At 46.6% G+C, this 56,037-nt stretch carries 57 protein-coding genes and 1 pseudogene (2 of these 58 cut by a window edge); 24 read left to right on the top strand and 34 right to left on the bottom strand.

Going from position 1 to position 56,037, the window contains the following annotated elements; genetic code table 11:
- The 5 genes from RIG68_RS18390 to RIG68_RS18370 form a co-directional block, all read left to right on the top strand.
- Positions 1-1,654, top strand: the 3' portion of a protein-coding gene (locus RIG68_RS18390; protein WP_350125518.1) for a S9 family peptidase. It extends 593 nt beyond the left edge of the window; 1,654 of the gene's 2,247 nt are visible here — the last part of the coding sequence; the start codon falls outside the window, past its left edge; its stop codon occupies positions 1,652-1,654.
- Positions 1,655-1,716: 62 nt separating this feature from the next.
- Positions 1,717-3,114 carry a 23S rRNA (uracil(1939)-C(5))-methyltransferase RlmD gene (gene rlmD / locus RIG68_RS18385; RefSeq protein WP_350125515.1) on the top strand — a complete coding sequence of 466 codons (1,398 nt, stop codon included), beginning with the start codon at positions 1,717-1,719 and terminating at the stop codon, positions 3,112-3,114.
- Between the two features lie 42 nt (positions 3,115-3,156).
- The gene (locus RIG68_RS18380; protein WP_350125512.1) at positions 3,157-3,456 is read left to right on the top strand and encodes a type II toxin-antitoxin system HigB family toxin; all 300 of its coding nucleotides are present in this window, start codon (positions 3,157-3,159) and stop codon (positions 3,454-3,456) included.
- Between the two features lies 1 nt (position 3,457).
- Entirely contained in the window at positions 3,458-3,808 is a 351-nt protein-coding gene (locus RIG68_RS18375) for a helix-turn-helix domain-containing protein (protein ID WP_350125509.1), read from the top strand.
- A gap of 2 nt (positions 3,809-3,810) precedes the next feature.
- On the top strand, positions 3,811-4,173 hold the full coding sequence (locus tag RIG68_RS18370; RefSeq protein WP_151997276.1) for a hypothetical protein: 363 nt from the start codon (positions 3,811-3,813) through the stop codon (positions 4,171-4,173).
- Here RIG68_RS18370 and RIG68_RS18365 read toward each other — a convergent pair.
- Genes RIG68_RS18365 through RIG68_RS18355 form a run of 3 tightly spaced genes read right to left on the bottom strand, consistent with a single transcriptional unit; the run spans position 4,170 to position 5,975 of the window.
- A complete protein-coding gene (locus RIG68_RS18365; RefSeq protein WP_350125507.1) occupies positions 4,170-4,916 on the bottom strand; it encodes a M14 family metallopeptidase in 747 nt (248 codons plus the stop codon). The genes RIG68_RS18370 and RIG68_RS18365 overlap by 4 nt on opposite strands.
- 15 nt (positions 4,917-4,931) lie before the next feature.
- On the bottom strand, positions 4,932-5,447 hold the full coding sequence (locus tag RIG68_RS18360; RefSeq protein ID WP_350125504.1) for a hypothetical protein: 516 nt from the start codon (positions 5,445-5,447) through the stop codon (positions 4,932-4,934).
- Positions 5,448-5,507: 60 nt separating this feature from the next.
- On the bottom strand, positions 5,508-5,975 hold the full coding sequence (locus RIG68_RS18355; protein WP_350119846.1) for a hypothetical protein: 468 nt from the start codon (positions 5,973-5,975) through the stop codon (positions 5,508-5,510).
- Positions 5,976-6,163: 188 nt separating this feature from the next.
- On the opposite strand from RIG68_RS18355, the gene RIG68_RS18350 reads away from it, so the two are divergent.
- Both RIG68_RS18350 and RIG68_RS18345 read left to right on the top strand, forming a co-directional pair.
- A complete protein-coding gene (locus tag RIG68_RS18350; protein ID WP_350074436.1) occupies positions 6,164-6,541 on the top strand; it encodes a BlaI/MecI/CopY family transcriptional regulator in 378 nt (125 codons plus the stop codon).
- On the top strand, positions 6,534-7,844 hold the full coding sequence (locus RIG68_RS18345) for a TonB family protein (protein WP_350125500.1): 1,311 nt from the start codon (positions 6,534-6,536) through the stop codon (positions 7,842-7,844). Before RIG68_RS18350 ends, RIG68_RS18345 begins: the two co-directional genes overlap by 8 nt.
- Before the next feature lie 121 nt (positions 7,845-7,965).
- Here the strand turns inward: RIG68_RS18345 and RIG68_RS18340 are convergent, their stop codons facing one another.
- A complete protein-coding gene (locus RIG68_RS18340; RefSeq protein WP_350125497.1) occupies positions 7,966-9,177 on the bottom strand; it encodes a dioxygenase family protein in 1,212 nt (403 codons plus the stop codon).
- A gap of 78 nt (positions 9,178-9,255) precedes the next feature.
- Positions 9,256-10,068 carry a LytR/AlgR family response regulator transcription factor gene (locus RIG68_RS18335; protein WP_350125494.1) on the bottom strand — a complete coding sequence of 271 codons (813 nt, stop codon included), beginning with the start codon at positions 10,066-10,068 and terminating at the stop codon, positions 9,256-9,258.
- 180 nt (positions 10,069-10,248) lie between these two features.
- On the opposite strand from RIG68_RS18335, the gene RIG68_RS18330 reads away from it, so the two are divergent.
- The gene (locus RIG68_RS18330; RefSeq protein WP_350125491.1) at positions 10,249-13,128 is read left to right on the top strand and encodes a PVC-type heme-binding CxxCH protein; all 2,880 of its coding nucleotides are present in this window, start codon (positions 10,249-10,251) and stop codon (positions 13,126-13,128) included.
- A gap of 44 nt (positions 13,129-13,172) precedes the next feature.
- Here RIG68_RS18330 and RIG68_RS18325 read toward each other — a convergent pair.
- Positions 13,173-13,517 (bottom strand): annotated as a pseudogene (locus RIG68_RS18325) (HepT-like ribonuclease domain-containing protein).
- Positions 13,517-13,831, bottom strand: coding sequence for a nucleotidyltransferase family protein (locus RIG68_RS18320; RefSeq protein ID WP_201568525.1), 315 nt, complete (start codon positions 13,829-13,831; stop codon positions 13,517-13,519). Before RIG68_RS18320 ends, RIG68_RS18325 begins: the two are co-directional and overlap by 1 nt.
- A gap of 204 nt (positions 13,832-14,035) precedes the next feature.
- Here RIG68_RS18320 and RIG68_RS18315 point away from each other — a divergent pair, with 204 nt between their 5' ends.
- Positions 14,036-14,992, top strand: a complete 957-nt coding sequence (locus RIG68_RS18315; RefSeq protein WP_350125488.1) for a 3-keto-disaccharide hydrolase — start codon at positions 14,036-14,038, stop codon at positions 14,990-14,992.
- A gap of 252 nt (positions 14,993-15,244) precedes the next feature.
- Here the strand turns inward: RIG68_RS18315 and RIG68_RS18310 are convergent, their stop codons facing one another.
- The 3 genes from RIG68_RS18310 to mce are packed head-to-tail and all read right to left on the bottom strand — an operon-like array spanning position 15,245 to position 17,272.
- Positions 15,245-15,796 carry a Uma2 family endonuclease gene (locus RIG68_RS18310; RefSeq protein WP_350125794.1) on the bottom strand — a complete coding sequence of 184 codons (552 nt, stop codon included), beginning with the start codon at positions 15,794-15,796 and terminating at the stop codon, positions 15,245-15,247.
- A gap of 37 nt (positions 15,797-15,833) precedes the next feature.
- Positions 15,834-16,868, bottom strand: a complete 1,035-nt coding sequence (thiL, locus tag RIG68_RS18305; protein ID WP_350125486.1) for a thiamine-phosphate kinase — start codon at positions 16,866-16,868, stop codon at positions 15,834-15,836.
- 2 nt (positions 16,869-16,870) lie between these two features.
- Entirely contained in the window at positions 16,871-17,272 is a 402-nt protein-coding gene (gene mce, locus RIG68_RS18300; RefSeq protein ID WP_350125483.1) for a methylmalonyl-CoA epimerase, read from the bottom strand.
- Positions 17,273-17,427: 155 nt separating this feature from the next.
- On the opposite strand from mce, the gene RIG68_RS18295 reads away from it, so the two are divergent.
- Positions 17,428-17,838: a hypothetical protein gene (locus RIG68_RS18295; RefSeq protein ID WP_151997263.1), complete on the top strand. Its 411-nt coding sequence runs from the start codon at positions 17,428-17,430 to the stop codon at positions 17,836-17,838.
- Positions 17,839-17,842: 4 nt separating this feature from the next.
- On the top strand, positions 17,843-18,172 hold the full coding sequence (locus RIG68_RS18290; RefSeq protein ID WP_151997262.1) for a HesB/IscA family protein: 330 nt from the start codon (positions 17,843-17,845) through the stop codon (positions 18,170-18,172).
- 51 nt (positions 18,173-18,223) lie between these two features.
- Here RIG68_RS18290 and RIG68_RS18285 read toward each other — a convergent pair whose 3' ends face one another.
- A complete protein-coding gene (locus tag RIG68_RS18285) occupies positions 18,224-19,219 on the bottom strand; it encodes a helix-turn-helix domain-containing protein (RefSeq protein WP_350125480.1) in 996 nt (331 codons plus the stop codon).
- A gap of 546 nt (positions 19,220-19,765) precedes the next feature.
- Between RIG68_RS18285 and RIG68_RS18280 the strand changes: the two genes are divergently transcribed.
- The 3 genes from RIG68_RS18280 (at position 19,766) to RIG68_RS18270 (ending at position 26,217) form a co-directional block, all read left to right on the top strand.
- Positions 19,766-22,180: a TonB-dependent receptor gene (locus tag RIG68_RS18280; RefSeq protein WP_350125477.1), complete on the top strand. Its 2,415-nt coding sequence runs from the start codon at positions 19,766-19,768 to the stop codon at positions 22,178-22,180.
- A gap of 153 nt (positions 22,181-22,333) precedes the next feature.
- Positions 22,334-23,059 carry a hypothetical protein gene (locus RIG68_RS18275; RefSeq protein WP_350074456.1) on the top strand — a complete coding sequence of 242 codons (726 nt, stop codon included), beginning with the start codon at positions 22,334-22,336 and terminating at the stop codon, positions 23,057-23,059.
- A gap of 62 nt (positions 23,060-23,121) precedes the next feature.
- Complete coding sequence (locus RIG68_RS18270; protein ID WP_350125474.1) at positions 23,122-26,217, top strand: WD40/YVTN/BNR-like repeat-containing protein; 3,096 nt, start codon at positions 23,122-23,124, stop codon at positions 26,215-26,217.
- A gap of 66 nt (positions 26,218-26,283) precedes the next feature.
- Here the strand turns inward: RIG68_RS18270 and RIG68_RS18265 are convergent, their stop codons facing one another.
- The 6 genes from RIG68_RS18265 to RIG68_RS18240 form a co-directional block, all read right to left on the bottom strand.
- Entirely contained in the window at positions 26,284-27,330 is a 1,047-nt protein-coding gene (locus tag RIG68_RS18265; RefSeq protein WP_350074460.1) for an MBL fold metallo-hydrolase, read from the bottom strand.
- Between the two features lie 70 nt (positions 27,331-27,400).
- The gene (locus RIG68_RS18260; protein WP_151997256.1) at positions 27,401-28,261 is read right to left on the bottom strand and encodes an HAD-IIA family hydrolase; all 861 of its coding nucleotides are present in this window, start codon (positions 28,259-28,261) and stop codon (positions 27,401-27,403) included.
- A gap of 3 nt (positions 28,262-28,264) precedes the next feature.
- The gene (locus RIG68_RS18255) at positions 28,265-29,311 is read right to left on the bottom strand and encodes an aminoglycoside phosphotransferase/kinase family protein (RefSeq protein ID WP_350125471.1); all 1,047 of its coding nucleotides are present in this window, start codon (positions 29,309-29,311) and stop codon (positions 28,265-28,267) included.
- A 112-nt stretch (positions 29,312-29,423) separates the two neighbouring features.
- Entirely contained in the window at positions 29,424-29,792 is a 369-nt protein-coding gene (gene crcB, locus RIG68_RS18250; protein WP_350074462.1) for a fluoride efflux transporter CrcB, read from the bottom strand.
- Complete coding sequence (locus RIG68_RS18245; RefSeq protein ID WP_151997253.1) at positions 29,789-30,229, bottom strand: hypothetical protein; 441 nt, start codon at positions 30,227-30,229, stop codon at positions 29,789-29,791. Before RIG68_RS18245 ends, crcB begins: the two co-directional genes overlap by 4 nt.
- Before the next feature lie 9 nt (positions 30,230-30,238).
- Positions 30,239-30,841 carry an acyl carrier protein phosphodiesterase gene (locus tag RIG68_RS18240; protein WP_350119801.1) on the bottom strand — a complete coding sequence of 201 codons (603 nt, stop codon included), beginning with the start codon at positions 30,839-30,841 and terminating at the stop codon, positions 30,239-30,241.
- 211 nt (positions 30,842-31,052) lie between these two features.
- On the opposite strand from RIG68_RS18240, the gene RIG68_RS18235 reads away from it, so the two are divergent.
- On the top strand, positions 31,053-31,451 hold the full coding sequence (locus tag RIG68_RS18235; RefSeq protein WP_350074466.1) for a tellurite resistance TerB family protein: 399 nt from the start codon (positions 31,053-31,055) through the stop codon (positions 31,449-31,451).
- A 53-nt stretch (positions 31,452-31,504) separates the two neighbouring features.
- Here RIG68_RS18235 and RIG68_RS18230 read toward each other — a convergent pair whose 3' ends face one another.
- Entirely contained in the window at positions 31,505-31,714 is a 210-nt protein-coding gene (locus RIG68_RS18230) for a helix-turn-helix transcriptional regulator (protein ID WP_350074468.1), read from the bottom strand.
- A gap of 4 nt (positions 31,715-31,718) precedes the next feature.
- Positions 31,719-32,120 (bottom strand): hypothetical protein, encoded by a 402-nt coding sequence (locus RIG68_RS18225; protein WP_350125466.1) that lies wholly within the window; start codon positions 32,118-32,120, stop codon positions 31,719-31,721.
- Between the two features lie 187 nt (positions 32,121-32,307).
- Here RIG68_RS18225 and RIG68_RS18220 point away from each other — a divergent pair, with 187 nt between their 5' ends.
- The 3 genes from RIG68_RS18220 to RIG68_RS18210 all read left to right on the top strand — a co-directional run bounded on the left by RIG68_RS18220 (position 32,308) and on the right by RIG68_RS18210 (position 37,000).
- Positions 32,308-32,775: a (2Fe-2S)-binding protein gene (locus RIG68_RS18220; protein WP_350125463.1), complete on the top strand. Its 468-nt coding sequence runs from the start codon at positions 32,308-32,310 to the stop codon at positions 32,773-32,775.
- 5 nt (positions 32,776-32,780) lie between these two features.
- Positions 32,781-34,949, top strand: coding sequence for a xanthine dehydrogenase family protein molybdopterin-binding subunit (locus tag RIG68_RS18215; protein WP_350125460.1), 2,169 nt, complete (start codon positions 32,781-32,783; stop codon positions 34,947-34,949).
- Positions 34,950-35,077: 128 nt separating this feature from the next.
- Entirely contained in the window at positions 35,078-37,000 is a 1,923-nt protein-coding gene (locus RIG68_RS18210) for an AAA domain-containing protein (protein WP_350125457.1), read from the top strand.
- 7 nt (positions 37,001-37,007) lie between these two features.
- Here RIG68_RS18210 and RIG68_RS18205 read toward each other — a convergent pair whose 3' ends face one another.
- Together RIG68_RS18205 and RIG68_RS18200 are read right to left on the bottom strand one after the other, a co-directional pair.
- Positions 37,008-37,943 carry an NAD-dependent epimerase/dehydratase family protein gene (locus RIG68_RS18205; protein ID WP_350125454.1) on the bottom strand — a complete coding sequence of 312 codons (936 nt, stop codon included), beginning with the start codon at positions 37,941-37,943 and terminating at the stop codon, positions 37,008-37,010.
- A gap of 149 nt (positions 37,944-38,092) precedes the next feature.
- Positions 38,093-38,812: an arsenate reductase/protein-tyrosine-phosphatase family protein gene (locus RIG68_RS18200; protein WP_350125451.1), complete on the bottom strand. Its 720-nt coding sequence runs from the start codon at positions 38,810-38,812 to the stop codon at positions 38,093-38,095.
- 407 nt (positions 38,813-39,219) lie between these two features.
- On the opposite strand from RIG68_RS18200, the gene RIG68_RS18195 reads away from it, so the two are divergent.
- Positions 39,220-40,677, top strand: coding sequence for an amidohydrolase family protein (locus RIG68_RS18195; RefSeq protein ID WP_350125448.1), 1,458 nt, complete (start codon positions 39,220-39,222; stop codon positions 40,675-40,677).
- A gap of 16 nt (positions 40,678-40,693) precedes the next feature.
- On the opposite strand, the gene RIG68_RS18190 is transcribed toward RIG68_RS18195, so the two are convergent.
- The 9 genes from RIG68_RS18190 to RIG68_RS18150 all read right to left on the bottom strand — a co-directional run bounded on the left by RIG68_RS18190 (position 40,694) and on the right by RIG68_RS18150 (position 47,217).
- Positions 40,694-41,053 (bottom strand): DUF4180 domain-containing protein, encoded by a 360-nt coding sequence (locus RIG68_RS18190; RefSeq protein ID WP_350125445.1) that lies wholly within the window; start codon positions 41,051-41,053, stop codon positions 40,694-40,696.
- A gap of 47 nt (positions 41,054-41,100) precedes the next feature.
- Positions 41,101-41,316, bottom strand: coding sequence for a hypothetical protein (locus RIG68_RS18185; protein ID WP_350125442.1), 216 nt, complete (start codon positions 41,314-41,316; stop codon positions 41,101-41,103).
- A gap of 113 nt (positions 41,317-41,429) precedes the next feature.
- The gene (locus tag RIG68_RS18180) at positions 41,430-42,530 is read right to left on the bottom strand and encodes a serine hydrolase domain-containing protein (RefSeq protein ID WP_350125439.1); all 1,101 of its coding nucleotides are present in this window, start codon (positions 42,528-42,530) and stop codon (positions 41,430-41,432) included.
- A 178-nt stretch (positions 42,531-42,708) separates the two neighbouring features.
- The gene (locus tag RIG68_RS18175; protein ID WP_350125436.1) at positions 42,709-43,062 is read right to left on the bottom strand and encodes a hypothetical protein; all 354 of its coding nucleotides are present in this window, start codon (positions 43,060-43,062) and stop codon (positions 42,709-42,711) included.
- Between the two features lie 399 nt (positions 43,063-43,461).
- Positions 43,462-44,034 (bottom strand): pentapeptide repeat-containing protein, encoded by a 573-nt coding sequence (locus RIG68_RS18170; protein ID WP_350125433.1) that lies wholly within the window; start codon positions 44,032-44,034, stop codon positions 43,462-43,464.
- Positions 44,035-44,150: 116 nt separating this feature from the next.
- Positions 44,151-44,630, bottom strand: coding sequence for a GNAT family N-acetyltransferase (locus RIG68_RS18165; RefSeq protein ID WP_350125430.1), 480 nt, complete (start codon positions 44,628-44,630; stop codon positions 44,151-44,153).
- 51 nt (positions 44,631-44,681) lie between these two features.
- A complete protein-coding gene (locus RIG68_RS18160; RefSeq protein WP_350125427.1) occupies positions 44,682-45,218 on the bottom strand; it encodes a MepB family protein in 537 nt (178 codons plus the stop codon).
- A gap of 5 nt (positions 45,219-45,223) precedes the next feature.
- Positions 45,224-46,210 carry an NAD(P)-dependent alcohol dehydrogenase gene (locus RIG68_RS18155; protein ID WP_350125424.1) on the bottom strand — a complete coding sequence of 329 codons (987 nt, stop codon included), beginning with the start codon at positions 46,208-46,210 and terminating at the stop codon, positions 45,224-45,226.
- Positions 46,207-47,217: an NAD(P)-dependent alcohol dehydrogenase gene (locus RIG68_RS18150; protein ID WP_350125421.1), complete on the bottom strand. Its 1,011-nt coding sequence runs from the start codon at positions 47,215-47,217 to the stop codon at positions 46,207-46,209. Before RIG68_RS18150 ends, RIG68_RS18155 begins: the two co-directional genes overlap by 4 nt.
- A 239-nt stretch (positions 47,218-47,456) precedes the next feature.
- Between RIG68_RS18150 and RIG68_RS18145 the strand changes: the two genes are divergently transcribed.
- Entirely contained in the window at positions 47,457-47,831 is a 375-nt protein-coding gene (locus RIG68_RS18145; protein WP_339793902.1) for a BlaI/MecI/CopY family transcriptional regulator, read from the top strand.
- Positions 47,824-49,533: a M56 family metallopeptidase gene (locus tag RIG68_RS18140; RefSeq protein ID WP_350125418.1), complete on the top strand. Its 1,710-nt coding sequence runs from the start codon at positions 47,824-47,826 to the stop codon at positions 49,531-49,533. Before RIG68_RS18145 ends, RIG68_RS18140 begins: the two co-directional genes overlap by 8 nt.
- 146 nt (positions 49,534-49,679) lie before the next feature.
- Here the strand turns inward: RIG68_RS18140 and RIG68_RS18135 are convergent, their stop codons facing one another.
- The 4 genes from RIG68_RS18135 to RIG68_RS18120 all read right to left on the bottom strand — a co-directional run bounded on the left by RIG68_RS18135 (position 49,680) and on the right by RIG68_RS18120 (position 53,582).
- Positions 49,680-50,015 carry a cupin domain-containing protein gene (locus RIG68_RS18135; RefSeq protein WP_350125415.1) on the bottom strand — a complete coding sequence of 112 codons (336 nt, stop codon included), beginning with the start codon at positions 50,013-50,015 and terminating at the stop codon, positions 49,680-49,682.
- A gap of 51 nt (positions 50,016-50,066) precedes the next feature.
- Positions 50,067-50,861: a cupin domain-containing protein gene (locus RIG68_RS18130; protein ID WP_350125412.1), complete on the bottom strand. Its 795-nt coding sequence runs from the start codon at positions 50,859-50,861 to the stop codon at positions 50,067-50,069.
- 391 nt (positions 50,862-51,252) lie between these two features.
- Positions 51,253-52,641 carry an alpha/beta hydrolase family protein gene (locus RIG68_RS18125; RefSeq protein WP_350125409.1) on the bottom strand — a complete coding sequence of 463 codons (1,389 nt, stop codon included), beginning with the start codon at positions 52,639-52,641 and terminating at the stop codon, positions 51,253-51,255.
- Positions 52,642-52,820: 179 nt separating this feature from the next.
- A complete protein-coding gene (locus RIG68_RS18120; RefSeq protein ID WP_350125406.1) occupies positions 52,821-53,582 on the bottom strand; it encodes an SDR family NAD(P)-dependent oxidoreductase in 762 nt (253 codons plus the stop codon).
- A 133-nt stretch (positions 53,583-53,715) separates the two neighbouring features.
- Here RIG68_RS18120 and RIG68_RS18115 point away from each other — a divergent pair, with 133 nt between their 5' ends.
- The 3 genes from RIG68_RS18115 to RIG68_RS18105 form a co-directional block, all read left to right on the top strand.
- On the top strand, positions 53,716-54,060 hold the full coding sequence (locus RIG68_RS18115) for a hypothetical protein (RefSeq protein WP_350125403.1): 345 nt from the start codon (positions 53,716-53,718) through the stop codon (positions 54,058-54,060).
- 85 nt (positions 54,061-54,145) lie between these two features.
- Positions 54,146-54,643, top strand: coding sequence for a hypothetical protein (locus RIG68_RS18110; RefSeq protein ID WP_350125400.1), 498 nt, complete (start codon positions 54,146-54,148; stop codon positions 54,641-54,643).
- Positions 54,644-54,861: 218 nt separating this feature from the next.
- A protein-coding gene (locus RIG68_RS18105; RefSeq protein ID WP_350125791.1) for a metal-dependent hydrolase family protein crosses the window boundary here: on the top strand, positions 54,862-56,037 show its 5' portion. Its footprint extends 102 nt past the window's final position; the window shows 1,176 of its 1,278 coding nt (coding positions 1-1,176); its start codon is at positions 54,862-54,864; its stop codon lies off the right edge, out of view.

Raw genomic sequence — 56,037 nt, 5'->3', positions numbered from 1 at the left:
CACCTTCGACTGGGTATATGAGGAAGAGTTTGGCTGCCGTGATGGCTTTCAGTGGAGCCCCGACGGAAGCCAAATCGCCTACTGGCGAATTGACGCCAGGTCTATTCGCAATTTCTTAATGATCAATAATACGGATTCAATCTACTCATACACAATCCCCGTAGAGTACCCAAAGGCAGGAGAGAAGCCTTCGGAAGCAAAGATTGGAGTAGTGAGTGCAGCGGGAGGGCCGACCCAATGGGTGAACATTGCGGGTGACCCCACCAATAACTATGTGCCTCGCATGATTTGGAACGCAGACTCAAAATCATTGCTGGTGCAGCAGCTAAACCGTCAGCAAAACCACAACCAGGTGCTTAAGTGCTTCATGGCCGATGGCAGGGTAGAAAAAGTGTATGAGGAAAAAGACCCAGCCTGGCTCGATGCCGTCGACGACTTTCAATTAATGAACAACGGGAAGTCGTTTACCTGGGTAAGTGAAAAGAGCGGATGGCGTTCCGCTTATCTGATAACAGGGTCTGAGGAGAGGCTTATTTCTCCGGCAGGGTTTGACATGATCAATATAGAGCAAATTGACGAAAAAGGTGGCTGGCTCTATTTCATGGCTTCGCCCGACAATGCGACTCAAAATTATCTTTACAGAATAAGGCTCAATGGAAAGGGTAAGGCCGAAAGGTTGTCACCGGCAGACCAACCAGGCACTCATAGTTATGAGGTTGCTCTCAATGGCAAGTATGCTCAGCATTCATATTCAAGGGAAGGTGTGCCCCCCATTATGGACTTGGTGTCGTTGCCTGATCATAAGGTCATCAAAACATTTGTGAATAATAAAATACTCACAGCCAAGGTAGAGGCGTTGAGCAAAAACAAAACTGAGTTCTTCCAGGTAACTGGGGACAATGGCGTCACAATGGATGCCTACATGATCAAGCCGGTCGGTTTTGATCCGTCTAAAAAGTACCCGGTGCTTTTTCATGTGTACGGCGAGCCTGCTGGCCAAACCGTGCGTGACGCATGGGGCGGCAGTGGCTATTTGTGGCATTTGATGTTGGCCCAGCAGGGCTACATTATCATGAGTGTCGATAACAGAGGTACACCAGGCCCGAAGGGTAGGGAATGGCGCAAGTGTGTGTATGGCCAGATCGGCGTGCTTTCTTCTGAAGACCAGGCGGCAGCGCTTCGCAAAATCAAGGAGACATATTCGTTTGTAGATGGAGACAGAATAGGCATTTGGGGTTGGAGCGGTGGCGGCTCCATGACGTTGAACATGATGTTCCGCTACCCAGACCTTTACCACACAGGCATGTCGGTGGCTCCGGTGGCAGATCAGCACTTATACGACAATATTTATCAGGAGCGTTACTCGGGCGTGCCACAGTTGATGCCGGAGAGCTACGAGAAAGGTTCGCCGGTTAATTTTGCCAAAAACCTGAAAGGCAACCTGCTGGTGATGCATGGCACCGGCGATGACAACGTGCATTATCAAAACACCGAGGTGCTGGTGAATGAGCTGATTAAGTACAACAAGATTTTTTCTATGATGAGCTACCCTAACCGATCCCACGGGATTTATGAAGGGCGAAATACCAGCAGACACGTAAGGGAAATTTTGACAAACTACCTGAAGAACAATCTGCCTGCAGGCCCACGGTAAAGAAGGCAATTTTTACTACATCCTTAGTTTTCCTTTTCGGCAAAGCATAATTTTGCCGCCCTATGGGCAGAGGCAAGAACATAATACTGGAAAACATCACCATTGAGGCAGTGGCTTCGGAAGGAAAATGTATTGCCAGGCATGAAGGGCAGGTGATCTTCGTGGAGCAAGTAGTTCCCGGCGATGTTGTTGATTTACTCGTTTTCCGTAAGAAAAAGGGCTTCATGGAAGCCCGGACGATAAAGTTCCATACGCTTTCTCCAAAAAGAGTGGAGCCATTCTGTTCTCACTTTGGCACCTGCGGTGGCTGTAAATGGCAGAGCCTGCCTTATGAGGAGCAGCTCAAGTTCAAATGGCAGCAGGTAAAGGACAACCTGGAAAGAATAGCCAAAGTGCCTTTGCCCGAAATCAACCCTATTCTTGGTTCTCCCGACACGCAGTATTACCGCAACAAGCTGGAGTTTACCTTCTCAAATCACCGCTGGTTGACCGACGAAGAAATTCAATCAGGTGCCGATTTAGAGAAAAACGCCCTGGGCTTTCACGTGCCCAAGCGCTTCGACCGGATCGTTGATGTTGAGACCTGCTACCTGCAGGGAGATCCCAGTAACGCCATCAGGACATTTGTGAGGGAGGAAACCATGAAGGCAGGCTATCCTTTCTATGATATACTAACCCACGAAGGCTGGCTGCGCAACCTGATCATTCGCACCGCCAGTACCGGACAATTAATGGTCATTCTGCAAGTAGCCTACGAGAATGAAGACCTGGCCAACCTGCTCGGCAAGATCAAGGAGGCATTTCCGCAGATCACCTCCCTCATGTACGTGATCAATAGCAAGGGTAATGATACTTTCCAGGACCTGGAAGTGGAGCTTTTTCATGGGCAAGATTACATCATGGAAGAAATGGATGGCTTGCATTTTAAGGTGGGGCCAAAATCATTTTACCAGACCAATAGCAAGCAGGCCGAACGGCTTTATAAAGTGGCTATTGATATGGCCAACATTAAGGAGCACGAGTTGGTGTATGATCTCTACACAGGCACAGGCACGCTGGCGCAGTTTGCCGCACGGAGCGCCGCAAAAGTAGTCGGGCTGGAGTACGTGGAGCCCGCCATTGAGGATGCCTGGATCAATGCGAAATTGAATAACCTGGAAAACGTGCATTTTCAGGCTGGTGACATCAAAGACTTGCTCACAGAAGCATTTATGGAAAGGCACGGCCGCCCTCAGGTGATTATTACCGACCCACCAAGGGCTGGCATGCACACTGACGTAACAGACGCTTTGTATCACTCAGGGGCAGAAAGGATTGTGTACGTAAGCTGTAATCCTGCCACTCAGGCACGAGACATCCAGTTATTGGCAGAAAGGTATAAAGTTGTTGAAGTGCAGCCGGTAGACATGTTCCCGCATACGCATCATGTGGAGAATGTGGTGCTGCTGGTGAAAATATAATTCCCTTTTTGGGAACTATTCCTTTTGTTTTATCTTTGATTCATGCGGATAATATCAGTCGCTGCATTGCGTGAATTTTGGAGCAGAGAAGGACGGCAAGATGCCGAGCAGCCGCTACGGGCATGGGTACAGGCGATAAAAGGAACCGAATGGTCAAATGTTAATCACTTAAAGAACAAATTTGGATCCGCCAGCATCATAGGCGATGGAAGGGTGGTTTTTAATATTGGAGGGAATAAGTATCGGCTGATAGTAAAGTTCAAATTTGACTTTCAGATAGGTTATATCCGATTTGTGGGAACGCACGAAGAGTATGATAAAGTAGATGCGAAATCAATTTAACATGGAAATTAACGCCATTAAAACAGATGCAGATTATAAGAACTCACTTAAAAGAGTAGACGAGCTGTGGGAGGCGTTGCCTAATACCGAAGAAGGTGATGAGCTTGAAGTGTTAGTGACTTTAATTGAGGCTTATGAAGAGAAGCATCACCCAATTTATCCGCCGGATCCCGTGGAGGCCATTAAGTTTTACATGGACCAAATGGGCCTTAGAAAAGTAGATATTGCGAAGTACCTGGGCGGAAAAAACAGGGTTACTGAAGTGCTACAAAGAAAAAGGAAGCTATCTCTAAAAATGATCAAGGCGTTGCACAACGATCTTGGTATTCCTGCTGAATCATTACTTTCTTAACTATGCAAAACGATCCAGAACTAAGTGGCAAATACCTCGGCACTATCACCAAAGATTTTGTGGTCGTGGCCGACAGTATTAAAGAAGCCTCCTACCAGATACGCAAACAAGGGTTTTCAGAATTCCCCATTTTCCCCATTGCCAAGGTGGAAATCCCGATCGGTCAACTGCTGATCCCCAGAGAAGATTTAAACTTGTCATGGAATTACTATGCCACCTATATTGATGAGTTTGTGAACAGGAAGCTGATCGAGGATGTTGATCAATTCAAAGGCGCTTTTAAAGACCCTGATGAATTCTGCTGCTTATTTGTGGTGGACGAAAAGCTGACCAGCTTCGTTTTTGTACCTTATCCGGAAGATTAATTCCCAGGCTCTTCTAAAAGCAACCTCATCAGTACCTCGGCGGCCATAGTGCCTTTCAACTTCAGAAACTCACGACTGGTGTTGTCGCCAAACTCGAAGACCAGCCCGTCTGTGTTGAAGGTTCGGTAGAAAAAGTTTCGTGATACCACACCATTGTCCACTTTCGACGGCCGGTGATTGACATAGTAGCCCGGGATGCCTGCCTCAATGCCAGCCAACCAGTTGGTGGTGAGACCCGGCGTGTTCGTAGGCAGGCTGGGGTCGATGGTGTAGTAGATATCGTCCCAGGTGCTGTGGAAGTCCATAAAAAAGACCATGGTGCCCTTCCTTTTCTTCATGTAGGCTTTGAAATAGTCGGCTACCTGCTTCACCTCCGGCTGGTTTTGTGCTTCCCAATCACGATTGAGATCCACACCGCCCGCATTGTGGCGCCAATGTCCTTCGTCTACGCCATCAGGGTTCATCAGCGGCACGTTCAGCACATCATACCGCTTTCTAAAAGCGTTTGACAACGAGTCATCCTTTAGTATTCTTTCGATAAAAGCCTTCATCGCAAAGAAGCCCGTGACCTCTGGTGGATGCTGCCGACTTATCACGGCCACCACTTTTTTGTCTTTTCCCTTCGACACCTGCATCATTTTCAGGTCACGGCCGAGCGTGGTTTTCCCAATTACCTTTGGCTTTAGCTTGTATACTTCTCCAACAGAATCCATCCAGGCATATACCTCTTTTGAAGTCCACATTTCCTGCCCAGCCACTCACACGGTGTCACCAGCAGTCAGGTCAAGCACCATGCTGGCTTCTTTCGGCAGCAGTCGATAATTATAAAAGGCGATGGTGGTATCCGACTTGGCAATAAAACGAGCAGAGTCCAGATTGGCCCACTTTTTACCGTCCATGCTTACCACAGGAAAGTAACGGTGTCTGCCTTGTGGGTAGTTGAATGACAGTGTGACTTGCCTATCGGTGCCGCTCCATACTTTGAAGGCGTACCAGGGGCTCGGATTGACCGGGTAGTTTTCTGCCTCAATGGTCAGTTGGAAAGTTGAACCGTTAGTGGGCACTGCGTTATTCAGCCTTGCCCCTCTGAAGTCATTGCTGAAGCCAATCCCTTCCTCTTCAAATAGCCAGACTTTTCTTTCCTGAAGCTGGATAGCTTTGGAGGAAGTTTCGACGATTTGTGTTGGCCCCTGACCTTGGAAACGGAACTGTTTTTCTTGGGGGTAGGCAATCAGTGGAAGAGCCAGAAGGACGAAAAGGAAACGTATTTGCATGAGCCTTGCTTTGAATACGCTAGGCTACGAAATCGAGGGGAGAAATAAAATCGAAATTATTTACTGGTGCACCAGGCGAACACCAGATTTTGGAATAACCTGCTGCGAAACTACCCAATCCAGGGCCTTGTTCACAGTGTTAAAGTATCGCACCCTTTCTGGCAAATGCCTTTCCATGCTGCCCTTAATGGCCTGAATGGTGTATTGTGCAAAGGGATCTTCCGGCAGAATGGTGGCTGAGTAGTGGATGCCAGCCCTGATCATTTTAACTGTAAACTCTCCTGCTATGTAGTTCCTTGATCTGTCGTCAAGCACTTCCATATCCCTGGTGTCGTACAGCACTTTTGTGGCATGCTCCATTTGAACTGCTGAAAGTGTTCTTTGACCTACCTCCAGAATCTCTTCGAAAGTCGCAAAGCCTTTCCAGTCATGAATGATTAAATTGAGTTGTGCATGCCACGCCACCTTGATGTAGGGTTTGTCAAGGTAGGTTTTAGATTCTTTAATGAGAGAAGCAATTGAAAGCATTCAAACGATAGTTAAGTAGGTGGTTACTAGTAAATTTGAATTAAATTTTAGTCGCAAGCAAACATTGAATCCCGGAAACGACGAAATGCTATTTTGAGCGGATGAAATAGTCAATAAAAATAAAAACTAAGTTATTAGTTGTTAAACTAAACTATTCGTTTTACATTTGAATATACGTATAGAACATTATGAAAGAACTGACCAAAGCCGAAGAACAAATCATGCAAATCCTGTGGAAGCTCGACAAGGGGTTTGTGAACGAAGTACTTGAAGAAATGCCCGAACCTAAACCTGCCTACAACACGGTGTCTACCATTATCAGAATACTGGTAAAGAAGGGTTTTGTTGGTTACAAAGCATTTGGAAAAACACATCAGTATTTCCCCAAAGTGGGTAAGGATGAATACAAGAGCTTCTTCCTTCAAAACTTTATGGGCAATTATTTCAATGGATCGTTTCAGAAGCTTGTCTCCTTCTTTGCCAGTGAAAACAAGCTGGACATAAAAGACATGGAGGAGCTGATGAAGTATGTAGAAAAAGACATTAAAGATAAAGACGATGACTAACCTACTCCTATTTCTTTTCCAATCCGTGGCCTGTAGCCTGGCTTTTTATGCCATTTACTACCTGGTGCTGCGCAATGAATCGTGCTATGCTTTCAACAGGTATTACCTGTTGTCATCAGTACTTTTCTCCGTCATTTTCCCATTGGTCAAGGTGGATTTGCCGTGGGCATTGAGCAGGGAAGTAACGGCTGTGATCACGCTACCGGAAATGGTAGTTGATCCTTATGCCAGTCAATACACCGGCATTTCCTGGCTGGAGGGTGTATATGCGCTGGGAATCATTCTTTTCGCCGCAAAACTCCTCATGAAGGTGTTGTCTATCGTTAAGATTGTAAGGAGCGGAGAAAAGGAGTTTCGCCAGGACTATGTTTTGGTGCGAACCAGGGGCAAGCTACCCACCTTTAGTTTTATGCATTACCTGTTTTGGGACGATACCCAGGAACTTGGAGAAAGGGAAGAACAACAAATACTAAAACATGAGCTGGCACATATCCGCAGGAAGCATTCGAGGGATATTCTTTTCATCGAAATAGCTCACGCTATCATGTGGTTCAACCCAATAGTTTATGCTATTAAGAATGCGCTGGTAATGACCCATGAGTTTGAAGCCGACGACAAGGCTACCGAGGGCAGAGACATAGAAGCTTATCAAAAGCTTTTGGCGAAGCAGGTACTCAACCAGTACGGGTTGGCGCTTGGCAGCCATTTCAATCAATCGCAAACACTAAAACGATTACGTATGCTTACAAACAAAAACAACAATGTGTACTGGGGCAAATTTGTGCTGCCGGTACTGGCCATGGCCATGGTTTTCGGAGTCATAAGCTGTGAACTGCCAGGGGCAGGTGAGGAGGAGCTAACGATTCAGGCTGCTGCAGTGTCTAACGGGCCGGAAGAAATTTTCACCAAAGTGGAAGAAATGCCAACACCTCCAGGTGGAATGTCAGCTTTCTACGCCTATGTGGCAAGGACTTTGAAATACCCAAGGCAAGCCCGGCAAATGGGGGTCGAAGGTAAAGTATTTATACAGTTTGTGGTAGACACAGACGGCTCTGTCACTGAGGTACAAGCAATAAAAGGAATAGGAGCCGGTTGTGATATGGAAGCTGCTAGTGTTATTGCTCAGTCGCCCAAGTGGATTGCTGGCAAGCAAAGGGGAAAAGCCGTAAAGACCAAAATGATATTACCGATTACTTTCAAACTCGGCGACCCACAGGGGGAGGATAAGGTGATTAATAATGTGAAGTTCACGATAGAAGAAATAGAGACTCCCGTTGATGAAGTTTTTCCTGCAAAAGAGTAAAAATTTGAGTTGAATCCTCGTTAGAGAACCTGCTTTTTGAAGCAGGTTTTCGGTGTTTGTAAGCATCAAAAGTCCTCTGCCAATGACGGCAGAGGATTTTTTGTTACTGCATACTCCACGACTAATTGTGTGCTGGTTCGGGCAAGTCGAAATACTCACCTTTTGTTTTGTCAAGGGTTGTTGAGATAAGTTTGAAGTTTTCAGCCGATGCTTCAAGGCCGATAAACTTGGCCACGATTGCTCGCTGCCTGTAAACAATGAATGTGTTTGCTACGTCCGGGTTGATGCTGTTAAGGTTTACTTCACTAGCCTTACCGCTCAGCGAGGGAACGAATGTGAGGGCAATATTTTTCAAATTAAGTGCTCTTCCAATACTCTCCAATTCCTTTTGCCTGGCTTCTTTGCTGTAGGCTGCTTCGTTTCCATACACGAAATAGACCTTCAAATACTTGCCTCGGTCCACGCTTTCTTTCTCAAGAAAGGTCAGCCACTTTCTTATATCATCCCAATCTGGCTTGTTGCCCACGAAGTACAGAATGCCATGATAACGGCCATACTTGCAAACGGGGCACGTCCTGGTTCCCTTGTCGGGCCCCCAGGCGTGAAAAGGGATAAAGGAGGGGCTGTCTTCGCCTACCTGAAGCCCTGATTGGCGTTCATTATTCATGTCGTCGGGGTAATTGGGGACATTGAGGCCTAAAATAATATTGTGCTCGGCTATCTGCACGTCGCCTGAAACCAGCACTCGAAGCACACCACTCCCGCCCCTGTTTTCCAATTCCTTTCTTTTGGCTCCTGTTAGCAGTGGGTCATCGTCAAAAACAAATGCATCTATATAATATTCGTCGTCGATACTAGGCTCTTTGATCGACGTATGAATGTGGGCTGGCTCGTCTCTCTCCGGGTAGGGGGCAGGTCGCACAGTGTAGATCGAATACCGGCCCGACTCGTCTGTCTTCACCCAGCCCCGGATATGTCCATGTCTCCTGGCTTTTGCGGGCATGCCCTCAACAGGAGCGTAAAAACCTGCATTGTCTGTTTGCCAATAGTAGATGACAACCCCGCTGGCAGGAGTGATGCCATCAACTTTAAAGACTTTGCCGGTGACGAGCAACTTTTGCCCTTCTTCGAGCCAGCCAGCACTGGTGTCGGATGCGTCGATGGATGCTGGCATACCAACGAACATAAGCTCGCACCCGTCGCAGCCACCGCCTACAATGACTTTCTTTGCAGTTTGTTTCTGCCCGCTAACGTTGGGCTGGCCCTGGCAACTGAATAACCCCATTGTGAGTGCCGTCGCTATGAGTACCTGACAAAAAGTTTTATTTTTCATAGCCACAATTTCATGTGCCTTTTCCGGTAAACAAACCTGAATACCCCAACCTGATGACTTTTTGATGCAACCCGTGGACTATTTGAACTGGGTCTTGAACGAAGTCGAATAATTTCGACTCATTCGCACAACTTCACCATTTTTCAGCGTGATGTCGTAGTCACCGTTCAGGCGTGATTGATAAGACTCAACTTCTTTTATATTGACAATGGTAGATTTATGAATTCGCACAAATTGCTGCCGGTTGAGCTGCTCACCAAGCGCTTTCAGGGTTTCAGAATGAAGAAACTTTCGTGTGGCTGTATGTAGGGCTATATAGGGGCTTGCGCTGCTGACATAAAATATATCATTCACACTTACCGCTGTTGTTTTTGCTCCACTGCCCACCATCACGGCGGTTAAGTAGTGTTGTTCCGATGATGTTTTTAGCTTCTCTGCATCCAGGCGACTGAACACCAGCGCTGAAATGCCATAGATGAGAAGGCACAGGTAGGTATCCTCAGAAAATGAATATCTGAGCAGGTTGATAAACGAATAAGAATGATTCAGGAAAATGGAGTATGCTGTTGATATGATGAATGCAAAAGACACAAGATGCACCAGGGTGGCCAGGACGGTTAGCACGGTGAGGAAGGCAAATTTCATCTTTCCGGAAAATGTATTTGAAAATTTTCCGATTGCATAGCCCTGCAGAATGGAGACGGGAAAGAAAACAAACCAAAAGCCTTTATGAATAATGGACTCAGAGAAGTAAAAGTTGTAATCATTTATATAAGCATGAAGATAATCCTGTATGAGCCTGAGGAGCACCGCAAATACCATCAGCAGGCCTGCGACCTTTACTATTTTCCAGCGCTGCGAAGCCCAAAAATCACCCTCTGATGATGCCATATCAAAAATCACCGTTTTCAACATTCGGAGTAAGGTAAAAATAAAATGTCAGACGGTCGCCTAAATTGGAGAACTCAAGTGCCTCAGAGTGACCTTTCCTGTTCAAAAAAATGCTTTCGCTCTGCTGGCACTTTTATTTAGTAAGAAAGCGATCTATCTTATGTTTCAACACCTTTGGCAATGAACACCTACAAACTACTTCCAACCGTCCTTTCGGTCATTTTCTTTTCCTGCGTTGATACCAGAAAGGCCGAAGAACCTTATCGTCCGCTCAAATTTGAAACACGTTTTGATGGACAGCTTTATCTGCCCGAAGGCTGGGAATCCACCTTGTGGGCAGAGTCCCCTCAATTGTATAACCCAACCAATATGGATGTGGACGTCAGAGGCAGGATATGGGTGACTGAGGCTGTCAATTACCGCAATTTCAACAACGACCCGGGAACACACCTGAATTTCGAGGAAGGAGACAGGGTAGTCATCCTGGAAGACACCGACGACGACGGGAAGGCTGATAAAACAAAGGTTTTTGTGCAGGACAAAGACCTGGTGGCGCCGCTGGGAATAGCTGTTATTGGCAACAAAGTGATTGTTTCCTGCGCACCAAACATCATTGTGTATACCGACGAGGATGGCGACGACCAACCCGATAAAAAAGAGATCTTTCTGACGGGCTTTGGCGGATTGGATCACGACCACAGCTTACATTCCGTTGTGGCAGGCCCGGATGGCAATTGGTATTTCAACACCGGAAATGCAGGGCCTCACCATGTGATAGATAAATCCGGTTGGGAGCTTCGGTCGGGCAGTATCTACACCGGAGGCACACCCTACAACAAAGAAAATAAGCCTGCCCAGGTAAGTGATGATGGCAAGGTGTGGGTCGGAGGTTTGGCGCTACGGATTGGCCCCGATGGTAAAGGACTGGAGGTGCTGGCTCACAACTTCAGAAACTCCTATGAGTTGGCGGTGGACTCCTATGGCAACATGTGGCAGAACGATAACGACGATGAAGTGGTGGCCTGTAGGGTAAGCTGGGTCATGGAGGGCAGCAATGCCGGCTACTTCAGCGCCGACGGCAGCCGCACCTGGAAGGCCGACCGCAGACCAGACCAGGAGATTTTCACTGCCCACTGGCATCAGGAAGATCCGGGAGTGCTGCCAGTGGGTGACCGCACTGGGGCAGGCGCACCCACTGGCGTGGTGACGTATGAAGGCGATGCATTTGGCGATCCGTTCCGGGGCATGTTCTTAAGTGCTGATGCAGGTAGGAATGAGGTTTTTGCTTACCAGCCCGAGCCAGCAGGGGCGGGCTATGCTTTCGACAGAAAAGATTTGATCTCCTCAATTGGTACGTCAACCGAAGACTACGTTTGGAATGATGTCGGGCCTGATGAGGCCAAGCTATTCCGCCCCAGCGATGTGACGATTGGTACGGATGGTGCCATTTATGTGGCCGATTGGTATGACCGCATTGTGGGAGGTCATCAAATGACCGACGAAAAAGGCTACGGCAGGATTTACCGGATAGCCCCCAAGGGAAAGAAACTTACCAAGCCAGTGTATGATGTAACCACTACCGCTGGTCAAATGGAAGCATTGAAAAGCCCAGCTATTAATGTGAGAAATCAGGGTTTCGTCAAACTAGCCGAGCAGGGTGAGTCAGTTTTGCCGGAAGTGAAGAAGCTCCTGGATGACAGTAACCCTTTTATTCAGGCGAGGGCGGTTTGGTTGATGGCCCAACTCGGGGAAGCGGGCGTGGACGAGGTGGAAGACATTTTGGCTTCTCATCCAGCCCCCTCGCTTCGAGTGGCAGCCTACAGGGCTTTAAAAAAAGACGAGAGTAATATCATGTCCTATGCAAAGATCGCTCTCGATGACCCTTATGTTGCAGTTTTGAGGGAAGTGGCCATTTCCATGAGAGACATGCCCTGGGGTATATCTCAAGAGATTTTGGTGTCGCTGGCAAGTCGATACGATGGAACAGATGCCTATTATTTAGAGGCGTTGGGCATTGGGGCGCTTGGCAAAGAAGCAGACCTTTATACGGCTCTGCTTGAAAAGCAAAACCCAGTGGCAGCCAGCTGGCCCTCTGATTTTGCCAATATTGTCTGGAGATTGCACCCCGATATGGCTGCAAATGCCTTTGCTGAAAGAGCGCTAGCAACCGGTTTGGCAGATGAGCAGAGATCGAAAGCCCTAGTGGCATTGAGCTTTATCAACACAGCCGAAGCTGTCAACCTGATGGCTGATCTGGCCATGGCGCCAATTAAACAAGTGGCTGAGCAGGCAGATTGGCTGGTCAATTTTAGAAAATCCAATAGCTGGTTTTCAATCGTGAATTGGAGCGAGTTGGAGAAAGATATGCTGCCTGCACAAAGCCAGGTTATGCTTGAGCAGAAGGCGATAATTCTTGCTGAAGAAAAAACTCTGGACGAAAAAATGGAGGCTGTCAGGCTGCTTGGCGCAGATGCTGACGGAGGAAAAATCCTCATTGCCCTTGCATCTGCGGCCCAGCTCACAGCGCCTTTGATGGTGGAGGCTGGCAAAGCAATCTTCAACAACCCCGACCAGTCCGTGAGAACGATGGCAGCAGAGTATTTCAAAGAGTTAGCTCCTCCTGGAGTTTCATATGAGGGGATAATCGAATTAAAAGGAGTTGCTTCAAAAGGGAGAGAACTCTTTGTGCAAAAATGTACAGCCTGCCACAAAGTAGGAAGTACTGGCATGGAGGTTGGTCCCGACTTGAGCAAGATAGGGTCTAAATTCGATCAAAGCGGCTTGCTCAATGCTATTTTGGAACCCAGCGCAGCCCTTGCTTTCGGCTATACGATGGTGGAAGTGAAAACCAAAGATGACAACTCGTACTTCGGGTTTTTGGTGTCAGAGGGGGAAACGACTGTACTGAGAGACGTGTCAGGCAGGCAAACAGTGATTGACTCGAAAGATGTCGTCTCAAAAAAGCCCATGGCGACGAGTATTATGCCGGGTGGTTTGGCTTTGGGATTGAACGAACAAGATTTGGCTAACTTGACAAGCTATTTATTAACATTGAAGTGAAATTTAGGCAGCCTTTGGGATTTGAGTGTTTGGTATTCTATCTCTCATCCTTTCTCTATTTTCACAATCTCTTCGATTTTTTTCTCCAGGTCAGGTACCAAATTTTCAACTACAGCCCAAACCGCCCTTAAATCTACTCCAATATAATCATGAATTAATTTATCCCGCATTCCGGCAATTTTCTTCCATTCAATATCAGGGTATTTCGCCCTTATGCCCAAATCAATTTGCCTGGTGGCCTAACCAATTACTTCAAAATTTCTGATCACGGCATCTTGAACCAAAGGGTTCTCTAAAAACAATCCTTCATTTAGATCCGTCGTATACGATTTAACCTTTGCAAGGGCATCTAAGATATGCTCAAGATAAACAAGTGTATTCTTGGCCATCACAGGATTCTTATCAAATCTTGTTGAATATATGGCTTTAGTTTCTCATTGAGAGATTTATAAGTAATGAGGTCGACTTTTACTCCGAGAACTTCAGACAATTCTTGCTCTAACCCAATTAACTGAAGCAAATCGACCGTTTTATCAAAGTCGATGAGGATATCTATATCGCTTTTAGGAATTTGTTCATTTCGTGCGTAAGAGCCGAAAATACCAAGCAGGGTAGGATTATACTTACCCGTTATTTCTTTAATAATTCGTTTTTGGTCGGCAGTTATCACTCCCCAATTTAAATAATTTTCTATCTCTATCAACGGATTACTTGGTATGCCGAATTTGTTTTGATGCTGACATTAATACTCAAACCAACTTTGCCACCCTTTTTTTTACAGGATGCATGATTCTGATCTATTGTTTTTTCTATCATCCTTCACAACCGCCCTTCTTTGTTTGATTTCTTCTCTGCCATCAATAACTTCGACACGCTAGAGCTACAACTTTCTAAAACATCCTTTACCATGAATACGCTATCCAAATTTACTTTATCGCTATTGAGCTTTATGCTTTTCGTAGTAACTGATGCTACCTACGCCCAGGAAGTCAATCCGCTTGAAGGAAGATGGAACCTAAAGATCACCAGGGATGGGTCGGAGCTTCCTTCCTGGTTGGAGATCCAGCATTCGGGCTATCACACGCTGGTGGGCAGGTTTTGTTATGCTTCCGGGAGTGCTCGACCGATTGCTGAGGTGAAGGCAAAGGATGGGAAGTTCAGCTTTGCAATTCCCGTGCAATGGGAGCCGGGAGAAGGAGACTTGGCCTTTGAGGGGCAACTGACAGGTGACCAATTGACCGGCACCATGCGGTTTACCGATGGGAAGAAGTATAGCTGGGTCGGGACAAGAGCGCCAAAACTGGCTTACGTGGACAATCCAGAGTGGGGTGAGCCCATTACGTTGTTCAACGGCCGTGACCTGAGCGGATGGCATGCCATGGGTGAAAATCAGTGGAAGGTGGTGTCTGGTGTGCTGACAAGTGAAAAGTCAGGTGCCAACCTGGTGTCAAACCAAAAATTCAACGATTTTAAACTGCATCTCGAGTTTCGTTACCCAAAAGGAAGCAACAGCGGCGTTTATCTACGTGGCCGCTACGAGGTACAAATAGTTGACAGCAAAGGAATGGAGCCGTCGAGTGGCTTATTGGGAGGCATCTACGGGCTTATCACTCCCAATGAAATGGTGGCAAAGGACGCAGGCGTGTGGCAGTCGTACGATATCACGTTAATAGGCAGGAGGGTGACAGTAGTGCTCAATGGCAAAACAATTATCAGCGATCAAACAATTGCCGGCATGACCGGTGGCGCTCTTGATAACAACGAGGCCGAGCCAGGCCCGCTAATGTTTCAGGGAGATCATGGAGCCATTGAATTCAGAAACATCATCATTACTCCTCGGGTGGAAGAAAAAAAATCAGAGTAAAATTTAAAAACTTAACGGGTAAAAAGGGCCGTTTCTCAGGGTCAAGCAGAAAATTTGGGGGATAAAACTCAAAAGGAACGTTATTCGATTCAGCAATAGGTGGCAATAAAAAAGCAAAACTGGTTCAATGCGTCTCGCTTGGACCTTTTGCTTTTTTATGCAAGCACAAAATACCCATGCAAAAAATCAATACCCTCAGAAATGCAGATTGATCAGTTAGTCAGATCAGGGAACCGCCTTTTTATTATTGCTTCAGAATAAATCCTTCAGGTTAAAATTCAACTCCTTGAGTACAGATGAAGTAACTGTACCTTCCCCTGCCAGGTAAAGCGTAGGCTTTACCCATTCTGTGGAATAATAAATTTCCAGCGTTTGGTTGGCTGGATCCAGAATCCAATATTCTGGTATGCCGAATTTTTGATAGGCATTCTTCTTCTCGTATCTGTCTGTGTAACCGTTAGACGGAGATATAATTTCCACAACAAGTTCAGGGGGGCCTTCTATCCCTCTCTTAGTCAAAAAGTGCCTTTTTTCCTTTGAAAGGAAGATTAAATCTGGCTGAAAGACATTTCTTTTATCTATGTAGAGGTCAACAGGGGCATATAGCACCAATGCTCCCACTTTTTTTGCCTCCAATTTTAAAATATCATTCAGGATGCTGGATATAATTTGATGTTGTGGGTTGGGTGCCGGGCTCATGATCAGTTCTCCATTGATTAATTGGCATGGAGTATTGGTCTCCTCTAAAAGGAGATAGTCATCAACAGTCCAATCTTTCGTTTTATCAATCTTTACTGTTTCCATAATCAAGAGCAACTAAGATACAAAACGATGCAAACATCTAAAAGTGTTTCCAGCCTTGTGCTTTTAGCTCAACTGCGTTGCTATTTTTGGTAATCAAATGCCTGCCCTCTTTGGCGTCTGTCATATAGCCAATGAAGTGGATGTCCATGTGGTTTTTCAGCTTTTCGAAATCCTCCTGACTAATGGTGAACAAAAGCTCATAGTCCTCCCCGCCATTCAAAGCGCAGGTAATTGGGTCGAGCTGGAATTCGACTGCTGTGTTATAGGTCAGCGTGTCGATAGGTAGTTTGTCCTCGTAAATTTTTGCGCCCAGCCCCGATTGCTTGCAGAGGTGAAAAAGCTCCGATGCCAGCCCGTCTGAAATGTCGATCATTGAAGTAGGTACGATGTTCAGCTCTCTCAATTCATGGATAATGTCCATGCGTGCTTCCGGCTTGAGCTGCCGCTTGACAATGTAATCGTAAGGCCCGAGGTTAGGCTGCATGTCGGGATTGGCCTTGAAAACCTGCTTCTCACGCTCCAGCACCTGCAAGCCAATATAAGCACCTGCCAGGTCGCCTGTGGCGCACACGATATCACCCTTTTTGGCACCGCTTCTGAGACTTACCTTTTCCGGGTCAGCTTCTCCAATAGCCGTAACGGAAATCACCAATCCCGATGCTGATGATGTGGTGTCGCCACCTACCAGGTCTACTTTGTAATTCTCGCACGCCATTCTGACGCCTTCGTAAAGTGCGTCTATGGCCTCAAGCGAAAACCGGTTGCTCAGCCCTATGTTGACGGTGATCTGCGTGGGGATACCATTCATAGCCGCAATGTCCGACACATTTACCGCCACTGCCTTATAGCCAAGGTGCTGCAAAGGCATGTAAGAAAGGTCAAAGTGGATGCCTTCCATCAGCATGTCAGTAGACACAAGCATCACTTTGTCGCCCGTTTTGATGATGGCGGCATCGTCGCCAATCCCCTTCAAGGTTGACGCATTATTATTTTTGAACCGATCGCTGATCCTGTCGATAAGGCCAAACTCGCCTAGCTCCCCTAGTTCTGTTCTTTTGGGTTGTTCACTCATGATTATCTTATTTCCTGGCAAAGCTCCACCAACACACCGTTTGTTCCTTTTGGGTGTACAAAGCACACCAACTTGTTGTCAGCGCCTTTTTTTGGTTCTTCATTCAATAGCACAAACCCTTCTTTTCGAAGGCGCTCCATCTCGGTTTTTATGTCATTCACTTCAAAAGCTACATGGTGAATGCCTTCTCCTCGTTTTTCTATGAACTTTGAAATGGGGCTCAGGTCGTTAGTACCTTCAAGCAGTTCTATTTTGGTACTCCCTACCTTGAAGAACGAGGTCATTACACCTTCGGAGGCCACTTCTTCGCTCTTATACGGAGCAACACCCAAAAGCTTTTCGTAAACAGCATTCCCCTCACTGAGGCTTTTTACAGCAATTCCAATATGTTCTACGTTGGTCATTCAGGTGGAGGGTTGTTTGAAACCGATGGCCGATTGATTACTTTTGCAAAGTTGAAGAAACTTTTCTTCTTACGGAAAAGTTTCTAGTAATGCTGATTTATAGATCATTTGCTATAAAAATGCGTTAGGAGCTAGTATCAAACATTATTGTTTGGATGGAAATAAGAACCGATGTGCATGCCGATGCTGCCAGGGTACAAAATGAAATAAAGACCTACCTTGGCCTTAAAAGCAGCGAGTTGATTTTTGAGTATACTACGTTGGAGGGAGGTAAGGCCAAACTGGATCTTATTACTGTTAACCCCCGACACAATCAGTCGTTTCTGTTTCGCACAGAGATTGGGCTTGACAAAGTAGAGGCTCTCATCAAAATGCTCGACTACGTGAAGAGCTATCGGGAAAAGGAGTACAGCTACACCATTCAGTGGGTTTCCAAGGAAATGCGTGAGCTTCAAACTTCTTACTTCCGGGCCAAAAACATGTACGATGCGCTCGATAAATTGTATTACGGACGAGATGTGAACACGATGACAGTTTACAGTTGCGTTTTGAACCCAATGACGTAAAATTATGAATATAGGTATCACTGACATAGCCAAGAATAAGATCGTTGAATTCCGTGAGAAGGAAGGACACACCAACGACCACAACATCCGTGTGGCAGTGCAGGGTGGCGGCTGCTCCGGTTTGATGTACAACCTGGAGTTTGACTCAGAGTTGAAACCAACCGACGAGATTTTTGAGGACAAGGGGGTTAAAATTCTTGTCGACAAGCGCAGCCTGCTTTATTTGATAGGCACCACGCTTGACTTCAGCGACGGTTTAAATGGCAAGGGATTCCACTTTGTAAACCCCAATGCGACCCGCACCTGTGGTTGCGGGGAGAGTTTCGCTGTTTAGCCCCTTGATCATCGAATGCGAAAATATAAGGCCGTCAATTGACGGCTTTTTTTATTCCTCCAGGTGCTCCTCTGCTAGCTTTATTTCTTTTTCCATTCTATTGAAAAACTTGCTTCTTTCTTTCTCGGCACTACTGCTGATCAACGAGGACTTATTGATCAAATTGGCCAGATGATCTTCAGTAGACCGACAGAAAGAAGGGTCGGACGTGGAGAGAATGTTGAAAGTATTGTACGTCAGGAAAGCCACACGCTTGTCGCTCATTTTGAAAAATATAGAATTGTCGGCGATCAGAATTTCATTTTTATAAAGACTGAAGGCACCTCCCTGTTCGCCAGGCTTAGTCGATTTTGATCCTATCTCCGCAAAATGCCTGATGTTGCCTATCATATCATTGAGCTGGCCAAGAATGACTTTGTAAGACTTGTTGTCCTCGAACAGTCCGCACTCAAGATAGAACTGAAGCTGCTTGATCACCACAATGATAGTTTCATCGCTCCATATTTCGGTGCTGGGTATCTTGGCGTATAGCGACCAGATTTTATCACCTATTCCCTTGAGCACACCCGAAACATGGGAGGAAGAAAACTTCTTGTTTTCAAGCTCCGGGTAGCGAAGCACTGTTTTCATCCAGAAAAACATCTTAAATGCAGCCAGCTCAGGATAGGGGAAATAATAGAAGATGGGAATGTCTTTGGCGCAATACACTAACTCCTTGTCAGGGAAACTGTTGATCGTTTCCAGGTTGCCCTTTATGCTTTCCAGATATTTTTCAAATGTGAAGCCCGTGGTTGATACCTGCCTTACGTGGAACATGACAGTTTCTGACGTCTGAGCCAGCAGGGCGTCCAGCGAAATGCCAAACTTGTTGGAAAGCAGAGTGACTTCTTCAATGCTGAGCAGAGTCTCTCCCCGAATTCTCCTGTAGGCGCTGTCCCTGCTGATATTTAACAAGTCAGCCAGTTCTTCTGCAAAGGCGATATTGGCCGGGAGCTTCAGTCGGATTTGTCCAAGGAACGACGCCTGTATGTTGGGTGTTTCACTCAAGGTTTGGAGGCTGATAAGTATTGAAGTTGTCGTTTTCGACCCTCTAATATCTCCATTTGGAGATGGATTTGCAAAAAATGCAAATCCTATCTCCTGCTGACTCCTGCTGTTGGATTTTTTGCAAATCATTCCTATCCTGTCAGCGCACAACCGGATGACATTCATTTCGCTATTCCCTTACTTTGATATCATCAAACAAAAAAGGAAGCCGGTGGAGTGGTTATTTTTTAAACCCACACTTATTTTTTAAAACCGCCATCTAAGGTTATCAGCTATTCCGCCGGCACCTTTTGTTTCGGGCTACTAAACAAAAATATTATGGAAGCGAATTATGATATTTCGGTAGTGACGATCTTTTACTTCTTGGCTGCAATGGCTATGTTGCTTGTAGTTAAATTTCACTTTCCCCAGGGATTTTTTCTTAACCAGCTATCCAGATTGTTCAAAATTCACCGCCTGTTTTTCTAACAAGTATTGACCGGAGGACAAAGCTCTAATCCGCATAAATTCATTTATTATTGTATGGGTTATTTTAACACCATCTGAATGGGAAAGAAATTGCTATGCGCCCTGTCTTTGCTTTTTTGTGTGACGTTTGCTGAAGCGCAGATTACACAAACTGTAACTGGGACAGTGATTGAGAAAGAAACCAAACTACCACTTCCTGGTGTCAATGTTTTGCTGGCGGATACGCTTGGAGCTGTAGGCGCCGTGACGGATCTGAATGGGGTGTTTATTTTGAGGAGTGTGCCGCTAGGCAGGCGTTCTTTCAGGTTTTCGTTTATCGGGTATAAAGAGACATCACTCAACAACATCCTGGTTACTTCCGGTAAAGAGCTTTCGCTTGCTGTTGAAATGGAGGAGTCGGTGGAAGCACTTCAGGAAGTTGTGATTCAGGCATCGGCAAGCAACGAACCAATGAATGACATGGCGGTGGTTAGCGTCAGGGCTTTTACTGTGGAGGAAACCGACCGATATGCTGGAAGCCGGGGCGACCCTGCCAGGATGGCGTCCAACTTTGCCGGTGTTCAGGGTGCCGACGACTCACGGAATGATATCGTAATCAGAGGCAATTCCCCTCAGGGAGTACTCTGGCAGCTTGAGGGTATCAATATCCCGAACCCCAACCACTTTTCCATTCCGGGTACTGCCGGTGGGCCGGTGAGCATCATTAACAATAAGATCCTGGCCAACTCCGATTTCTATACCGGGGCTTTTCCGGCCGAATATGGTAATAGCATTGCGGGCGTTTTTGATCTGCGAATGAGGAATGGAAACAACCGGAGGCACGAGTTCAGCGGGCAGCTGGGTTTTTTGGGTACGGAGGTTTTCGGGGAAGGACCACTTTCGAAGAAGCATACTTCTTCTTACCTTTTTAATTACAGGTATTCCACCTTGTCGCTGTTCAGCAGCCTGGGAATTGATATAGGCACTTCTGCCGTTCCCAAATACCAGGACATGGCCTTTCGCCTTAACTTTCCCCTGGCTGGAGGCGGGAGTATTTCGGCTTTTGGTATTGGTGGGGACAGCGACATTGATATCCTGATCAGCGAGCAGAAAAAGCCTGAGCGCAATTTGTATGGCGAAAACGACCGGGATCAGTATTTCAGCACCAACATGGGTGTAACGGGACTCAGCTACACAAAGCCACTTGGCAGCAACACTTTAATGAAGGCAACGCTGGCCGCCTCTGCTGGTAGTCAGGATGCCCAGCATTATTATATCTACAGGCATGTGGATGCCGAAGGATTTTATGCTGTCGATTCCCTGCCTCAGATTCTTGGTTATCAGTTCAACCAGGCAAAATATTCAGCCATTCTCACCTTTTATCAAAAGCTGAACGCTAAAAACTCCCTTGTTTACGGCTTCAACAACGACCTGTACGACTTTAACTTTCTGGACAGCGCAAGGGTGCTTCAGGACGATGGAGTTGACTTCAGCGAGTTTACGGCAAGATGGAACTCGCAGGAGCAGGCTCTCCTTCTTCAGCCCTATGTGCAGTGGAAGCACAAGTTCAACGACAGACTAAGTTTGGCGTCGGGGCTGCACAGCCAATACTTTAGCCTCAGTAAAAGCTTTTCACCCATTGAGCCAAGAGCAGGGTTGGCCTGGCAAATGGGCCGAGGCCAAAGCCTCAATGCAGGAGTGGGGCTTCACAGCCAGATTCAACCCACCTACCTGTACTTTTATTCCAAGCCAGGGGCTTCAGGTCTTTACAATCAGGAAATGGACTTTACGAAGAGTGTTCATTATGTGGCTTCGTATGCTAAGATGGTCACTGCCAATATCCGGTTCAAAACAGAAGTGTATTACCAGTATTTGTTTAATATTCCTGTTGAGAAAAACAGCTCCTCTTTTTCTCTGGTCAACACAGGGGCGGGCTTTTCCCGATTCTTCCCCGACTCCCTCGTCAATACGGGAAAGAGCAGAAATTATGGCATCGAATTTACACTTGACAGGGCCTTTTCGGGCGGTTATTTTTTCATGCTCACCACCTCTCTTTTTGAGTCAAAGTACAAAGGCAGCGATGGTGTGCTCAGAGATACTGATTTTAATGGCAATTATGCAGTGAACGCACTTTTCACCAAAGAGTGGACGACCAGAAAAGACAATCTGATTGGCCTGGGAACCAAAATCACCAACGCTGGGGGTAGAAGGTATGGCCCGGCGGACCCTGTAGCTTCCGAGAGAGAAAAAGAGGTGATTTATGTTGACGAAACAAGGAATTCACTTCAATTTCCGCCTTACTTCCGAGCAGATATTCGCATCAACTACCGCATCAACAGGTCCAAACTCAGCCACGAAATTGCAGTGGATCTTGTCAATGTGTTGGGCATCAAAAATGTGCTGAAGCTGAGCTGGGCCCCCGATCAAACCGACCCTTCTGCTGACCCCATTCGCAGGGAATATCAACTCGGGTTTTTACCGCTGTTTTACTATCGGGTAGATTTTTCGCTATAACCGAAGCGACCGTGCCCGGCGGCTGATGGGTTTTGTCTAAGGCTGGCAAGAAATTGTTGAGTTGGTATAAACGGAAAAAATAGCTTTTGAACTGTAATATCCTTTATTTAAAGGCTACTAATTCAATATACTGAACCATTAATCAAACTAATTATGAAACGTTTATCCTATTTGGTCATCATTTTGGCCCTCACTTGCACCGGAATTTCAACCGCTCAAGCCCAGAATGTCGACGATATACTGACCAGCTATTTCGAAATCACAGGTGGACTTAGCAACTGGAAAAACCTGAAGAGCATGAAAATGACGGGTAAAATGCTCCAGGGGGGGCTCGAATTCCCCGCTACCATGTCGCAGAAGTACCCCAACAAGTTTAGAATGGATATTGATATTCAGGGAAAGAAGATCATTCAGGCTTACGACGGAAAAGAAGGATGGATGATCAATCCGCTGGCCCAAATTACTGAACCCAAAGTGCTTACTGCGGAAGAGGTGAAAGAAATGGAAGACAACCAGATGGAAGATGAATTCATTGACTACAAAAGCAAAGGACACGCTGTAGCACTGGATGGAGAGGAGAACATTGAAGGAACTGATTGCTTTAAAGTGAAGCTCACGAAGAAAAGCGGTGATATTGAATATCATTTTTTCGACAAGGACAATAATGTGCCAATTATGGTCAGAACCTTTGCCAAAACAGGCCCAACAGAGGGGCAGCCTGTGGAAACTTTCATGAGTGACTACGATGCTGTTGGCGATTTTATGCTTCCGTTTTCGATGACGACTAAGTTTCAGGGTCAAACTGTGATGCAGATAGTTGTAGACAGCTACGACCTGAATGCCACATTGGACGATTCGGTGTTTGCACTTCCTAAATAATATCGGGAGGCCTGCGTTCCAGCAGGCCTCTTTATTTTCCGCATTCAGTTAACCCAATTTCTATGAAAAGAATTATATCTGTGTGGTTGCCCGTTCTGGCGGCCATTATCATATCTCCGTTTTCTCTATTCGCCCAGTCTTCCATAAAAACAAGTGACCTTTTTGGAGACATCAGGGCACGCCACATTGGCCCGGCGCTTATGAGTGGAAGAATTTCTGACATCGACGTTGTCAATAGCAAGCCCGAAGTAATTTACGTCGGAGCAGCCGGAGGGGGCGTATGGAAGTCGCAGAGTGCCGGGGCTTTGTTTACACCGGTTTTTGACGAACATACCCAATCAATAGGTAAGGTGACCATTGACCAAAATCACCCCGACACTGTGTGGGTTGGAACGGGTGAAACCTGGGTAAGAAATAGCGTGTCGGTGGGAGATGGCATCTACAAAACCACAGACGGAGGTTCTTCATGGAAAAACATGGGGCTGAAAGACTCCGAAAGGATCAGCGATATTATTGTTGACCCCACCAACTCAAATACTGTGTATGTGGGCGTGCTGGGCCACCTATGGAATGATCACGAAGAGCGTGGGGTTTATAAAACCACCGATGGCGGGGAAACATGGGTAAAGCTGCTTTATGTCAATCCTCAAACTGGCTGCGCTGACCTGACGATGGACCCGGAAGACCCGAATACACTGTATGCAGCCATGTGGGACTTCCGCCGTACGCCTTACTCATTCAGGTCGGGAGGATCGGGAAGTGGATTACATAAAACCACCGATGGCGGAAAGACATGGACCAAAGTAACCCAGGGTCTGCCTAAAGGCACACTTGGCAGGCTGGCAGTGGAAATTGCGCCGTCTAATCGCAATATAATCTACTTATCGGTGGAGGCAGACAAGGAAGAGGAAAAGGGGCTCTACCGGTCTGACAATGCGGGTGAATCATTTGCCCTTGTCAATGGCGATTTTAACAATAAAGTGAGGCCTTTCTACTTTGCGAGGCTCACAGTTTCTCCCTCCAACGAAAAAATTGTTTATAAGTGTGGTCTACAGTTGATCATGTCGGAAGACAGCGGTGCTACCTTCAAAATAATCGATAGCGGCATGCACTCCGACATCCATGCTGTTTGGATTCACCCCACCGATTCAAAAATCAATATTGCAGGCACTGATGGCGGGCTTTACAGAACCCTCGACAATGGCAATACATATACGATGTTCATGAACCTGCCACTGGCACAATACTACCACGTGAGTGTTGACATGGAGGAGCCTTTTAATATTTATGGTGGGCTTCAGGACAATGGTTCATGGAGAGGGCCATCGAAAAGTCAGGGAGGTATAGCCAGCAAAGACTGGCAGTTTGTGCTTGGTGGGGATGGTTTTGCAGCCTATGTAGATTCGGAAGACAAAAATGTAGTGTATGCCGAAGCTCAGGGTGGTGAAATAAGCAGGGTGAACCTGCTCTCTGCTGACAGCAAGGACATCAAACCTTACCCAAGGGTTGGCGAAGCGGAGTTTCGTTTCAACTGGAATGCGCCGATTCACAAAAGCTCGTCAAACCCGAAACGACTTTACTTTGGTAGCCAGTTCTTGTTTATGTCGGAAGACAAGGGAGAATCATGGAAGCGACTTTCTCCAGACCTGACCACTAACGACCCAGCCCGCCAACAACAAAAGCAGTCTGGCGGCCTTTCTACCGATAACTCAGCTGCTGAAAACAACACAACGATTTATGCCATTGCCGAATCGCCGCTCGATGAAAAACTGATTTGGGTAGGTACCGACGACGGCAATCTGCAGGTAACAACCGATGGAGGAACTACATGGACAAATGTTTCTCCCAACATCTCAGGATTGCCTGCTAAAAGCTGGTGTACGAGCGTGGAGCCCGGTCATTTTGATAAAAACACTATCTACGTCACCTTCGATCATCACCGGATGGGCGACATACAACCCTACTTGTTTAAGAGTACTGATCTTGGCAAAACATGGGTTTCACTTGCAACACCCGATATCTCTGGCTACGCCTTGTCGGTGCGGGAAGATTTAGTGAATGAGAATCTGGTATTTCTTGGGACTGAATTCGGGCTCTACATTTCAGTGGACGGCGGATCAAATTGGGGTAGGTTCTCCAACAACGTGCCGAAAGTTGGAGTCAGAGACATGGTTATTCATCCAAGGGACAATGCCTTAGTATTGGCAACCCATGGCCGGGGTGTTATCATTATCGATGATTTACCAGCGCTGAGGGCACTGACTCCTGAGGTCATGGACAAACCTTTTACTTTTTTTGATAGTCCTCAAGCCTATACTTCAGGCTTTGATTTCGGTGGTGGTTGGTTCGGTGGAGCAGGCGAATTTGTAGGGCAGAACCCCAATGAAGCTCCTCGCATCATCTACTTTCAGCAGAAGCGGCATGTGTTTGGTAAAATGTTCATTCAGGTGTTTGATGAGGCGGGTAATATGATAAAGGAACTTCCGGCTGGCAAGTCGGCTGGTGTCAATATTGTGGATATGCCCACCAGAATGGAAAAGCCAAAGGCAGCTCCTACCAACAACCGAATGTCGCTGATTGGTAATGTCTTTGGGCCTGACCTTCCTGGCGGCACCTATAAGGCAGTGGTGACGAAGGGTAAGGAAGCTTTTGAGACTACTTACACTGTTGGCTACGATCCCAGGTCGCTACACTCAGTGGAAGACCGAAAGCTGCAGGAGCAAACTGTGCGGAAACTTTATGATATGACAGAGCAGATGGCATGGGTGTACGATGTGTCTTCGAAGTTGCAGCAGCAAGCTGAAGATTTGGCCAAAGGCCAGCCTAAGCTAGCAAAGAAGGCGACAGCCTATGCCAGGTCGGTTCAGACATTTAAAGACAATTTGGTGTTTCTTGGAGGGGATTTCTATGTCAATGAGGATGAACGCCTCAGTGAGAAGATAAGTCAAATTTACGGCACAATCACCCGCTACCCCGGCAGGCCTTCACAGTCTCACCTTGATAGAATAGCCACGCTGGAAGCTGATTTTAAAGTCGAACAGCTGAAATTTGCTGCCTTGACTGGCGAAGAGCTACAGAAATTAAATTCGGCTATTGAAAAAGCGGGAGGAGAGACACTGAAAGCGCAGAGCTTTGAGTCATTCAAAGCGAGTGAATAAATGAAAAACTGCCCTGTTTGCTCCAAAAGCGAAAACAGGGCAGTTTTTTATCAGTATTCTCGTTTCTCACCTTAAACTCAACTCACTGGAGTATTTTCGCCACCAGTTTTTATCGGTTGGGTTGTCGAATAAATGCACCCATTCACCAGGAGTCGGGGTAACGGTTTTTATTTTGTGCGCTTCAGCCAGTTCATTCAGCCATTTAATGGGCTCATACCAGCTGTGCAGGGCCAGGTCGAAAGTGCCCCAATGGGTGGGGTAGAACTGCCCGCCCTGAAGCTGAAGAAATGCTTCAACTGCCTCTTCAGGGTTAAGGTGGATGTCGTGCCAGGCAGTGTCATAGGCGCCAATTGGCATAAGCGACATATCGAAGGGCCCGTATTTTTGCCCGATTTCAGCATAGCCGTCAAAATAGCCCGAGTCTCCGGCAAAGTAGATATTGCTTTCTCCGAACTTCAGCACCCATGAGCACCAAAGGGTATTGTCCCTGGTGAATAACCTTCCCGAAAAATGCCGGGCTGGTGCGGCAGTAAAGGTGTAGCCATCACCTTGGTAGCTCTCCCACCAGTCTTTTTCAACAATATTTTCTTTGGGCACGCCCCAATGCTCCAGGTGCGACGACACGCCAACTGGTACAATGAACTTTTTCACCTTGTTTTTCAGCGCTAGTATAGTGGGGTAGTCCAGGTGATCATAGTGGTCGTGCGACAGCACTACTGCCTCTATGGCTGGTAATTTTTTTGGATCGATCGGCGATGGGGCATAGCGCTTCGGCCCCATCCATTGGAAGGGTGAAGCTCTTTCGCCTAACATGGGGTCAAGCAGAAAGTACTTTCCTCCGGCGTGAATGAGCACTGCGGCGTGGCCCAGCCAGTTGAGGTAAACGCCCGTCTTGTCAAGCACATTGATAATGTCACGATTAGCCTCTTGAAACTTGTAGGCACTAGAGGGCGCTTTCTCCGTTTTTCGCCTCATATACCGCCCCATCACCTGAGGCATGTCTTTGAGAGACGCTGCGGTGGTGCTTATCGGGTTTTGAAATCGTCCTTTCTGGTATTGATCTGATCGATTGATGACCTCTTTTTCGGGAGCCTTGCCGAAGCTTTTTATCATGCTAACAATGTTTTACTTATGAAGACGATCAAGGTTCGGTTTTACTTTATTTTCCTTTTATGATCACAGACTATTCCTCTCTTTGTATCACAGCTGAGTCACAAATATAGGTAGGGATAATGCCTGTGGTTTTGATTCTCACATCTGCTTGCTCGGGCAATGTGTTGCCCGTGAGAACGAGCACGGTATCGAGCCCAAACTTATTGCCCCCAATAATATCGGTGATAAGCGTGTCCCCCACCATGAGTATGCTCTCTTTTCCAGGCTTCACACCATTGTTAAGGGAATGCTCATAGGCAAAGTTGAACATTTGAGCGTCGGGCTTACCAAAGCGGATAAATTGTTTTCCCACAATGGTTTCTACCATGTCGGCCAGGCTTCCCACGGCAATCGCTACTTCGTGCTTTGCCACAGGGTAGGCATAGTCAGTATTAGCAACAATAGCCGGAATATTCTTCATTCTCAGCAAGTTCACCACCTTGTTGATATCATGGTTCCAATCGAATCCTTCGTCATCCAGAAACACCAGTGCATTGATATCGTCGGTATTGTCTATGTCAAGCTTGGAAATTGGAACCGTTTTTAAATCATTGGTTTCGATGTAGTGAGCCGACTCCTCAGTGCCTAAAAAGGCCACCGCCCCTTTCTTCACCTTCAGGGTTAAGTACTCTTTGGCCAACATTCCTGACGACACTATTCTGTCTTCTGTAATATTGGGTATGCCAAGCTTTTGGTACTTTTCAGCCAGTTGCAGCGGGCTTCGGGAGGCATCGTTGGTCAGGATGAAATAATTAATACCCTGTTCTTCCAGATAGGTGAAGGTGTTTTCTATACCAGGGATGAGTCCTTTATAATTTTTCAACACCCCAAATGCATCGAAAAAGACCGTTTTGTATTTTGAAACGACCGACTTGAAACTTCTAATGCGCATTAGCTACAGGTTTAAAGCCCGACAGATCTTATCAGAATCAAAGGTCTTGTCGAGGCTGGGAAAATAGATTTCGAAGGCTTCCTGTCGCAAGCGACTGGAATAAAGCTCATGAAAGAAATAGCGCCCGTCTTTTACCACATAATTGAGGATAAAAAAGCGGTAGGCTTCCTTCATGAATAGAACTTCATCTTTGGTTAATGGGTAAACTGCATGATAGGCCTTAAGGAAAATCAGGAAGCGATCTTCCATCAACGGATCAATCAGATAGCTAAAGATAGTACGATCTCCGATATCTGACGTCACCCGACTGAAAAAGTAGAAATCCATGACCCTGCTACTCATCCTGAACCAGTCATAGTCCCACCGGGAATAGAACTTAAAATCTTTTGTCACAGAAAAATTTCCAATGTTCCAATCGATAAAGACGGGAATCGTGTCAAAGTTTTGTGCTTTTAGTTTGTCACTGTTTTCGTACAGCAATTCACACTGCTGAAGGATGGTGTCACGGTGACCACGGTACTCAAAGCGGCCCGGTGCAGTGTCCAGTATTTCTACTAGCTGATCAAGGTCGTCCTTCGCTTGCTTAAAATTGCGTGGAAGTGTATTCCTTACTTTTTTGCAAGCTTTGTGAAATTTGGCAAGTTCCTCACCCAAAATACCAATTTGAGTTTCATTCAACCTCTTGGGTGGTTTTCTGTCAATTTTGATAGGGTTGTAAAAGACAACCCAGGCATCCAGAAGGCTATTTTGATACCGGTAGGTAAATAGCTGTCCGTGCTTGGTAAGTGACTTCGCTACAAAATTCTCGAACGGATCGGGCAGGTTGTTGGCCAGGGCGTTGATGATGGTATGGTCCTCTACAAAGTGCTGGTACCGCCCAAAATAGGAAAGCTTAGCGACTACCAGACTGTCGTCTTCAAGTTTTACACGGTAGACATAATTGGTTGAAACCTTGGCGCTGATGTCCGTTATAGATTTGATGCACTGGCTGGGGTCGTATTCGTGCCAGGCCTCTCTTATTATTGTTGTGAAGTCGAAAAGTTTTTGCAATTGAATCAGGGGTTATATGTTCTTATGTTGGTATTCGATTGTCTAAAGGCCGTTGTAGGCCCTGCGTTTCATATAGTAATAACGTTATTACGTCAGATAGTTTCGGCGAAGTCTATTTAATAAGCCACATTCCCAAAAGCACTGCCAATGCACCCAGAACAACACTGCCAAGAAAATAAAAAGTAGCCATCAGATAGTGCCCGGTGGTGATAAAGTTGATGTTTTCAGCAGAAAAGGTTGAAAAGGTAGTGAAACCGCCACAAAATCCTGTGGCAAGCAGAAGAAACATATCCTTTGTCATCCACTCCGTCTTCATGCCTGCTCCCATGAGTAGGCCAATGATAAAGCAGCCCAGCACGTTGGCCGTGAACGTTCCCAAAGGAAACTCCATAGGAAGCCACCTGGTACCAGCCAGGGCCAAAAGGTAGCGCCCTATGCTGCCGGCAAAACCACCAGCACCCACAAGTAGTACCTCCTTCATGCCTTTACTTTGCTGAATTTTTGATGCATATATTTTAGTAGCTGTGCGTAGTCGGTATGCTCCTGCTGACTCACACTTATTTTTCTACCGTCATCAAAGATAAGCGTTACTTCCTTGTAAACCCCTCCGGCAGTTTTGATGGTTTCCTCTTTCCATTTCTGCAGGTTTTTGCCTGTGTAGGTCAATTTTTTTCGCCTGATGGGAAAAAATACCTCAAAACGTTCTTTGGCCACCTTTACGTTTTTGAGCGACCAAATGACTTTAATAAGTATAGCCAGCATAATGCCGATAAGTATTGGAAGCAGCAAGCGACCCAGCCACTTCCACTGACCCATGTTGGGCAGTTGATAATAAATAAGCCCTAGGAGGCCGCCGGCGACTACTTCAAAAACAGCTATACTGAAATAGGTGTTAATTTTCGGTTTGCAAACAATCATGGAGTAAAGTTACAAGGAAAACCTGTTTTTGAGCTCTTCAAGGAATTGATTCGATGAGTGGATAAGGTCAGGGAAGAAGATATTGAATTCTTTTTCGAAAGAGGCATAGTGTGCTTCAAGAGACTTGTGGGCAAGCTCCATGTTCGAATTGAAAGAGGTTCTTCTCGACATTCCGGTAAGTGTCCATTTAATCCCTTCAATGAACTGGTAGTTGTACAGCCAATTATCGGCACTCATGTAACTCAGCATTTTTGATGCTCTCGGCGGCAAGTCAGTGCCCCTTGATTTGGCCAGGGCGTAGAATGACTCCGTGAATGCCTTCAAATCTTGTGGGTGGTGTTTTTGCCAGTCCCTTGCCAGAAAGTGGTCGTAGAAAACATCAACAATTACAGGAGCATAGTGCCCGAAGCCCTCCCTTAGTTTTAGCTTACTTTCTCTCACCACCTCGTGGGTATCGGTATAGGTGTCAATGTGCCGGTGAAGCATGATTCCAGCCTGAATGCGGTCAGGGAACTCTGTGAGTTGGTTGCCTTTCACAAAGTCACCAATAAAGTTACCCAGTTGAATGTCCCTTTCGGGGCCGGAAAGATATATATGGGCCAGAAAATTCATTTCATTGACAGATTTTACTCACTCCCCTGTTAGGTTTTTGTACTTAATGAATAAAGAAAAGCATTTTTAAAACAACTACGTGCTCCTGTTCGCTGATATCCTTTTAATTTCACATTATTTGTTATTTTTACTGGTTCACGACTCGGAAGCGAGTTAATTCGACCTAAGCAGTATTAGTCAATCCGCCATGGGAACCGTTACAAGTCAGTATATGTCCCGTTCACAGCTCCAAATTTTGGTGCAGCTAGCCAAAATAGATGGAGTCGTGTCGCAGGATGAAATCGACCTGATAAGGCAAGTTGGAAAAGCCAATGGACTTACTGAGGAAGATATTGCTACAGCCTTCGACGAGACCCATGAAGTAGGTAATCTGGCAGACCTCTCCGATGACGAAAAGTATGAATACATGTACCGTGTGGTGCAGCTTATGAAGATCGACGGCCGACTTTACAAGGAAGAGATTACCTATTGTGCCAAGATGGCGTCAAAAATGGGCTACAACGAAGATGTGTTGTACCATCTCATTACTAAGATTTACTCCGACCCCCACGTTTCAGCCGACAAGGAAACGCTGAAGAAAAAGGTGCAGAAGTACCTCATCAAGGACTAGTGCCTCCGTTTCATCTCTCTCGAAATACGCTTAAGTAGCTGGTCTGCAAGGTGCTATACTTCCCAGTCGCCGTCCTCCAGGGAGAATATATTGTCAACTTTCTCATTGAACACGTGGGCAATCTTGAGTGAAAGGAGCGTAGAAGGGATGAATTTCCCGGTCTCAATGGAGTTAATAGTTTGCCGTGAAACTCCCACCTTGTCAGCCAGATCAGCTTGGGTGAAATTGTTCCTGGCCCGCTCTACTTTTATGGAGTTTGTCATATAACTATTCCTTTACCCTTAAATATTGGAACCACCCAATAGCAATTATGAGGGTGATAGACAGATATTCAAAGGCCGAAATTGAATACCAACTATCGGTTTCAATGGAATAACCCTCGTAGTTTTGAACATAATTAATCAGCATTGCTACCAGGGCGCCTAAAGGCACTGCTGCAGCCAATGACCTGAATTTGAGATAAGCTATCCTTTCATCATACACCTTCTCCCGTGAGAAAAAAATCATAATAAGGCCCATAGCAACAGGAAAGCTGAGTCCGGCAAAGTCCATTATTTGATACTCGGCAAGTCTGTGAAAAAAGACGATGAGCCCAAAAAGGATGGTGACCCCACCGAGGGCTTTTGTCCAATGCGGATATAGAAAACTTGGAACAATCGATTTTTGCATGATTCGCATGTTTAGTCGTTAAAAGAAGACTAAAAGTAAAGTAGACTTTACATAAAGACAAATGAATTTGATTTTTGTTTGTAACAAGCACGGGCGACCGCTGAAAGAGAGGGGTAGAGACTGTATGTCCGTTGTTTTTAATTTCTCCGGTTAAATGGCTAACTTAAAGCATACTAAAAGTCAGACTATGGCATCTCTTACCCTTCGCATCAATAACAGAGATTATCCTATGGAGGTTGATCCGCAAATGCCCCTTTTGTGGGCCATTCGGGACTTCGCTCTGTTGACCGGAACCAAATTTGGTTGTGGCATTTCGCAGTGCGGTGCTTGCACCGTCCATATCGATGGCGAGCCGGTTCGTTCATGTGTTACGCCAGTCTCTGGTGCAACAGGGAAATCCATCACAACCATCGAAGGTTTGTCAGCTGATAACGATCATCCGGTTCAGCAAGCATGGCAAGAAGAGCAAGTTCCTCAATGCGGCTACTGCCAGTCGGGTCAAATAATGACGGCTGCTGCTTTGTTGAGCAAGCATCCCAAGCCCAGCGAAGAACAGATCAATGCTTATATGTCCCCGATCATTTGTCGTTGTGGTACATACGTCCGAATAAAAAGGGCCGTTGACAAGGCCGTTGAAATCAACCAGAAAGCCTGAGCCTTATGAAAACGATAACTACTAAAAGTGCACCGCTGGGAGATAGTCTTCCCAGAAGAGAGTTTCTAAGGTTGACAGCCGTTTCAGGGGCTTTTTTGGCAGTGGGCTGCTCGCCGGGTATGGGAGGAGAAGGTAAGGTAACCACTATTGACCCGGCAGGAGGCACCGATTTTTCTTTGAATCAGTTTATTGTCATCAACACAAACGGGCGGGTGCTGCTTTACAACCACCGACCGGAAATGGGCCAAGGCACCTACCAGGCCATTCCTATGATCCTGGCCGAGGAGCTGGAGGTCGATGTGGAGAAAATTGAAATTTTACCGTCGGCGGCAGATGAGAAAAGATATGGTAGCCAAATGGTAGTAGGTAGCAGGAGTATTCAGACCGAATATGCCAACCTCAGGAACATGGGAGCTGCTGCCCGTGAAATGCTGAAGCAGGCTGCCGCTAACGGGTGGCAGGTGGAGGTGAGCGAATGCAAAGCTAGTCTGGGAGAGGTCATCCATACTTCAGGCAAAAAACTCACCTACGGGGAGCTCGTGGAAGAAGCCTCAAAGCTTACTCCGCCGGAAAACCCACCGCTGAAAGCACCCGGCGACTTCAAAGTCATTGGGCAGCCGATAGCCAGAAGGGACGTTCCGGCAAAGACCAACGGAGCTGCAATTTACGGACTGGATATCCAGGTGCCGGGAATGCTATATGCATCCGTGGAAAGGTCTCCGGTTTTTTTAGGTAGGGTAGTCAGTTTCAATGATGAAAAAGCTAAAGCAGTGCCGGGTGTAAAGGCAGTGGTAAAAACGCAAAGGAATGTATGGGGCCATACCAGAGAGGGTGTAGCCGTGGTGGCCGACAATTACTGGGCGGCGAACCAGGGAAGGAAAGCCCTTGAAATAAAATGGGATACTGGCGGTCTTGAAAAAAACTCATCAGCTACTATCCTAAAGAAGTATAAAGCCGATGCTGCTAAAGAAGGAGTTTCATTGGCGGAAGGTGGAAATGTAAGCACTGTTGGTGGAGAAGGAAAAGTGATAGAAGCGGCCTACGAAACCCCCTATCAGAGCCATGTTTGCATGGAGCCAATGAATGCTACTGTAAGCGTGAAGGAAGGGAAAGCCGAATTCTGGGGATCTACACAAAACCCGAACGGTATACGATCACAACTGGCAAGGCAGCTCAGCATCGAACCCGACAATGTAGCCATTAACTACACCTTTATGGGCGGTGGATTTGGGCGTCGGTCGATGACAGATGTGGCTGAGGAGGCTGCTGATATTTCCCTGCAAGTGGGAGCGCCGGTTAAGGTAGTGTGGACCAGGGAGGACGATCTCACGCAGGGGCCTTTTCGGGCAGCTTCTTTGAATATTTGCCGGGGCACAGTGGCAGGCGGCAAAGTTGTGACATTGGAGCATAAAGTGGTGGCCCAGGAAATACAAAACCAGACGGGCGACAAAATGGAAGCCGGTCGGCAGCTTATGGGAGGCATCAATACAGAGTATGAAATCCCCAATTACAGGGTGAGTGGGGTGCTTCAGAAGCATTATGTGCCGATCACCTATTGGAGGGCGGTGTATCACACCACCAACTGTTTTGCTCATGAATCGTTTATTGACGAGTTGGCCAGAGCCGCTGGAAAGGATCCGCTGGATTTCAGGCTGGACATGCTTAAAAACCACCTCCGGTACACGAAAGTGTTGCAAACCCTGGCTGAAAAAACTAACTGGTATGCGCCAAAAGAAGAAGGAGTCGGACGTGGAGTGTCTATTCTGGAACGTTCGGGCGCATTTACCGGAATGGTGATTGAAGTGAAAAAGGAAAATGGAAAAGTGAAGCCGGTCAAAATCACCACTGTGGTGGATGTTGGCATCTGCATCAATCCGGACACGGTACGTGCCCAAACCGAGGGTTCCATTGTGATGGGACTAACAGCCACCTACAAAGGCGGCATTAGGCTGGAGAACGGGGCAGTGGCACAATCCAATTTCCATGATTACAACATGCTGACATTCGAGGAATGCCCACCTTGCGAAACCTACATCATTCAAAATGAAGAAAAGCCCGAAGGCGCCGGCGAATCTGGCCTGGCCAATGTGGCGCCTTCACTATGTAATGCGGTTTTTGATTTGACAGGGGTAAGGGTGAGGAAATTGCCGTTGGATTTGGGGGCGATTGGGTAAAACTAATTCCTGGTTAGTTAAATTAATTTGGAGGCCATCTATTCTGTAAGTAATTGGCTGACAAAAATTGTTGAAAAAGCCTGGCAGGGGAAACATTTCACTACTTTTGCCCGGTCAATACGCTTTCAATGACCGATACCAAATCTTACTTTACCAACCTCACCACACTGCTCAAAAAGGAATGGCAGGAGGACTTGCAGCAGTACAAGGACAAAATCCTTTACACTGCTATTCCTGAGAAGAAAAAGTCGGGAGTATGCTGGTATCCGGTGGTGGTGAATTCCCACCACATAGGCACAGGAGAGAAGATCGTGCTGGAGCTGGAGAAAACGACCGACCTGGAGCAAGCCCATATGTTCCAGGGTGGTGGCACGGTGAGTTTTTATGCGAACACTGGTGAAAAGGACAAGGGCAGTAGTGCCATCACGGGAGTGATTAAGTATGTGCGCAAAAGTAAGATGGGTATCGTGCTGAACGACGATGACCTACCTGATTGGATCAATGATGGCAAGCTGGGCATTGACCTGATGTTTGATGAAGCCTCCTACAGGGAAATGGAGCGAACGCTGAAAGTGCTTGGCAAGCAGGAGGCTGGCAGACTATTTGAACTTACAGAGATTTTATTGGGCAAAAAGGCGCCACAGCGGGAGCCAGCCTTTGCGCCCGTGCTGCCTTCATTAAACGCCGTTCAGAATAAGGCCCTTGAAGTAATAATAGAGGCCAGAGATTTGGCCATCGTTCACGGCCCTCCTGGAACGGGCAAAACCACCACGCTCATTCAATCGGTGAAAGAAGTGGTGAAGCTGGAAAAGCAGGTGCTGGTGACGGCACCAAGCAATGCAGCGGTGGACGTGATGGTAGAAAAGCTGGCGGAGGAAGGCATCAATGTACTTCGACTAGGCCACCCGGCCAGAGTAACCAACAGAGTAATAGAAAATAGCCTCGATGCCCGCATAGCCGCACACGATAGCTTCAAGGAGCTGCGGACTGTTCGCAAGAAGTACGAGGAGTACCGAAATGTGGCCTTTAAATACAAGCGAAACTTTGGCCATGCAGAGCGCCAGCAGAGAAAGCTTTTGTTACAGGAAGCCGGGCGCTTTCGTGATGAGGCCGACATGCTGGAGAACTACATCACCAGTTCGCTGCTCGACAATGCTCAGGTAATCGCCTGCACGCTGGTGGGTAGCAATCATTACCTGCTTAAAGACCGGGTGTTTAAAACTGTTTTCATTGATGAGGCCGGACAGGCCCTGGAGCCTGCCTGCTGGATCCCTATTCTGAAAGCGAACAGAGTGATCATGACTGGCGATCACCAGCAGTTGCCGCCTACGGTAAAGTCGTTTGAGGCGGCCAAGGAAGGACTTGAGAACACCCTTTTTCAAAAGAACGTCGGCTATCATTCCACTGATGTGATGCTGGAAGAACAGTACCGGATGAAGCCGGAGATCATGGCTTTTTCCAGTAAATTCTTCTACAACGATAAGTTGCAAGCTGCGCCTTCTGCCATTGAAAGAGAGGCTTTGCCCAATGTAGCGATCATGAAGTTTATCGATACCGCTGGTTGTGGCTATCAGGAAAAGGTCAATCCCGAATCGAGAAGCACCTATAATGAGGAAGAAGGTCGGCTACTGATCGATCAGTTGCTCGCCAATATCGAAACCATCGGCGAAGAGCATGCGCTTTCGAGCCAAATTACATTTGGCGTGATTGCACCGTATAAAGCCCAGATTGAGTTACTCAGAGAGGTTTTGCTGGAGAAGGGGCTGAGTCAAGAGCTGATGGACTTGATAGATGTTAACACGGTCGACTCCTTCCAGGGACAGGAAAGGGACAGCATCTTTATCGGTTTCACCCGTTCCAATGAAGACGGTGAAATAGGTTTTCTGAAAGACATCCGCCGCACCAACGTAGCCATGACCAGGGCAAGGAGACAACTCATCATGATCGGCGACTCGGCCACGCTGGGTTCAAATAATTTTTACAACCAATTGGTGGAGCACTGCACAGCCACCGATGCGTACCAAAGTGCTTTTGAGCTGATTTATTCTTAGGAACAACCTATTCCTTGATATTTTTCAGCGCCGCCACAGTTTCTCTCACCGCATCTTCATTGCTGGTGGTGGTATAGTTAAAGAACTTTTCAAACTTGGCGCTGTCGAAGAAGTAGTCCGATGCAAACTGATAGCTCATTTCATGAAGCTCTTTCATGATAGGCATGAAAATGCCCAACGCTTTTATACCCCAACCAGGCAGTACCTGGTATTTGTCGGTAGTGCCCATCACAGTCGCAAATAGCTTCACCCACTCTTCTCCTGTCAGCGCATTTTTATCCGTGGGGAGGTTCCAAATCTGATTAAATGCTGTTGGTGTATTGCCCAGCATAGCAGTTCCTTTTGCTGCATCAGGGCAGTAGGTCATCGAATGTTTGGCTTTTGCATTGCAAAACCATTGTGCTTTTTTTCCCTTGATGAGGTTGTCATACACCATGATCATCAGCATGCTGGTGGCTCGCATGGTGCTGAAAAAATCGCCGCTGCGAGCAATGATAGAAGGCACTTTTCCTTTGTCCATGGCGTTGAGTACCAGCCTATCGACCTCGGCCCTTACTTCTCCTTTTTTGCTACAGGGGCTTATCGGGCAGTCTTCTGTGATGTGGTGAATATGCTCTTTCCCAATGGCGTAAATATTATCGAAGAAAACCAGCTTGCTGCCATACTCTTCGCAGGCGTCCAGCACATTCTTCATGAGCGGAGGCCAAACTGCTCTCCACACTTTAATGTCGTAGTTGAAGCCGACGGTGAGGTACACCACCTCACTGCCCTTCAATGCTTTAAAAACGTCTTCTCTTTTTGTCAGGTCTGCCGAATGGAGTATGTCCTTTTCGTTGACCTTCTTTGGGTTGCGGCTGACAAGCCTGATGTCTTTGGTATATGAAGTGAGACTTTTGGCGAGCTCCGTGCCTATAGCTCCGTTAGCTCCGAGTATGGTTTGCATGACTGGTTTTTTGTTACCAAAATCTAGTGTATTGACCGGTTAGTTCCAAAAGATTCATTCCTTAAGTGAAGCAGCTTAGGAAGTAAGAGCCGGTAGGGGAACGCTACCGACTCGCAGTCGTTTTTCCTGCTAAAATCCGTAAACAGCAGCTACTGTCTCACAGCCTCCAATTGCACTATTTGCTTTTTCTTGGCGTAGTCCACAAGAAAAAGCATCTCAAGGGCAATTTCCCGAACTGTTTCATCATACTTCACGTCTTGCGAAGCCGTACCGTCGTAGTACCTTGGGTCTTCGTAGGGCAGCGAGAACCTTTCTGAGGCACCTGCCACCAGTGGACAAGACTCGTCTGCTTCGGAACATACCATTACTGCGCCGAAGTCTTCCCTCGGATTTTGCCGGTCGCTATACTTTTTGGAGTAGGAGATGGTCTTATTGACGCCGTCCGACACAGTGTAGACAGGATTGTCGCTGACCTGAACATTACTGATGGCATAGCCTGCCCTTTTCAAAGCGGCAATAGCGTTGGGGTTAAACGCCGTTACTTCCAGACCTCCAGAGAAGGTGTTGATGCCCTTGATGCCGTAGTATGTAGCGGCAGTTTGCACCCAAAGTTGGGCAATGTGGCTTCTTCTGGAGTTGTGGGTGCAAATGATGACCAGGTTTGCTGCGTTGTCATTTTTTAACTCACTGGCAAGATAGTCTCCAATTTCCCGGAGCGTTGCTTTGCGTTCGTTTGAAATTTCATCCATGGCTGTAGTGAGGTTCTGGCAATATCGAATCAGGTCCTTGTCAAGCTTTTGTGCATTAGCGTTCACAAAGACCAGGAAGAGTGAAGTAGCCGTAAGAAATACTGTCAGGTGTTTTTTCATAGGGTATAAATTGAGTGAGGGAATGATTCGCTTTATTGCAATATTACGATTAACTAATCGTGACAATCAATTTTGAGTATTAAGAAAAGGTTAAATTTTCAGTTTCCCTGAAAAACTGTAGCTATGGCCATTTTTACGGCATCTGCAAGCAACGGGCATGTTATTTCACCAACTAGCATAGAATCCTGGTGAACTAGTAGTACGACCATCGTTTTATTTATTTAGCGTGATTCTTGCCAACTCGTCAAGAGTCGTTTGGTGGCAACTGCTAGCCTTTCAGTAACCACAATCCGGATGGCCAATTTTATTGACCGTCCCAGGCCGTTGAACATGTAAAAGAACCAAACGGCCAAATGGCCTTTTCATTGGTCGGGTGATTTGTAGATTTGATTCACTGATATCGTCATATGAAAAATCCATCCTTCTTCGTGTTTCTACTAGTATTTATTGCGTTCGCCGGATGCAAGCCTGGAGAACCAAATGTGTCCGATACCGCCATACTGATTAGCAACGCCAACGTAATTGATGTTGCAACGGGCCAGGTAGCAAAAGAAAAAGCTATTTTAATTGACAGCGGAAGAATTGCGAGTATTGGCAATGGCAGTGAGTTGTCCGTTCTGGTCAGAGAGGGTAGACGCTTTGATGCCGGAGGCAGGTATGTCATACCAGGTCTTTGGGACATGCATGTGCACATTGAAGGAGAAGACCTTGTGGAGGATAACAGAGCGTTATTGCCGTTGTATGTTGCTTATGGAATTACAACTGTGCGGGATTGCGCCAGCGACCTGGGAGAGCTGGTGCTTGCCTGGAGGGATTCCATCAACAATGATCAGCTGTTTGGGCCTCAGATCTTCACGGCCGGAAGCAAGCTGGAAGGGATCAATTCGATCTGGAAAGGCGACCTCGAAATAGCCAATGAAGAGGAGTTGGAGCAAATGCTCGACAAGCTTGATGGATACAACGTCGACTTTGTGAAAATAACTGAAAACACTCTGCCCGGTGATCTGTTTTTGACAAGTGTAAAGGAAGCCAGAAAGCGTGGCTACAAAGTCACCGGACATGTCCCTTATGACCTGTCAGTAGAGGAACTTGCGACAGCCGGATTTTCTGCCATAGAGCACGCCAGCTACATGCTGAGGCTTGGTAGCGATGATAGTGCCATTGTGGACAGCATCAGGTCAGGGAAGCTGGCGAGGAGTGAGGCTGGGCAGGTGTACAATAGCTCTTTTGATCAGGATAGCGCCTTTGTCCGGTACAAAATGCTGGCCGAACGGGGTGTGGCAGTTACTCCGACACTTATTGGAGGAAAGCAACTTGCCTATCTTGATGAAAATAACCATCAAAGCGATGCCTATCTGAAATACCTGACGGACAGGTTTACCTCGAAATATCAATGGAGAATCGACAGAATGGCTGGCGAAACTCCTGAGCAGAAACAGGGAAGAAAAGACCGCTACCAGCTCATTGCGGAGCAGCTGCCCTACCTGCACAAAGCTGGCGTTACTATTCTTGCAGGCAGCGACGCCGCCGCACTCAACACTTTTGTGTACCCGGCTCAATCGCTTCACGAAGAGTTGGTGTTGTTTCAGGAAGCTGGACTTGAACCGCTGGCTATTTTACAAAGTGCTACTATTAATGGAGCAAAGTTTTTCAGCGTCCAAGACAAACTGGCTGGCATTGTTCCTGGCATGGAAGCTGACCTGCTAATCCTTAACAGCAATCCCCTGGATGATATCAGTGCCACACAGGATATTTTTGCGGTGGTGAATGATGGTGAATACCTGAGCAGACAGAAGCTGGACGAACTACTTCAGCAGGTGCAGGTAATCAAAGAGGAGCTCGACAAAGCGAGAAAAACAGAATAGACTTTGACGGCCTTAGCTATTTGCTCAATTTCCCTTTCGCTTCGTCCACCGAACCGACGAAGCTGATCCGTCCCTGCCTGTTGCTTTCAAGAATAAAGGCTTTCAACGCCTTGCTTTCGTATTTAGAGAAGTCACCCACAATGGCTAGCCTTGCCCTGTAGTTGGAAAATTTTTGCAGCACCTCGCCGGCCATGCCTGTTTTCAAGTCAAAAAAGTCAGCAGCGATATTTTTCTCATGCCAAATGATGTTGTCGGCTCCCTGGTAAGAACAGTTAGCCATTACGTCAAGAGCGTCTTGTGCATCCTTTATGGTCAGTTCATCGGAAATCACTTCCGCTATGTCGACCCCGTTGTGTTGGCTAATTACAATATCCATTCCTTCATTAAATATGAAGTTGCAATATAGCAATGTCCCTTATTTCCTCAGGCGCCCAATGCTTTCAGCGCTTCGTACACCAAAAAGCCGGGCCACACCATCGCTTTCAGAAATCCGACTACGCCCATCCAAAAGCCTGTTGCCTGGGAAATGTAGTAGACGACGGCACCGATAAATCCGAGACCGTAAACAGCTCCATTGGGTGCATTTCGTTGCATTGACTCTTTCATGATATCAGGTGTTTGAACTGTGGTTAATTTCATGAAAGTGTGGTTGTTAACCAATGACAGTTGTCAGTTGCTACCTTCGAACCATATGATAGATGACATCGCACTGCCACTATCCCCAGTCAGGTGACTGAGGGCTTCGGCAAAATTTACCTATTGGCGTTAACAAAAAACGGCAACATAACTCTATTCATAATCGCAAAAGGGAACTTGTCATCCTCCGAATTGTAGGCACCGCCAGTAAACACGGCAACCAAATTTGCCTCAGGAAACAGCATCAGGTATTGCCCACCATTTCCCGTTGCGACGGTTTCTTTTTTCAGTTCGTCGCCTATTTGGAACGGGATGCTCCACCACAGAAAGCCGTAGTCCATACCAGCAAGGTTGGTTTGCTTTTCTGTCGCTTGCTGTATCCAGTCCGCAGATACTATTTGCTCATTACCCCAGGTACCGTGGTTCATGACCAGCTGACCGATTTTGGCAAAATCACGGGAAGTCATGTAAAGCCGCTTGCCCGACGGAATTATATCCCGGCCGGTAGTAGTATGCCCCCAATGCACATTTTCTACTCCAAGCGGTGCGAATAAATACTTTTCAGCGAACGCATCAATTGACATGCCAGAGGCCTGGCTTACTACTTCCGCCGCCAGCACTGCTCCCATGCTGCAATAGAGCGCCGAATCCCCGGGGTCTCGCACCATGGGCAAATCAAGGGTGTATTGTAGCCAGTCCTTTTTTTTATACACTTTGTCCTCCTGACCTTTCGAGGATTTATCCCAATCGTTGCAGTCGAGGCCAGTGCTCATGGTAAGCAGGTGGCGGATGGTGATTTGTTCTTTCCTGGAGTCGATGTTTTTCCGTGGCTCCGGGCTTTTCAGGTACTTAAAAATAGGATCATCAACGCTTTCGATGAAGCCCTTGTCGATGGCAATACCAACCAAAAGTGAGCGGATGCTTTTAGTGGCGGAGCGCAGGTCGTGAGTTTGGTCAGCTTTGTGTTCTCCAAAGTATTCTTCAAGCACAAGCTTTCCATCTTTCACCAGCAGGATGCTGTGCACCTGATGATCCTCGTTGATCATCTTGTTAAAGAAACTGAATAGAAGTGTGGTGTCGTTAACTTTTGTCAGGAGGTTTTCCGTTTCCCAGCCATCAGCCATCCTGGGCGGGACTGTGTACCGATATACACTTTGCCCGGCTGCGAAATAAGCAATGAATAGCAATCCGACGGAAGCAACAGAAGCTCTTCTCATAGGTTATTAGCCAATTTGCAATTTAACGGAGAAAGGACTCCATTCGAAAGCTTATCGTTGTGAATTACTCAACACCAATATTGTAGTTAGCCAAAAGGTTATTTGAAGTACTGATTTTAAGCAGCGGATTGTCAGTCGCAGATGCTGCCTGAGCCGGTGCCCGGAACGACCGTGCTCATCAGTTTTTAGCTAAAAATGCCAGCGCTTCTTTTTCAGTATCAAAAGGATGAGCCGGATTTTTTGTGAAGGCGTTGTAGCCATTTAGCAAGATCTTTTTTATGCCCGTGATGCCGATCAATGCCGTCTTTTCAATTTTGTAACTAAGTTCCTTCCCATTGGATTTCGCTATACTCATAAAGTCGCTGCTTACCGTGGAGTTGGTAAAATCACCGAAGTTTCGAACCTTGCCAGGGCTGGCTTTTACAATCTCAAATTGTTCTTTGAGTGCTTTGATCATTTGCTCCTCTGTCAAGCCGGAATACTTGGTATACAATATCTTTTGGCCGTTGTGCTGAATCCAGGTGTTATACATACTCGTTGTTTTATTGTTACGTCACAGGATTACGTTAGTTGAATTTTTCGTATAATCTTAAAGCCGCAGGAAGGTGCTATTTAGTGCACTGTTCCGAAGGAAGCTCTAGTCAAAATTATAAAAATAAAGAGGGTGAGCAATTCTTTGAATAGTAGAAGCAACAGCTTAAGAGCTTGATATTATGCCTTATTTGCTAAATAACTGACTTTTTGAGAAGTGCCTACGTAGAACGCTTGACATTAAAATAGGTGAATTACGGTAGTGGTTTGAGGTGCCGAATAAAGGTACTATAGCGCCTTTGAGAGTTTAAATATTTCAAGATTGGTGATTGGAATCGCTGAGCACAAGCTCCTAAAGACGGAACTGTTTGCCGGCAATTAATGAAAGTTACATTTCCTGCTACTCAACCTCAATATTGTACTTGCCAAGCAGCCCGGTCAATCCGGAGGAGGTAAATTTCGCTTTCTTTATCTTGTTGACTTCAGGATCCAAAGAGTAATTGAAGGCGGTTCGAAAATCTGCTTTCTCAAGCATTGTGTTGCCAAATACAGCGCCAAGCAGGTCGCAGTTGTCGAACACTGCCAGTGACAAATCGGCACCGCTGAAATCAACTTCTTTCATGCCGCAATTAGCGAACCTTGTTTTTTTTAGGTTCAGGTTAAAGAATGACGAGAGGTTTAGCTGACAATCAGTAAAACTCATCGCCAGTAAAAAAGGATTGACGTCTTCGAAATGAAGACCCAGAAGCTTGCAGCCTTTGAATGTAATGTCTTTGAAGGCCGTATTGCCAAGCTTTGCCATACTTAAGTCGCAATTCTCAAATACGCATTCCATAAAATTGATGTGCGAGAGATTGACTCCCGTGAAAAGACAGTTTGAGAAGTGGCAGGCTTCATAATCGGTGCCCTCCAATGATTCTTCCGAAAAATTGATTCCTTTGAAATGCTGGTCTTCAACAAACCCCTTCGACATGATTTTATTCTTAAGTTATCCGTAAGCAGCGCCATTTGCTGCCTGCTCCTTTCACCTCACGAACTTAAAAAGAGCAGCAGGATTTTGCCTGCAAACAGCCAACTTTTTGGATCCTGTCAGGTCAGTTTTTTCGAATAGAGCAAAAGCTGCTCGCCATTCACCTCAATGTGGTCGCTGAACACAAACCCCAGCTTTTGGACGAGTTGAATTGATGGCCGATTATGCTCCAGGATAATAGCATGAATTTCTTTATTTGTTGAAACGCTGAAGAAGTCTTTCAGAAATAGTGAAACAGCTTCAAACGCATAGCCTTGTTTTTCAAACGCAGGAAGCAACGCAAATCCGATGTCGGGTGACTGCAGGTAGTCTCGTTGTATAAGCGTTACTATACCGACCGGCTCCCCGGAGGTGACCAGTTCAATAATCCAGTAGTCAACAGCTGGGTTGCTTTCAATCTTACGGATGTAGGCGTCGGCATCTTCCCGGCTTTTTACATTTCTCTCGCCAATGAACTCCAGCCAGCCAGGTGAGTTAACCAGCTCAATAATGAACGGTGCATAGGTTGCGTCCAAAGGACAAAGATCAATTCGTGGCATGTTGTCCCTATTTAACCTTGAAGCTGTTTTCTATTGAGCATTACTGTGATTTTAGACGGTCGATTTAGCGTAGAGCAATTTCGCTCGTTGAAGCTCGACCTCGCCTCGCTCTGGGATATGAAGAAAAAACTTCAATTGCCAGTCTTGCGTTTTCCTGGCCTGATTGCTTTCTGCTACCTCCCACGGAGGATAGACACGCATGCCAAGTTTGCCCCTTACCGTGGGCTGCGAGACAACCCGATGCTTTATCAACGTAGCTTTTGGAAAGATGAATTGCCCAAAGTGATCTCCTTTTTTTGTATTAATCACAAAAAAGTCAAACGTATCCGAAGCACTAAATGGCTGCGTTGGGCCACTGTTGACTCTTTTCCAAATGGCAACGAACTGACCAGTTTTTTTTGGCGTTTGTTTGGCATCCCTGCTAATCACCAGCGAAGAATTGACAGTAAAAGTGCAAGCACCATACTCCGTGCTTTCTTTTTCCATTTTCCGGCTCGAAACCTGGAATAAGCACACGTCGTACACTCGTTTCTTGACTTCTGAAAACGAACTGTGATCCTGCTTTGAAATTGTTTCTTGCTGCGACATTAAGCCTAATGTTGCTTATTAATTTCTGTTTGAAGCGTGATCACGACTTTACCTTTTATACTTCCATCCCCAAGTCTTTGAAACGCTTCTGGCAGTTCCTCCAAAGGATACACTTTGTCGATGACAGGTTTGACTTTGCCTTCCTCGAATAATTTAATGAAAGCAGTCAGGGGCTTGTTTGGTTGTTGGATAAGAATACCCAGTCGCCTTTCCTTTGTTGACGCAAAGCCTCCCAGTAAGCCCACTTGGAAAATGGTACCCAAATGGCCTCCAATCATAGAATACACCCCGCCGGGTTTCAGTGCTCTTTTGTAGTCCGATATTGACCGGGTGGCTATCACATCGACGATCAAATCATATTGCTTTCCTTGTTTGGTGAAGTCTTCTTTGGTGTGATCGACCACACCGCTTGCGCCCAGCGACTGCAGCATGGCGTGTTTTTCTGACAAATCAACTGCTGTGATGTTTGCATCTAGACTTGCAGCAATTTGGATGGCAAAGGTGCCCACTCCACCACCGGCGCCATTGATGAGGACACTATCGCCAGCGTTTATTTTTCTTTTTTCCGTCAGGGCCTGGAGCGCCATGCCGCCGGCTTGAGGAATGGCAGCGGCTTCTTCAAATGTCATGGAAGTCGGCTTGATCGTCAGTTCTTTTTCTTTTGCGCAGGTGTATTCAGCAAAGGCACCCCATTTACCGGCAGACAAGTCGCCAAAGACCTCGTCGCCAGGTTTGAACTTTCTGATTTTGGCCCCGGTTTCCACCACCACCCCCGCTACATCAGCACCAAGGATAGGGAGCTTTGGCTTCCCAATGCCGCTTAGCAGCCTGTATATTCGTGGCTTCCCCGTGAGTCTGTCCCAGTCCCATGAATTGAGAGATGCCGCATGCACCTTCAGGAGCACCTCGTCATCCTTTGGAATGGGCTTCTCTACTTCCTCTAGCCTTAACACTTTCGGAGAGCCGTATTGAGTATAAACCATCGCTTTCATTGCTCGCTCTTTATGGTGATAACTACGTTACCCGCTTTTGCTCCGGTCTCAACGTAGCGGTGGGCATCCGCCATGTGTTCCAGCGGATAGACCTTGTCGATCACTGCTTTGATCTCACCTTTTTCAGCAAGTTCTTTGAGGCGGTTCAGGTCTTCAACTTTGTAGGGAGCAATGGCGGCAACTACCTTTTGCCATGTGTTCAGGCCGATAGCCCACCCTTTTATAATGCCCGATATCCTTGGGTTGCCCATTACATAGGTGCCATCGGGGGCCAGCGCCTTGACGCACCTTGCAAATGAGCCTTTTCCAACTATGTCGATAATAACATCAAATGGCTCGATACTCTGAGCAGCTACCAACTGCCCAAAGTCTTGTTTGGTATAATCGATGACATGATCGGCGCCAAGGCCAGACAACATTTTAAGCTTGCCACCGCTGTCCACGGCTGTAACTTCGGCTCCCATCGACTTGGCAATCTGTACGGCGTAAGTACCGATGCATCCACCGGCTCCGTTAATAAGGACACGGTCTCCTTTTTTTACATTTCCTTTTCTGATAAAGTGTTGGGCATTCAAACCGCCGGTTGGTAGAGTAGCAGCTTCTTCAAAGCTCATGTTTTGGGGTTTCAGTGCTATGGCATATTTCTCCGGCAGGCAGATGTACTCGGCGTGGCCACCCAGCGCCATTTGGGTGGGGGCAAAGATGGCGTCTCCAACATTGAATTTGGTGACGCTCTTGCCAACAGCCTCAATTTCACCTGTCAGCTCCTGGCCCAGCACTTTGATTCTTGGCTTAAAAGCCCCAAAGTATAGACGCAACGGCAGCCAGAGGAAGGCTGGCATGTCGAACCGCCGCATTTCGCAGTCGCCGGCGGTTACAGTGGAGGCATGAATCTTTATGAGTACCTCGTCTTCTTTAGGCACTGGCTTTTTCAGTTCCTGTAACTGCAGTACATCAGGTGATCCGTATTTTGTGGTGACGATGGCTTTCATGGTCATTTTCATCATTGAGTGCAGATGGGCTTTTCAGCGTCCGACCGATATTCTGCTTGATCGTTGAAATTCAGAATGAGAAATTACACATTTTAACATTAGTAGCAGAAACTGCCTTAGAATTTCAAAAGAGCCATTTTTTTGATGCGGTTTAAATTTCTTAACTTAAGATTAAATAGAATAACTTATAAATAAGTTGACAAACTTAATATTAAGTTGTAAGATTGTCTTGCTGATTAACAAAACTCAAAGCAATGGTCACTTTAACTAAGGCAGAAGAGAAGATCATGATGATCCTCTGGGATATTGAAAAAGGTTTTATCAAGGATATCCTTGATCAGTATCCCGACCCAAAGCCACCTTACAATTCGGTTTCCACGATTGTGAGGGTGCTGGTGCAGAAAGAGATTGTAGGCTTTACGGCTTACGGTAACTCGCATCAGTACCATCCGCTTATTTCGAAGGAAGCCTACAGTAAGGGGCAGCTGTCGAGGCTGGTGAAGGATTATTACGACAATTCCCTGAGCCAGGTGGTCAACTTTTTTTCGGAAAGCAAAAAGCTGGACGAGAAGGAGCTGGATGAAGCAATGAAAATGCTGGAGGACTTAAAAAAGAAGAAAAATGGCTAAGCTGATCATGTATCTATTGGAATCGAGTGCCTTGTTGGCATTCTTCTACCTGCTGTATGTTTTGGTGTTGCGCAAAGAGACTTTTTTCAGTCTCAACCGCTTCTTTCTGCTAGGAATTTTAGCGTTTTCTCTGCTTTTCCCATTGGTGAGTTTTGATATCAGCCCAACGGAAGTGACGGCGCTTGAGCGACCTATTGCAGAAATCAGTAAAGCAAGGATGTCGTACTACGAGGCCATGGCTGCGTGGGAATTTGAAGCACGCAGCGCTACCGGCTCAGCTCGAGGCGTAGTAGAGTCTGGTGCAGCGGCAAGCGCTGGCGTAGATTGGGTACGCCTGGCAATTAGCGGAACACTGCTGTTGTACGCCATAGGAGTGGTGGTCTGTTTGTCGAGAACATTCTGGACACTGCGCTGGATACGGAAAGTAATCACAGTCCATCCACATGAGAACCTGTGTGGGATGAAGGTCGTCAAGCTTCCCCAGCCTATCTCTCCATTTTCGTTTCTCAATTATGTGTTTGTGCCCGATTCGCTGGTGGACTCATTGGAGTTTCAGCAGATTCTGGCGCACGAAAAAACGCATATTGAGCAGCGGCACTCCGTCGACTTACTTATTGTTCAACTTTTGGCAGCCTTTCTCTGGTTCAATCCGGTGATTTGGCAGCTGATTAAATCCCTTAAAACTACACATGAATACATAGCAGATAAGAAAATAATTACTTCGGGTTATTCCTTGGTTGAGTACCAGACTTTGCTTCTGAAGCAGTTGATCAGCAACAACTCATTCGGGTTGGTACACAATTTCAACTTATCATTTATCAAAAAAAGAATAACCATGATGACTAACAAACAATCAGGATGGTCAGGCAAAGTGAAAGTAGCCATGGCCTTGGTGGGCGCAGTAGTTTTCAGCGTCATAGTAGTGCAGTGCAATTCCAAAATGGATGAATCAGTGGCCGAATCTGGCCTGACAGCAGAAACTTCCGCAAACTTTGGAGCGGGTGTCAATTTGCCGGTGTTGCCGGACAACGGATATACCTTCGATGGCAACAGATCCGATGTGCTTAATTTCAGTATTGCAGACAACAAACTGAGCATCGATGGTAAGGCTTATAAAGTGAGCGACATTGCTTCGGTTATCTCTGGAGCAAAGCTATCCGATCATGGGGCGATCATTATGAGGGTAGATAAGGATCAGCCCATGGGTTTCGTGAGAGACGTTCAAATGGAACTGAGAAAGGCCGATCGCAGGAAGATTGTTCACATGGGCCAAACAGTTTCCGGCAAGAGCTTCGAGATGCCACTTTTGCTGCCACCTGTAGAAGGGAGGCCAATGGCTGACGGGAAATACCCTCCAACCATCGACGAACAATACGCTGCTGAGCATGACATAGACATTCTAAAAATACAATTGGGTGACAATGCAGGGGCAGCCAATCAGCAACTGGTTTATGATTTCGTTATGGATCAAATGCGGAAGGGTAAGTCTAACTACGTTGTTAGCGCAAAGTGCAATGACGATGACTCCTACAGTGACTACATGGTGAACCTGGCGTATATCCAGGGAGGATTCGATCAAATCTACCAGGAAAGGTCGCAACAGATGTTTGGTAAAGATTTTTATGATCTTGAATACGGTAAAGACGAATACAAATCCGTTCGCCAAGGCATACCAAAAGCGATTTCAGTAGCTGAGAGATAAATACAAAAAGAAGACGGAATTTTAGGGCCTGTTAAGCAACTTCCTCACAGGCCATTTAGAAATGCCCCAGACCTGGAAGCAGGTCTGGGGGATTTCTCTCCGCCAACTGGCGGATCGAAATGACGACCTCATACTAGCTCAGCTATTCAAAGAAAATCCTCTCGAATCGGAGCGAAGCCATCCACCAAAGTCACTTTTTCTGTCAATGTCTGAATGCAGTGGTTAAGATTGGAGGCCACTTTGAACACGTCGCCTTGATTCAGCAGGTATTCTCTGTCTTCAATGAACAGTTTTAAAGAACCAGCCGCCACATAAGAGATCTGCTCATGCGGGTGCTTGTGCGGTGGATCGGGCACCATCATAGGTCCGTTGGTAAATTCTATAATGGTTACCATCAGTTGGTCTAGGTGAACCACCTTTCTATGTAACGAGGCATTTGATCCAACTTGCTCGAAGCCGTCGTTATTTTTTACTACTTCCATTGTGTTTTTTGATGATGAAAACTGATGCTGCAAGGTAACAGGTTCACACCGTTACTTCCACTGAAAGGCAAAGTACTCGCAGCTTCCGTCGGTCAGGTTCTTGAGTGCATGAGGAACGTTTGAACCCAGATAAACAAGTGAGCCTTGTGGTGCATCAACCAGTTCTCCGTCGATGTGCATCTGAGTATCTCCTTTCATGATCACAATGATTTCTTCCACAAAGTGGGTATGTGGGGCATGACTGTCCTCGCCCTTGTTGAGTGAGGTTACGTGCATTTCGAAATTCTCTGTGGCACTGGTAGGCCGGTCAAAATAATCACGGCGGGTGCCCTTTCCTGTAGGTTTGGCTTCTGTGTCGTCATAGCTGATTAGTAGTGACCCACCGTTGGCTTTTCCACGGGCAGCGTCATGCGGCTCTATGTCGTGATAGCGCATGATGTAGTACGTCGCTGGCGTAGTGCCGGCGTTGGCCATGCCATGCTGTTCTCCGGCCTGAATGAGGGCGATGCTGCCAGGCCCCATCACTTTGCTCTGCTCGCCTACTGTCACTTTCACCTGCCCTTCTTTAATGATCACCAGTTCCTCATCGTCGTGGGTGTGCGGAGCGTGAAAGGCCAGACCGGCCCCAACCGAGGTTGTGTGAAGCTCCACGTATTTCAGGTGGTCGGTGGATCCTTCGGCGATCTGCCGCCGTTCACCGTTTTTACTGGTTTCTACTGGCAACTCGTTCCAATTATAGACTTTGGAGGCGAGCCTGTCTGTTTGGGAGAAGGCGGAAGTGGCGAGGCCAGTTACAAAAACGCTTGATGCCGCTGAATAGATTATTTTTCTTATTAAGGGTTTCATCCTAAAAAGATAGGGATAAGAATTGAGAAAAGTACAGGTCTAGAATTTTTGACAATTGCTGTTAAGGCCTGTTTCCTTTAATGGAGATGTAAAATGTATATAGTCTCGTTACCAACCCGAGTATTGTCGGTTAGTGATAGCATAAGGGTGTGCTACAAGAGTAGTGTGTTTTTGAAAAAGTGCCTTCCAAAAATGAGCCGGAGCGAGATGATAAAAGCTTCACAACTTACTCACCGATGTGTCAAGTTAGAAATATTTTTGCGCTGCGCTGGAGGCTACCTATTCCACAGACAGCGGGAACTTGGAATTGTCGTCAGTCTATGAAGCTGCCCGTTGGCACTTATGCTAGGTTTTAATAGATTGACCAGGCCGATTTGAAATAAGAATGACACTAGTCAACTGGCTTTCGAATAATACCTTTATAACGGCTAGCGACTGAATCTAAATCGCACATTTCGTTATTCAGAACGCTGTAAAAGAAAGAGTTTAGAATATCGACCGTGGCATTGTGGGTCATTGTTGGAATATTACCAAACCCAAAGACACTGCCAGCAAGTAACCGAGTAGGGGGTGCCAATAGGAGTGGTGCGTCTGTAAAGCTATAATGGTCAGCATCAATTATTTGATATCGATACCCACCTTCAAAGTGTTCAAAAAGTCTCTGATTTCCATCTTCATATCTCACATATTGGTCTGGGGGATCTTTTTTGCTCTCTAATAATAGGAAAGGGCGTTGCTCATTTGGTGTTGGTAATTCACCATACAATGTGCCATCAACATTGGCAGCAGCTTTAATTCGAGAATCCAATGCCATTGCAACTGCAGCCGTAGCACCACCCAGAGAGTGCCCTGTAATAACAATCTGGTTTCGGTCAAGGGATGATAAAAAGCTATTGGCCGAAGTATCGGAACCACTTAATTGATTTAAAACAAACTGTACATCTGCCATGCGTAGGTCAATACGGTCTTTCATAAAATTAGTGGGGCCATCAGCATATTTTAAGAAAACTTCAATAGGAGTTGCGATTTCACCATTGGCAAGCTGTGTAATCATGGCTTCGTACGGATGATCTATTGCTAGAACCACGTAGCCATAGCTGGCAAGCCCTGCGACGACACTCGTGTAAAATGCACGTGCAGCGCTATTTCCGGTTAAAAAAATTATAACGGGCCACTGATTTTTGTCTCTGGAGATTGTTGCATTAAGTATCCCGTGAGTGTCTACTTGATCATAGTGATCGAATATAATTTTTGGTAGTACTCCAATTTTTTCCGGCAAATTGTTGAGTCCATCTACATAACTTGAATGAATCCCTTTCTCATCTCCTTCTGTCGGATACCACGCCTGGACTACCACATTTCTCCGGTCATTTGGATCTGAAGTTATATCCTCAGCTCGGTCAAAATCGACCCAGCGAAAGATCTTGGTCCCAACTGCATAATTGCCTTGTGGTTTGGTCAATTTTGGAATGGGCGTAAAAATTGCCCAGGGAACAGCTGATGCCAGAGCTAAGAACAACAGGGTAAATCCTATGAGTCTCTCTTTTGTTTTGTTGTAGTGTTTTTGTGGAAAAATTGCTACGATCGTCATAGCGACTATCAACAAATAGGTAGGTATGTACTGCCAATAATAGCTTTCGATTAAAAGCTGCACTATCGCAAGAATTATAATGGATGCAATGAGTGGCTTTAGAATGCCCTTAACCCGATTGGGTGTTATGATCAAACACGATGCTGTTAATATCAGAACAGTCAAGAAAATCATGTCTATACTTTTCATTTGCCTGTATTACTTTTTGATAAGAAGCTAGTGTGTGGAATACGAATAGGCATGCTAAATGTTACTTCGATTGCAGGGGAAAGTTTTTCATCCCGAGCAACTGGCAAAGCCATGAGTTGGCTGCGAAGAGAGGCTTACGCTTCGTCAGACAGGCTAGCTTTTGTGGAGAGGCCAGACATCTAGCTCGCCGTCAGCGCACCGCCGTCAATAGGAATGACAGCCCCAGTCATCCATGAAGAAGCATCGGACGCAAGAAACAAAGCCAGGCTGGCTATGTCGACGGGCTGGCCCAATCGCTGTAGCAGCGTTGACTTGCCGGCATTCTCCACGGCGATAGCCGGATCGGGGAAGGCTTTTGCTGAGTCGTGGATCAGCGGTGTGTCAACAGGCCCGGGGCACATGATATTGACCCGCACGTTGGGACTGTAATCAACGGCCACCTGCCGGGCAAGTGCCACCAGGCCGGCTTTTGAAGCACAGTAGGCCGGATGGTTGGGGAAGAACTTAAAGGCCGCAATAGAAGCATTCACAACCACGGAAGCGCCAGGCTGCTTCATCATTTCGGGAAGCGCATACTTCAGAAGGTAGAAGACCGAACTCAGGTTTACATCGAGCGTTCTCTGCCATGCTGCGATGGGCAGCTCCGTCACTTTGCCGAGCCCGAGGTCGCCGGCGTTGGTGCACACAATGTCTAATTGCCCAAATTCAGACAGAGCTCTTTTCACCAGCGACTCATTGACGGCCGGGTCGGCCACATCTCCTTTCACGAAAATCGCTTTGCCCGCCTGGTCGTTAATTTCATCTACCAGCGTCCTGCCAGCCGTTTCGTTTCTGCCACTGGCCACCACATTCGCTCCTTCTTTTGCATAAGCCAGTGCTATGGCCCTGCCCATGCCGCTGGTGGCTCCGGTGACGATGGCTGTTTTTCCTTTGAGTTGCATAAGACCAAAAATAGGGAATAAATGAAAGCGGTACATGTACCCCACATCAGTTGAGGAAAACGAAAATATTTACGGCCATCGCTTGAAAATAATCGTTAACTAATTATCAATTTTGCTGTTGTCATTTGACAGTATGTACAGAAGCGTTGCAGCCTTGTTTTTGCTCATTGTTATGGCTTTATCTCAGGGAGCCAGTGGCAACGTTTATGAGTCAAGTGTAGTTTCTGGGCAAGCACTTCTTGCCAGTGGCCACGTCGACTACCTTCAGCCTTATGTTGTTCTATCGGAGTCAGCAACGAGTACAGGTGCCATAAAGCTTCCCGTCTCCAAATTCCCTGGTCTCCAAGGGGCTATTGTCGCTGACGAAACAGCGCTGACAGGATTTCGCTTTGTTAGCCTCTCCAATACTTCCGATCCTGACAAAAAGTGGATCACCGAAGTGGCCGCTCTTTTGTACCCCGCCCACGAGTTTTCATAAAAGAACATTTAGTTGCCCACAGGCAATCATTCGAGAGCAATGCTTTCGAGACACTATTGTTCTACCCTTTATTAAAAAAAAAATCATGGAAACTCAAGAAATAATCATGTATGTAGTCATCATCATTGCGTGCGTTGCACCGGTGGTGTGGTTTGCAAGAACCGCCTCAAGTAAAAGCAGGCTCATTTTAAAAAGCATCAAAACAGTTACTGGAAAGCTTCCCGCTCAGTATGATGTGTGGACAGACAGAGGGATGGCTTTTGATACCGTCACCAGTCGATTGGTGTTTGTCAACAACAGCCAGCCTGAGGTAATCACTCAGGTGATCCAGTCCGACGAGATTATTGATGCGCATGTGCTGGTTAATGGAAAAAAGGCAGCGGACAGCAAAAAGACTATTGATCCAGCGAATGTGAACACTATCGTGCTCCAGCTTATTTGCTCTTCCAAAGACAACGGGGAGATATTGCTCTCCTTTTTTGATGTAAACTCAGACGGGCCTTTTCACGCCAACATTCACTATCAGCTGGCTCGTAAATGGAAGAAAACCATTTTAGAACGCCCTGTACTAAACCATGCTTAGTGCAGAGTAAATCAAGGTGTTGAAAGCCAATAGACCACATGATGACCAGGAAATTTGTGCCTTGGTTGTCATGTGGTTTTTCTTTTAAGCGTTGTCTTCGCAGCACCGGGCATCCAAAATACGCCACCCACCCAAAGGTATTCCCACTGGCTACTTTTTAACAGGCAATTCTTCTTCAATCGACTACTTTTCCAGTCGAACTTAATTTCACTGATATGTTGAAGAGGATACTATTATTTACGTTGGCAGCCGGGATGGCTTTGCACTCCCAGGCGCAGAAGACATTGATCCAGTGTGGCACACTCATCGACGGTGTGAGTGACTCGCCCAGGTCGCAAGTGACGGTGACCATTGAAAATGACATGATTGTGGCTGTGGAGAACGGCTACAAAGCAGGGGGCAAAAATGACAAGGTAATTGACCTGAAAGGCTACACGGTAATGCCAGGCTTTATCGATATGCATGTGCACATGGAAAGCGAGGCCAGCAGGGCCGGTTATGTAAAGCGATTCACCCAAAATGAGGCAGATAAGGCTTTTGAAAGTACTGTTTATGCCAGAAAGACCCTGATGGCGGGCTTTACTACCGTGCGTGATTGCGGTGGCTCGGGTGTCAATATTTCTCTTCGCAACGCCATTAATGCTGGCACAGTAGACGGGCCGAGAATCTACACGGCAGGCAAAACCATCTCCATTACCGGTGGCCATGGTGATCCGACCAACGGGCTCCCTTTTGATAAAATGGGTGACCCGGGAGCGAAAGAAGGTGTGGCGAACAGCCCGGAAGACGGTCGCAAGGCAGTGCGCCAGCGCTACAAAGAAGGATCTGACTTTATTAAAATAACTGCTACGGGTGGTGTACTGTCAGTTGCCAAGGATGGCTCAGGCCCTTCCTTTACGCAAGACGAAATAACAACGATTGTGGAAACTGCAACCGACATGCAAATGCATGTAGCGGCGCATGCCCATGGCATAGAAGGCATGCAGAGAGCCATCAAAGGTGGTGTAACAACCATTGAGCATGGCACCTATATGGACAAAGAAACAATGGACCTGATGAAGCAGTACGGCACCTGGTATATCCCCACAATCATTGCCGGTGTTTCTGCCGCTGAGAACGCTGCTATTCCTGGTTTTTATCCTGCTATTGTTGCGGAGAAAGCCAAAACTATTGGTCCCCTGATTCAGGGGACGTTTGCCGAAGCTTACAAAGCAGGTGTGAAAATTGGATTTGGTACGGATGCCGGAGTGTATCCTCATGGAAAAAACGCCCGTGAGTTTGAACTTATGGTAGGTGGTGGCATGAAGCCCATGGAAGCGATTATGGCGGCGACCTCAATCAATGCGGGTATTCTGGAAAACAAAAAACTCGGAACAGTAAAAGCAGGAGGCTTT

This window comes from Imperialibacter sp. (assembly GCF_040222385.1).
Taxonomy (GTDB): Bacteria; Bacteroidota; Bacteroidia; order Cytophagales; family Cyclobacteriaceae; genus Imperialibacter.
This window is presented reverse-complemented; position numbering and strand designations above follow the sequence as displayed.

Excerpts from the sequence above, each read along its gene's own strand:
- rlmD (WP_350125515.1), top strand. The coding sequence starts at position 1,717 with ATGGGCAGAGGCAAGAACATAATACTGGAAAACATCACCATTGAGGCA.
- RIG68_RS18380 (WP_350125512.1), top strand. The coding sequence starts at position 3,157 with ATGCGGATAATATCAGTCGCTGCATTGCGTGAATTTTGGAGCAGAGAA.
- RIG68_RS18375 (WP_350125509.1), top strand. The coding sequence starts at position 3,458 with ATGGAAATTAACGCCATTAAAACAGATGCAGATTATAAGAACTCACTT.
- RIG68_RS18370 (WP_151997276.1), top strand. The coding sequence starts at position 3,811 with ATGCAAAACGATCCAGAACTAAGTGGCAAATACCTCGGCACTATCACC.
- RIG68_RS18365 (WP_350125507.1), bottom strand. The coding sequence starts at position 4,916 with ATGTGGACTTCAAAAGAGGTATATGCCTGGATGGATTCTGTTGGAGAA.
- RIG68_RS18360 (WP_350125504.1), bottom strand. The coding sequence starts at position 5,447 with ATGCAAATACGTTTCCTTTTCGTCCTTCTGGCTCTTCCACTGATTGCC.
- RIG68_RS18355 (WP_350119846.1), bottom strand. The coding sequence starts at position 5,975 with ATGCTTTCAATTGCTTCTCTCATTAAAGAATCTAAAACCTACCTTGAC.
- RIG68_RS18350 (WP_350074436.1), top strand. The coding sequence starts at position 6,164 with ATGAAAGAACTGACCAAAGCCGAAGAACAAATCATGCAAATCCTGTGG.
- RIG68_RS18345 (WP_350125500.1), top strand. The coding sequence starts at position 6,534 with ATGACTAACCTACTCCTATTTCTTTTCCAATCCGTGGCCTGTAGCCTG.
- RIG68_RS18340 (WP_350125497.1), bottom strand. The coding sequence starts at position 9,177 with ATGAAAAATAAAACTTTTTGTCAGGTACTCATAGCGACGGCACTCACA.
- RIG68_RS18335 (WP_350125494.1), bottom strand. The coding sequence starts at position 10,068 with ATGGCATCATCAGAGGGTGATTTTTGGGCTTCGCAGCGCTGGAAAATA.
- RIG68_RS18330 (WP_350125491.1), top strand. The coding sequence starts at position 10,249 with ATGAACACCTACAAACTACTTCCAACCGTCCTTTCGGTCATTTTCTTT.
- RIG68_RS18315 (WP_350125488.1), top strand. The coding sequence starts at position 14,036 with ATGAATACGCTATCCAAATTTACTTTATCGCTATTGAGCTTTATGCTT.
- RIG68_RS18310 (WP_350125794.1), bottom strand. The coding sequence starts at position 15,796 with ATGGAAACAGTAAAGATTGATAAAACGAAAGATTGGACTGTTGATGAC.
- thiL (WP_350125486.1), bottom strand. The coding sequence starts at position 16,868 with ATGAGTGAACAACCCAAAAGAACAGAACTAGGGGAGCTAGGCGAGTTT.
- mce (WP_350125483.1), bottom strand. The coding sequence starts at position 17,272 with ATGACCAACGTAGAACATATTGGAATTGCTGTAAAAAGCCTCAGTGAG.
- RIG68_RS18295 (WP_151997263.1), top strand. The coding sequence starts at position 17,428 with ATGGAAATAAGAACCGATGTGCATGCCGATGCTGCCAGGGTACAAAAT.
- RIG68_RS18290 (WP_151997262.1), top strand. The coding sequence starts at position 17,843 with ATGAATATAGGTATCACTGACATAGCCAAGAATAAGATCGTTGAATTC.
- RIG68_RS18280 (WP_350125477.1), top strand. The coding sequence starts at position 19,766 with ATGGGAAAGAAATTGCTATGCGCCCTGTCTTTGCTTTTTTGTGTGACG.
- RIG68_RS18275 (WP_350074456.1), top strand. The coding sequence starts at position 22,334 with ATGAAACGTTTATCCTATTTGGTCATCATTTTGGCCCTCACTTGCACC.
- RIG68_RS18270 (WP_350125474.1), top strand. The coding sequence starts at position 23,122 with ATGAAAAGAATTATATCTGTGTGGTTGCCCGTTCTGGCGGCCATTATC.
- RIG68_RS18265 (WP_350074460.1), bottom strand. The coding sequence starts at position 27,330 with ATGATAAAAAGCTTCGGCAAGGCTCCCGAAAAAGAGGTCATCAATCGA.
- RIG68_RS18260 (WP_151997256.1), bottom strand. The coding sequence starts at position 28,261 with ATGCGCATTAGAAGTTTCAAGTCGGTCGTTTCAAAATACAAAACGGTC.
- crcB (WP_350074462.1), bottom strand. The coding sequence starts at position 29,792 with ATGAAGGAGGTACTACTTGTGGGTGCTGGTGGTTTTGCCGGCAGCATA.
- RIG68_RS18245 (WP_151997253.1), bottom strand. The coding sequence starts at position 30,229 with ATGATTGTTTGCAAACCGAAAATTAACACCTATTTCAGTATAGCTGTT.
- RIG68_RS18240 (WP_350119801.1), bottom strand. The coding sequence starts at position 30,841 with ATGAATTTTCTGGCCCATATATATCTTTCCGGCCCCGAAAGGGACATT.
- RIG68_RS18235 (WP_350074466.1), top strand. The coding sequence starts at position 31,053 with ATGTCCCGTTCACAGCTCCAAATTTTGGTGCAGCTAGCCAAAATAGAT.
- RIG68_RS18230 (WP_350074468.1), bottom strand. The coding sequence starts at position 31,714 with ATGACAAACTCCATAAAAGTAGAGCGGGCCAGGAACAATTTCACCCAA.
- RIG68_RS18225 (WP_350125466.1), bottom strand. The coding sequence starts at position 32,120 with ATGCAAAAATCGATTGTTCCAAGTTTTCTATATCCGCATTGGACAAAA.
- RIG68_RS18220 (WP_350125463.1), top strand. The coding sequence starts at position 32,308 with ATGGCATCTCTTACCCTTCGCATCAATAACAGAGATTATCCTATGGAG.
- RIG68_RS18215 (WP_350125460.1), top strand. The coding sequence starts at position 32,781 with ATGAAAACGATAACTACTAAAAGTGCACCGCTGGGAGATAGTCTTCCC.
- RIG68_RS18210 (WP_350125457.1), top strand. The coding sequence starts at position 35,078 with ATGACCGATACCAAATCTTACTTTACCAACCTCACCACACTGCTCAAA.
- RIG68_RS18205 (WP_350125454.1), bottom strand. The coding sequence starts at position 37,943 with ATGCAAACCATACTCGGAGCTAACGGAGCTATAGGCACGGAGCTCGCC.
- RIG68_RS18200 (WP_350125451.1), bottom strand. The coding sequence starts at position 38,812 with ATGAAAAAACACCTGACAGTATTTCTTACGGCTACTTCACTCTTCCTG.
- RIG68_RS18195 (WP_350125448.1), top strand. The coding sequence starts at position 39,220 with ATGAAAAATCCATCCTTCTTCGTGTTTCTACTAGTATTTATTGCGTTC.
- RIG68_RS18190 (WP_350125445.1), bottom strand. The coding sequence starts at position 41,053 with ATGGATATTGTAATTAGCCAACACAACGGGGTCGACATAGCGGAAGTG.
- RIG68_RS18185 (WP_350125442.1), bottom strand. The coding sequence starts at position 41,316 with ATGAAATTAACCACAGTTCAAACACCTGATATCATGAAAGAGTCAATG.
- RIG68_RS18180 (WP_350125439.1), bottom strand. The coding sequence starts at position 42,530 with ATGAGAAGAGCTTCTGTTGCTTCCGTCGGATTGCTATTCATTGCTTAT.
- RIG68_RS18175 (WP_350125436.1), bottom strand. The coding sequence starts at position 43,062 with ATGTATAACACCTGGATTCAGCACAACGGCCAAAAGATATTGTATACC.
- RIG68_RS18170 (WP_350125433.1), bottom strand. The coding sequence starts at position 44,034 with ATGTCGAAGGGGTTTGTTGAAGACCAGCATTTCAAAGGAATCAATTTT.
- RIG68_RS18165 (WP_350125430.1), bottom strand. The coding sequence starts at position 44,630 with ATGCCACGAATTGATCTTTGTCCTTTGGACGCAACCTATGCACCGTTC.
- RIG68_RS18160 (WP_350125427.1), bottom strand. The coding sequence starts at position 45,218 with ATGTCGCAGCAAGAAACAATTTCAAAGCAGGATCACAGTTCGTTTTCA.
- RIG68_RS18155 (WP_350125424.1), bottom strand. The coding sequence starts at position 46,210 with ATGAAAGCGATGGTTTATACTCAATACGGCTCTCCGAAAGTGTTAAGG.
- RIG68_RS18150 (WP_350125421.1), bottom strand. The coding sequence starts at position 47,217 with ATGATGAAAATGACCATGAAAGCCATCGTCACCACAAAATACGGATCA.
- RIG68_RS18145 (WP_339793902.1), top strand. The coding sequence starts at position 47,457 with ATGGTCACTTTAACTAAGGCAGAAGAGAAGATCATGATGATCCTCTGG.
- RIG68_RS18140 (WP_350125418.1), top strand. The coding sequence starts at position 47,824 with ATGGCTAAGCTGATCATGTATCTATTGGAATCGAGTGCCTTGTTGGCA.
- RIG68_RS18135 (WP_350125415.1), bottom strand. The coding sequence starts at position 50,015 with ATGGAAGTAGTAAAAAATAACGACGGCTTCGAGCAAGTTGGATCAAAT.
- RIG68_RS18130 (WP_350125412.1), bottom strand. The coding sequence starts at position 50,861 with ATGAAACCCTTAATAAGAAAAATAATCTATTCAGCGGCATCAAGCGTT.
- RIG68_RS18125 (WP_350125409.1), bottom strand. The coding sequence starts at position 52,641 with ATGAAAAGTATAGACATGATTTTCTTGACTGTTCTGATATTAACAGCA.
- RIG68_RS18120 (WP_350125406.1), bottom strand. The coding sequence starts at position 53,582 with ATGCAACTCAAAGGAAAAACAGCCATCGTCACCGGAGCCACCAGCGGC.
- RIG68_RS18115 (WP_350125403.1), top strand. The coding sequence starts at position 53,716 with ATGTACAGAAGCGTTGCAGCCTTGTTTTTGCTCATTGTTATGGCTTTA.
- RIG68_RS18110 (WP_350125400.1), top strand. The coding sequence starts at position 54,146 with ATGGAAACTCAAGAAATAATCATGTATGTAGTCATCATCATTGCGTGC.